This is a genomic window from Pantanalinema sp. (genome assembly GCA_036704125.1).
Classification (GTDB): domain Bacteria; phylum Cyanobacteriota; class Sericytochromatia; order S15B-MN24; family UBA4093; genus JAGIBK01.
The window spans coordinates 1-56436 of sequence record DATNQI010000040.1; the positions used below are offsets into that span (position 1 = coordinate 1).

The 56436-nt window shown below is 68.3% G+C and carries 50 protein-coding genes and 1 pseudogene (1 of these 51 only partly in view); 18 read left to right on the forward strand and 33 right to left on the reverse strand.

Features of this window, described 5'->3' with window-relative positions:
• Nucleotides 1-98: 98 nt before the first annotated feature.
• The 14 genes from V6D00_06390 to V6D00_06455 form a co-directional block, all read right to left on the reverse strand.
• Nucleotides 99-1412: a hypothetical protein gene (locus V6D00_06390; protein ID HEY9898793.1), complete on the reverse strand. Its 1314-nt coding sequence runs from the start codon at nt 1410-1412 to the stop codon at nt 99-101.
• A gap of 29 nt (nt 1413-1441) precedes the next feature.
• Nucleotides 1442-2467: a hypothetical protein gene (locus V6D00_06395; GenBank protein ID HEY9898794.1), complete on the reverse strand. Its 1026-nt coding sequence runs from the start codon at nt 2465-2467 to the stop codon at nt 1442-1444.
• 294 nt (nt 2468-2761) lie between these two features.
• Entirely contained in the window at nt 2762-4429 is a 1668-nt protein-coding gene (locus V6D00_06400) for a 5'-nucleotidase C-terminal domain-containing protein (GenBank protein ID HEY9898795.1), read from the reverse strand.
• Between the two features lie 49 nt (nt 4430-4478).
• The gene (locus V6D00_06405) at nt 4479-4886 is read right to left on the reverse strand and encodes a F0F1 ATP synthase subunit epsilon (protein ID HEY9898796.1); all 408 of its coding nucleotides are present in this window, start codon (nt 4884-4886) and stop codon (nt 4479-4481) included.
• Between the two features lie 3 nt (nt 4887-4889).
• The gene (gene atpD / locus V6D00_06410) at nt 4890-6320 is read right to left on the reverse strand and encodes a F0F1 ATP synthase subunit beta (protein HEY9898797.1); all 1431 of its coding nucleotides are present in this window, start codon (nt 6318-6320) and stop codon (nt 4890-4892) included.
• Nucleotides 6321-6337: 17 nt separating this feature from the next.
• Nucleotides 6338-7213 (reverse strand): ATP synthase F1 subunit gamma, encoded by an 876-nt coding sequence (gene atpG / locus V6D00_06415; GenBank protein HEY9898798.1) that lies wholly within the window; start codon nt 7211-7213, stop codon nt 6338-6340.
• Between the two features lie 12 nt (nt 7214-7225).
• The gene (gene atpA, locus V6D00_06420) at nt 7226-8746 is read right to left on the reverse strand and encodes a F0F1 ATP synthase subunit alpha (GenBank protein HEY9898799.1); all 1521 of its coding nucleotides are present in this window, start codon (nt 8744-8746) and stop codon (nt 7226-7228) included.
• A 49-nt stretch (nt 8747-8795) separates the two neighbouring features.
• Nucleotides 8796-9329: a F0F1 ATP synthase subunit delta gene (locus V6D00_06425; GenBank protein ID HEY9898800.1), complete on the reverse strand. Its 534-nt coding sequence runs from the start codon at nt 9327-9329 to the stop codon at nt 8796-8798.
• On the reverse strand, nt 9311-9802 hold the full coding sequence (locus tag V6D00_06430) for an ATP synthase F0 subunit B (protein HEY9898801.1): 492 nt from the start codon (nt 9800-9802) through the stop codon (nt 9311-9313). The genes V6D00_06425 and V6D00_06430 overlap by 19 nt, the downstream gene beginning before the upstream one ends.
• A complete protein-coding gene (locus V6D00_06435) occupies nt 9799-10248 on the reverse strand; it encodes a hypothetical protein (protein ID HEY9898802.1) in 450 nt (149 codons plus the stop codon). The genes V6D00_06430 and V6D00_06435 overlap by 4 nt, the downstream gene beginning before the upstream one ends.
• Nucleotides 10249-10355: 107 nt before the next feature.
• The gene (gene atpE / locus V6D00_06440; GenBank protein ID HEY9898803.1) at nt 10356-10667 is read right to left on the reverse strand and encodes an ATP synthase F0 subunit C; all 312 of its coding nucleotides are present in this window, start codon (nt 10665-10667) and stop codon (nt 10356-10358) included.
• Between the two features lie 62 nt (nt 10668-10729).
• Entirely contained in the window at nt 10730-11608 is an 879-nt protein-coding gene (gene atpB, locus V6D00_06445) for a F0F1 ATP synthase subunit A (GenBank protein ID HEY9898804.1), read from the reverse strand.
• A 13-nt stretch (nt 11609-11621) separates the two neighbouring features.
• Nucleotides 11622-11999, reverse strand: a complete 378-nt coding sequence (locus V6D00_06450; protein ID HEY9898805.1) for a hypothetical protein — start codon at nt 11997-11999, stop codon at nt 11622-11624.
• On the reverse strand, nt 11996-12178 hold the full coding sequence (locus tag V6D00_06455) for an AtpZ/AtpI family protein (protein HEY9898806.1): 183 nt from the start codon (nt 12176-12178) through the stop codon (nt 11996-11998). The genes V6D00_06450 and V6D00_06455 overlap by 4 nt, the downstream gene beginning before the upstream one ends.
• A gap of 264 nt (nt 12179-12442) precedes the next feature.
• On the opposite strand from V6D00_06455, the gene V6D00_06460 reads away from it, so the two are divergent.
• Nucleotides 12443-13111, forward strand: a complete 669-nt coding sequence (locus V6D00_06460; GenBank protein ID HEY9898807.1) for a hypothetical protein — start codon at nt 12443-12445, stop codon at nt 13109-13111.
• A 101-nt stretch (nt 13112-13212) separates the two neighbouring features.
• Here V6D00_06460 and flhB read toward each other — a convergent pair whose 3' ends face one another.
• Nucleotides 13213-14487: a flagellar biosynthesis protein FlhB gene (gene flhB / locus V6D00_06465; GenBank protein ID HEY9898808.1), complete on the reverse strand. Its 1275-nt coding sequence runs from the start codon at nt 14485-14487 to the stop codon at nt 13213-13215.
• Nucleotides 14488-14663: 176 nt separating this feature from the next.
• Here flhB and xerD point away from each other — a divergent pair, with 176 nt between their 5' ends.
• Complete coding sequence (gene xerD, locus V6D00_06470) at nt 14664-15545, forward strand: site-specific tyrosine recombinase XerD (protein ID HEY9898809.1); 882 nt, start codon at nt 14664-14666, stop codon at nt 15543-15545.
• 61 nt (nt 15546-15606) lie between these two features.
• Here xerD and V6D00_06475 read toward each other — a convergent pair whose 3' ends face one another.
• Nucleotides 15607-16758 (reverse strand): hypothetical protein, encoded by a 1152-nt coding sequence (locus V6D00_06475; protein HEY9898810.1) that lies wholly within the window; start codon nt 16756-16758, stop codon nt 15607-15609.
• A 250-nt stretch (nt 16759-17008) separates the two neighbouring features.
• Here V6D00_06475 and deoC point away from each other — a divergent pair, with 250 nt between their 5' ends.
• The 3 genes from deoC to V6D00_06490 are packed head-to-tail and all read left to right on the forward strand — an operon-like array spanning nt 17009 to nt 18893.
• On the forward strand, nt 17009-17692 hold the full coding sequence (deoC, locus tag V6D00_06480) for a deoxyribose-phosphate aldolase (protein ID HEY9898811.1): 684 nt from the start codon (nt 17009-17011) through the stop codon (nt 17690-17692).
• An 11-nt stretch (nt 17693-17703) separates the two neighbouring features.
• The gene (locus tag V6D00_06485) at nt 17704-18117 is read left to right on the forward strand and encodes a zf-TFIIB domain-containing protein (GenBank protein ID HEY9898812.1); all 414 of its coding nucleotides are present in this window, start codon (nt 17704-17706) and stop codon (nt 18115-18117) included.
• The gene (locus V6D00_06490) at nt 18102-18893 is read left to right on the forward strand and encodes a GNAT family N-acetyltransferase (GenBank protein HEY9898813.1); all 792 of its coding nucleotides are present in this window, start codon (nt 18102-18104) and stop codon (nt 18891-18893) included. Before V6D00_06485 ends, V6D00_06490 begins: the two co-directional genes overlap by 16 nt.
• Here the strand turns inward: V6D00_06490 and V6D00_06495 are convergent.
• Both V6D00_06495 and V6D00_06500 read right to left on the reverse strand, forming a co-directional pair.
• Nucleotides 18890-20116: a S8 family serine peptidase gene (locus tag V6D00_06495; GenBank protein HEY9898814.1), complete on the reverse strand. Its 1227-nt coding sequence runs from the start codon at nt 20114-20116 to the stop codon at nt 18890-18892. The genes V6D00_06490 and V6D00_06495 overlap by 4 nt on opposite strands.
• 254 nt (nt 20117-20370) lie before the next feature.
• Nucleotides 20371-21243, reverse strand: coding sequence for a GNAT family N-acetyltransferase (locus V6D00_06500; GenBank protein HEY9898815.1), 873 nt, complete (start codon nt 21241-21243; stop codon nt 20371-20373).
• A 108-nt stretch (nt 21244-21351) separates the two neighbouring features.
• Between V6D00_06500 and V6D00_06505 the strand changes: the two genes are divergently transcribed.
• Entirely contained in the window at nt 21352-22035 is a 684-nt protein-coding gene (locus V6D00_06505) for a class II aldolase/adducin family protein (GenBank protein ID HEY9898816.1), read from the forward strand.
• Nucleotides 22036-22063: 28 nt separating this feature from the next.
• The gene (locus tag V6D00_06510) at nt 22064-23488 is read left to right on the forward strand and encodes a hypothetical protein (GenBank protein HEY9898817.1); all 1425 of its coding nucleotides are present in this window, start codon (nt 22064-22066) and stop codon (nt 23486-23488) included.
• Here the strand turns inward: V6D00_06510 and ftsH are convergent.
• Both ftsH and V6D00_06520 read right to left on the reverse strand, forming a co-directional pair.
• Nucleotides 23475-25319, reverse strand: a complete 1845-nt coding sequence (gene ftsH / locus V6D00_06515; GenBank protein HEY9898818.1) for an ATP-dependent zinc metalloprotease FtsH — start codon at nt 25317-25319, stop codon at nt 23475-23477. The two genes, V6D00_06510 and ftsH, sit on opposite strands and share 14 nt — an antisense overlap.
• Nucleotides 25320-25566: 247 nt before the next feature.
• On the reverse strand, nt 25567-26670 hold the full coding sequence (locus V6D00_06520) for a trypsin-like peptidase domain-containing protein (GenBank protein HEY9898819.1): 1104 nt from the start codon (nt 26668-26670) through the stop codon (nt 25567-25569).
• A gap of 292 nt (nt 26671-26962) precedes the next feature.
• Here V6D00_06520 and V6D00_06525 point away from each other — a divergent pair, with 292 nt between their 5' ends.
• Entirely contained in the window at nt 26963-27193 is a 231-nt protein-coding gene (locus V6D00_06525) for a hypothetical protein (protein HEY9898820.1), read from the forward strand.
• Nucleotides 27194-27252: 59 nt separating this feature from the next.
• Here V6D00_06525 and ligA read toward each other — a convergent pair whose 3' ends face one another.
• Nucleotides 27253-29280 carry an NAD-dependent DNA ligase LigA gene (gene ligA / locus V6D00_06530; GenBank protein HEY9898821.1) on the reverse strand — a complete coding sequence of 676 codons (2028 nt, stop codon included), beginning with the start codon at nt 29278-29280 and terminating at the stop codon, nt 27253-27255.
• Between the two features lie 229 nt (nt 29281-29509).
• On the opposite strand from ligA, the gene V6D00_06535 reads away from it, so the two are divergent.
• From V6D00_06535 to V6D00_06545, 3 genes are all read left to right on the forward strand, one after another.
• A complete protein-coding gene (locus V6D00_06535; protein ID HEY9898822.1) occupies nt 29510-30301 on the forward strand; it encodes a hypothetical protein in 792 nt (263 codons plus the stop codon).
• Nucleotides 30302-30325: 24 nt separating this feature from the next.
• Complete coding sequence (locus V6D00_06540; protein ID HEY9898823.1) at nt 30326-32761, forward strand: methyl-accepting chemotaxis protein; 2436 nt, start codon at nt 30326-30328, stop codon at nt 32759-32761.
• 129 nt (nt 32762-32890) lie between these two features.
• Nucleotides 32891-34153 (forward strand): phosphatidylserine/phosphatidylglycerophosphate/cardiolipin synthase family protein, encoded by a 1263-nt coding sequence (locus V6D00_06545; GenBank protein ID HEY9898824.1) that lies wholly within the window; start codon nt 32891-32893, stop codon nt 34151-34153.
• A 50-nt stretch (nt 34154-34203) separates the two neighbouring features.
• Here V6D00_06545 and V6D00_06550 read toward each other — a convergent pair whose 3' ends face one another.
• Entirely contained in the window at nt 34204-34590 is a 387-nt protein-coding gene (locus V6D00_06550) for a hypothetical protein (protein ID HEY9898825.1), read from the reverse strand.
• Between the two features lie 117 nt (nt 34591-34707).
• On the opposite strand from V6D00_06550, the gene hydA reads away from it, so the two are divergent.
• A complete protein-coding gene (hydA, locus tag V6D00_06555; protein ID HEY9898826.1) occupies nt 34708-36120 on the forward strand; it encodes a dihydropyrimidinase in 1413 nt (470 codons plus the stop codon).
• 18 nt (nt 36121-36138) lie between these two features.
• On the opposite strand, the gene V6D00_06560 is transcribed toward hydA, so the two are convergent.
• The 3 genes from V6D00_06560 to preA form a co-directional block, all read right to left on the reverse strand.
• Complete coding sequence (locus V6D00_06560) at nt 36139-37104, reverse strand: hypothetical protein (GenBank protein ID HEY9898827.1); 966 nt, start codon at nt 37102-37104, stop codon at nt 36139-36141.
• A 15-nt stretch (nt 37105-37119) separates the two neighbouring features.
• On the reverse strand, nt 37120-37698 hold the full coding sequence (locus V6D00_06565) for a hypothetical protein (protein ID HEY9898828.1): 579 nt from the start codon (nt 37696-37698) through the stop codon (nt 37120-37122).
• A 137-nt stretch (nt 37699-37835) separates the two neighbouring features.
• Nucleotides 37836-39119 carry an NAD-dependent dihydropyrimidine dehydrogenase subunit PreA gene (gene preA / locus V6D00_06570; protein HEY9898829.1) on the reverse strand — a complete coding sequence of 428 codons (1284 nt, stop codon included), beginning with the start codon at nt 39117-39119 and terminating at the stop codon, nt 37836-37838.
• Nucleotides 39120-39296: 177 nt separating this feature from the next.
• Here preA and V6D00_06575 point away from each other — a divergent pair, with 177 nt between their 5' ends.
• The gene (locus V6D00_06575; protein HEY9898830.1) at nt 39297-39545 is read left to right on the forward strand and encodes a hypothetical protein; all 249 of its coding nucleotides are present in this window, start codon (nt 39297-39299) and stop codon (nt 39543-39545) included.
• 81 nt (nt 39546-39626) lie between these two features.
• Nucleotides 39627-40499: a hypothetical protein gene (locus V6D00_06580; GenBank protein HEY9898831.1), complete on the forward strand. Its 873-nt coding sequence runs from the start codon at nt 39627-39629 to the stop codon at nt 40497-40499.
• A gap of 9 nt (nt 40500-40508) precedes the next feature.
• Here the strand turns inward: V6D00_06580 and V6D00_06585 are convergent, their stop codons facing one another.
• From V6D00_06585 to V6D00_06610, 6 genes are all read right to left on the reverse strand, one after another.
• Entirely contained in the window at nt 40509-45239 is a 4731-nt protein-coding gene (locus V6D00_06585; GenBank protein HEY9898832.1) for a diguanylate cyclase, read from the reverse strand.
• A gap of 117 nt (nt 45240-45356) precedes the next feature.
• Nucleotides 45357-45638 (reverse strand): heavy-metal-associated domain-containing protein, encoded by a 282-nt coding sequence (locus V6D00_06590; GenBank protein HEY9898833.1) that lies wholly within the window; start codon nt 45636-45638, stop codon nt 45357-45359.
• A gap of 23 nt (nt 45639-45661) precedes the next feature.
• Nucleotides 45662-46615 (reverse strand): 1-phosphofructokinase, encoded by a 954-nt coding sequence (gene pfkB / locus V6D00_06595; GenBank protein ID HEY9898834.1) that lies wholly within the window; start codon nt 46613-46615, stop codon nt 45662-45664.
• Nucleotides 46616-46628: 13 nt separating this feature from the next.
• On the reverse strand, nt 46629-47588 hold the full coding sequence (locus V6D00_06600; GenBank protein ID HEY9898835.1) for an ROK family protein: 960 nt from the start codon (nt 47586-47588) through the stop codon (nt 46629-46631).
• 4 nt (nt 47589-47592) lie between these two features.
• Entirely contained in the window at nt 47593-47949 is a 357-nt protein-coding gene (locus V6D00_06605; GenBank protein ID HEY9898836.1) for a DUF5335 family protein, read from the reverse strand.
• Between the two features lie 167 nt (nt 47950-48116).
• Nucleotides 48117-49382: a Glu/Leu/Phe/Val dehydrogenase gene (locus V6D00_06610; GenBank protein ID HEY9898837.1), complete on the reverse strand. Its 1266-nt coding sequence runs from the start codon at nt 49380-49382 to the stop codon at nt 48117-48119.
• Nucleotides 49383-49475: 93 nt separating this feature from the next.
• On the opposite strand from V6D00_06610, the gene V6D00_06615 reads away from it, so the two are divergent.
• The 3 genes and pseudogenes from V6D00_06615 (at nt 49476) to V6D00_06625 (ending at nt 51642) form a co-directional block, all read left to right on the forward strand.
• A complete protein-coding gene (locus V6D00_06615) occupies nt 49476-50909 on the forward strand; it encodes a hypothetical protein (protein ID HEY9898838.1) in 1434 nt (477 codons plus the stop codon).
• A 210-nt stretch (nt 50910-51119) separates the two neighbouring features.
• Nucleotides 51120-51443, forward strand: coding sequence for a hypothetical protein (locus V6D00_06620; GenBank protein HEY9898839.1), 324 nt, complete (start codon nt 51120-51122; stop codon nt 51441-51443).
• A gap of 100 nt (nt 51444-51543) precedes the next feature.
• A pseudogene (locus tag V6D00_06625) lies at nt 51544-51642 on the forward strand (IS5/IS1182 family transposase).
• 129 nt (nt 51643-51771) lie between these two features.
• On the opposite strand, the gene V6D00_06630 reads toward V6D00_06625, so the two are convergent.
• Nucleotides 51772-53307: a peptidoglycan-binding domain-containing protein gene (locus tag V6D00_06630; protein HEY9898840.1), complete on the reverse strand. Its 1536-nt coding sequence runs from the start codon at nt 53305-53307 to the stop codon at nt 51772-51774.
• A 185-nt stretch (nt 53308-53492) separates the two neighbouring features.
• Complete coding sequence (locus V6D00_06635) at nt 53493-54545, reverse strand: peptidoglycan-binding domain-containing protein (GenBank protein ID HEY9898841.1); 1053 nt, start codon at nt 54543-54545, stop codon at nt 53493-53495.
• A gap of 151 nt (nt 54546-54696) precedes the next feature.
• Here V6D00_06635 and V6D00_06640 point away from each other — a divergent pair, with 151 nt between their 5' ends.
• Nucleotides 54697-56436, forward strand: partial view of a BamA/TamA family outer membrane protein gene (locus V6D00_06640; protein HEY9898842.1) — the 5' portion only. 1239 nt of this gene lie beyond the right edge of the window; 1740 of the gene's 2979 nt are visible here — the first part of the coding sequence; the start codon lies at nt 54697-54699; the stop codon falls past the right edge of the window.

Sequence of the window (56436 nt, forward strand, 5' to 3'; positions counted from 1 at the left end):
GGGCAAGACCAAGACCTACAGCGTCGTCCTGACCAAGTAATCCCCCATCGAGTCAAGAGGGGCACCCGCGCGGGTGCCCCTCTTGACTCGATGGGGGATTACTTGGTCAGGACGACGCTGTAGGTCTTGGTCTTGCCCACCCTGCCCCACCAGTCGATCTGGCGCATCGTGACCGTGCCGGTCATCCTGAGCTGCCCGTTTTCGCGGATCAGCTTCAGGTTGCAGTTGACCGTGCCCTCGGAGTCCAGGTACGCGGTCTTCTTGTCGTCGGCGAAGGCGCCGTTCGTCGAGAATTCCGTCGGGGGCAGGTTGTCGAAGGCATCCGCCCGGAACCAGCTGTCGAAGGAGTACTTGATGTTCTTGTTGCTGAACTTCTGGACGACGACCTGGTAGTCATAGGCGTTGCCGCTCTGGCCCTTGCTCTTCCAGGCGCCGACCCAGTCCTCCATCGAGAAGCCCTTGTCCTTGTCCTTGTCCTTGTCCTTGTCGTTGTTGGTGACAACGACAGGGGCCGGGGTCGGGGTCGGCTTCACGACGACAGGGGTCGGGGACTGGGCCGGGATCGGATTCACGACGACAGGAGCCGGGGTGGCCGTGGGCAGCGAGGTGACGTTGCTTGAGCCGGGCAGGTTGACATCGCGGCCGCTCGTGCCTGCGGAGGCGGGCTCCTTGGCGTTCGAGACGACGGCCTCGTCCGCCTTGAAGGCGGTGCGCTTCTGCGAGCCGGCCACCGAGGTGACGCTGCCGCCGCTGCCGCTATCCGAGAGGAAGGTCGCGCTCTTAGCCTTTGCCGCCTCGCTGGAGGCCAGCGCGACGGGCACCTTGGCGAGCATGACTTCCTGGTTCTCGGTACGGAAGTCCTCCTTGACCAGGTAATCCCAGAGGTCCGCGCCGGTCCCTGCGACCGTGTCCTTCTCGGGGCTCCCCGTGTCGCCCCAGGCGCCCACCTCGAAGTTGGGGTCGTTGTCGCGGATGATCGCCCCGCTGATCTGGTCTCGCCACTCGAAGACGAAGAAGTTGGTGGTCTGGGCCTGCTTCTGCTTCATGTTGTAGAGCGTCCAGGGGGTCTGGTACTGGGCGTCGTTCCACTTGTCGGATCGTACCAGCTTGTAGACCGAGTAGATGCCGCCGCTCAGCAGCTCCTTCGAGGGGTTCTTGAGGTCGGTGCGAACCTCTCGAGGGGTCTTTCCGACCAGCTGCTTGGCGCCGTCGAAGCGCTGGGCGGCGGCGGGGACGTAGCGGTAGGCGACCGAGGAGTTTGCCAGCTTGCGGCCCTGGTACACGTCGGGCACGAAGACGGTGGAGGTGGTGGTCCCGTTCAGCTGCCAGGCGGCCAGGGCCGGAGCGGCCGGGAGGAGGGTCGCTGCGCCGACGAGGGCGAGCACGGCCTTACCGAAACGATGGTTACTCATATCGCTTATCTCCCTTCACTCACGAGCGCTTACTCGGCGTCCTTGTTCGCGAACCAGACTTCCTGGACGTCGAACGCCTTTCCGCGTCGCGTGAAGCTTGCGCGCTCCAGGTACTCGCCCTTGTCGGTCTGCACGATGCGCGCAGGCAGCTTGATCTCGGTGATGCCGAGCGAGGACAGGGTGTACAGCTCCTTGGCGACCGCCTTGCCGTCGCCGTCGTCGATCCAGACGAGCATGTCGTCGAGGGTCTTGCCCGAGAGGATGCCCAGATTGGCGCTGACCGGGTTGGAGCCTGCGGCGGCGACCTGTCCGTTGGGATCGAAGACCTTGGCGAGCTTCTGGAAGCCACCGACGTGGCCGCCGTCGTCGCCGAACAGGTTGGCGATGCTCAGCTCCTTGCCCTGCTTGACGAGGTCCATGGCCCGGTTCTTGCGGTTGTCGACCAAAAAGCCGTCGCCGCCCTTGATCCACTCGGTGCGCACGGGCTTGCCTGTCCCCTTTAGGTCGAAAAGAACCGACCCATCGGCGACGAAAGTCTTGTTCTCCTTGGCCCGGAACTTGGCAGCGCTCTTGCCCGTCACGTCGATCGTGCCGTTGCCGTTGAGATCGAGGACCAGCGGATCGATCTCGCGCGTATGGTTGTGGTAGTCGGAGGCCCAGTCCGACCCCATCTCGCTGTACCAGGCAGCCGGAATGGAGGAGCCGCCCGACCACCAGTCCATGACGCGCCCCCAGTCGCCCGCGTCCAGGTGACTCACGTCGCCGCCGGCGGCCCAGCGGACCGCGTCGTCATAGGCGGCCTGCGACACCCCGGGGGGGAGGGGATTCACGTAGGAGTAAGTCTGCTTGGTGATGGTGACGAAGTTCCCTCGCACGCCACCACTCGTTCCCCGGGTCGCCGAATGGCTGGTGACGGTCCGGGTGTTGCCGGACACGACATCCCCCTGGGGGGGGACATCCTTGTAATCGACGGCGAGGCTCTGGTTGGCGAAAAGGGTGAAAATACCAGCGGAAAGTCCAATCGTGAGGGCTCGGCTCAGCCATGGTTTCTTCATGGGTAGCTCCTTTTGCAAGATGTGACCCGCTTTCCAAGCGAACCATCCAACTTGAACGCTTGCTCCCCTTGTTCCCCGTAAAACCTAATAGTTCTCAAGAATTTTCACGTTTCCCCCACAGATCGAAGCAATTATTCAACTTCTTAAATATCATCACACATCCCTTAACCCGGATTAAAGAAAACCCGATCTCGCTCGTGATCGGGTCGGGGGTCGCCTTCCTCGTGCAACCCCCTAGACACAGACCCCTCGAACTCATCCGGTTCGAGGGGTCTGTTTCTAGGAGGCGGGCGCTTAGGGGAGCTTCGCGGCCGAGGCCGGCAGCAGCTCCCAGTTGGGCTTGAAGACGTCTTTGGGCTGGATGGTCTTCTTGGCCTTGAGGTAGTCGATGATCAGCTCGCGGATGCTCTCCTGGCGATCGTAGACGACGGGGCAATCCTTGAGCATCTCGTAGCCCCCGCCTCCGCTGTGGCGGTAGGAGTTGAGGGCCATGGTGAACTCCTGCTCATCAGTGACCGGCTTGCCCTGGTGGGACAGGCCGACGATGCGGCTGCCGATCGGCTTGCTGAGGTCGATCTTGTAGTCCACGCCCGACACCATGTCGTAGTTGTAGGTGCGGACCTCGGGGTTGATCTTGACTGGGCCGCCGTCGAAGGCCTCGTAGTAGCGGGCCGCGAACTCCAGGTACTTCTTCAGCGTCTTGCCGTTCAGCTTGATGGCCACCATGTTGTTCTCGTAGGGGTAGAGCCCCGCGATGTCCGCGATGGTGATGTCACCCTTGGCGAGCACCGCCTCCAGGTTGAAGGAGGCCGCCGAGGCGAGCTGAGCGCCGGTCGCCTTGCGCTGCACCTCGTTGATGAGGTCCAGGATCGGCGTGTCCTTGACGACGCTCTCCTTGGCCGACCACTCGGCGTCGGTCTTGGCGATCGGCGAGTGAACGTACTTGACGGTGGCGTCGTGGGCGACCTTGGTGGCCGTCATGACGTCAGGGTCGGGGGTCACGCCGTCCACCCCGAGGGTGTTGGTGCGCTTCGAGACGACCTTCCAGTGGCCATCTTCCTTGACGAGCTTCACGTCGCCGACGACCAGGCGGCGGCCCCAGAGGGAGGCCTGCGCGATGGCGACGCCGTTGACGGTCTCGCTGGGCACGTCCTGGTGCGAGTGACCGGCGAAGATGACGTCGATGCCGGGCACCTCTCGGGCCAGGTCCATGGCCACGTTCTCGGGCGGCAGGCCCGAGGAGGGGGAGTAGCCCGTGTAGGGCGGCACGTACGTACCGCCGAGGCCCGCGTGCGGGATGGCGAGGATGAGGTCCGCGCCCTTGGCCTTGATCTCGGGGACCCAGCGCTTGGCCGACGCGACGAGGTCGCGGGCCTCGAGGGTGCCCTTGATGTTGTCCTTGTCCCACAGCACGATGCCGGGGGGGGTGAAGCCGATCACCCCGACCTTGACCCCGGCCACCTCCTTGATCACGTAGGGGGTGAAGAGGGTCTTCTCGGTGCCGGCGTGATAGATGTTGCAGCTGATGAAGGGGAACTGCGCCTCCTTCTCGGCCTGCTTGAGGTGGGGGACCCCGAAGTTGAACTCGTGGTTCCCGACGCCGAAGACGTCGTACTTCATGGCGTTCATCGCCTGGATCATGGGGTTGGGGCCGCGGTCGTTTTGGACCTTGGCCTGGACGTAGGGCAAGGGCGAGCCCTGAAGCATGTCGCCCGAGTCCACCAGCAGGGTGTGGGGGTTCCTGGCGCGGTACTGCTTGATGAGGGTGTAGACCTTGGCGAGACCGAGGGCCTCGTCCTTGTCGCTGTAGTAGGTCGTGGGGTAGACGTGGCCGTGCACGTCGGTGGTGCCCAGCAGGGTCAGCTCGACCGACTGGGGAGCGGCCTGAACGGCGAAGCCCTGCCCCAGGAGGAGCAGAGCCGCGCCGAACGATGCCGCCAACTTGCGCTTATGAGTGTTCAAGAGAAAGACCTCTCATAAAGACGAGTGAGGGCGTTATTCAATTGGGGACCTAGCGCATCACCCTGGCGCCGCCGAGGATGTCGACGGCCTTCAGGCGGATGACGGCGCGATGGAGGGCGGCCTCCGCCACCATGTCCTTGACCTTGGCGGCCTGGACCTCGGCGCGCTCCTTGGCCTGGCGGGCCCGGATGGCGTCGATCTCGGAGGCGCGCTCGGCGGCGTCCGTGAGGATGGTGACCTTCTCGGGCTGGACGTCCAAGAAGCCGCCCATCACCGCCACCACTTCGCGCTTTTCGCCCTGGTGGACCGTCATGAGGTCCATGTTCAGGCGGGTGAAGAGGGGGGTGTGGCTGGGCAGGATACCCAGCTCCCCCTCGACGCCGCGCACCGCGATGAAGTCGACGTCCTCGGCGAAGACCACCCGATCGGGCGAGATGACTTCGAGCTTGAAGGGCATGGCTTAGCCCTTCGCCTGAAGCTGCTTGGCCTTCTCGACGGCTTCCTCGATGGAGCCGACCATGTAGAAAGCCTGCTCGGGAAGGTCGTCGTGCTTGCCTTCGCAGACTTCCTTGAAGCTGCGGATGGTGTCCGCGAGCTTGACGTACTTGCCGGGGGAGCCGGTGAAGACTTCCGCGACGAAGAAGGGCTGCGAGAGGAAGCGCTGGAGGCGGCGGGCACGGGCGACCGTGATCTTGTCCTCGGCCGAGAGCTCTTCCATGCCGAGGATCGCGATGATGTCCTGCAGCTCCTTGTACTTCTGGAGGATGCGCTGGACTTCGCGAGCGACGGCATAGTGCTCCTCGCCGACGACGCCGGGATCGAGGGCGCGCGAGGTCGAGGCCAGCGGATCCACCGCGGGGTAGATGCCGATCTCGGTGAGCGCGCGGCTCAGGTTGGTGGTCGCGTCCAGGTGAAGGAACGCGGTGGCCGGAGCCGGGTCGGTGTAGTCGTCAGCGGGCACGTAGATCGCCTGGATCGAGGTGATCGAGCCGTCCTTGGTCGAAGCGATGCGCTCCTGGAGGCCGCCCATCTCGGTGGCGAGGGTGGGCTGGTAGCCGACCGCCGAGGGCATGCGGCCCAGGAGCGCCGACACTTCCGAGCCCGCCTGGGTGAAGCGGAAGATGTTGTCGATGAACAGCAGCACGTCCTGCTTCTGCTCGTCGCGGAAGTACTCGGCCATGGTCAGCGCCGTCAGGCCGACGCGCATACGCGCACCGGGCGGCTCGTTCATCTGACCGTAGACCAGGCAGGTGTTCTTGATGACGCCCGAGTCCGTCATTTCGTGGTAGAGGTCGTTGCCCTCGCGGGTGCGCTCGCCCACGCCGCCGAACACCGACACGCCCGAGTGGAACTTGGCGATGTTGTTGATCAGCTCCTGGATGATGACGGTCTTGCCGACCCCGGCGCCGCCGAACAGGCCGATCTTGCCGCCCTTGAGGTAGGGGGCGAGCAGGTCGACGACCTTGATGCCGGTCTCGAGGACCACGGGGGTCACTTCCATGTCGACCAGCTTGGGAGCCGGACGGTGGATGGACCACATGGGAGCACCCTCGGGGGAGGGCTTCTCGTCGACGGGCTGGCCGAGGACGTTGAAGATGCGGCCCTTGGTCAGGTCGCCGACGGGCACCGTGATGGGGGCGCCGGTGTCCAGGACCTTCATCCCGCGGGTGAGGCCGTCGGTCGTGCTCATGGCGACCGCGCGGACGCGGTTGTCGCCCAGGTGCTGCTGGACCTCAGCCACCAGGCTGATCTTGACGCCCGAGTCGGTGGTGCCTTCGATGCTCAAGGCGTTGTAGATGGAAGGCAGGTGATCGGCGAAGAAGACGTCGATCACGGGGCCGATGACCTGGGTCACTTCGCCCAGGTTGCCTTTCGTTGCCGTAGCAGTCATGTGTGAATCTCTCTCCTTTATGCGTTCAACGCCTCGGCGCCGCCGACGACCTCGAGGATCTCCTGGGTGATCGCGCCCTGGCGCGCCTTGTTGAGGACGATCGTCAGCTGATCGATCATCTCGCCGGCATTCTTGGTGGCGGCGCTCATGGCGGCCATCTGGCTCGCCAGCTGAGACGTGACGCTCTCAAGCAGGGACTGGAAGACCACGGTCTCGAGGTACTTGGGAATCAAGTCCTCGATCATGGCCTGGGCGGAGGGCTCGAAGATGTAGTCGGTCTGAGGCTTGAGCGCGCCGGTTTCGGGCAGGGTCGCGGGCAGCAGGTCCAGGACCTCGGGGGTGTAGCGGAGCATGGTGTGGAACTGCGTGTAGACGAGCTCCACCTTGTCCACGGCCTCTTCGGCGTAGAGCTTGGTGATCTCCTCGCAGATGACCGTGGCCTCGGTGAAGGTCGGCAACTGCGGAAGGTTGGTGTAGCGCGACTGCACCTCGAAGTTCGAGTGCTTGAAGAAGTTGACGCCCTTGGTGCCGACGATGATCAGCTTGGGCTCGACCCCTTGCTCGCGCCACTCGCGCAGGCGATTGACCGCCGCGCGCAGCACGTTCGAGTTGTAGGCGCCGGAAAGGCCCTTGTCCGAGGTCACGACGACCACGGCGACCTTCTTGATGTCGCGGCGCACCAGCAGCTTGGACTCGAGGTCCGCGGGGGTGACCTGGGCGGTCACCGCCGCGAACATCCCCTTGATGCCCTCGGCGTAGGGGCGGGCCGCGGTGACCCGGGCCTGGGCGCGGCGGACCTTGGCCGCCGCGACCATCTCCATGGCCTTGGTGATCTGCCGGGTGCTCGCGAAGCCCTTGATCCGCCGCCGGATTTCTTTTGCGTTAAGCGGCATGAGGGGTCCTTCCTACTTGTTGACGGCGAACAGGGTCGACTTGAAGGTCTTGACGGCCTCCTCGATCTGCTTCTTCTGGTCGTCGGTGAACTGGCCCTTGGTGCTGATCTCGTCGAGCATCGCGCCGAGGTTGTTCTTGGCGTAGGCCAAAAACTCGTTCTTGAAGCGCAGGACGTCCTTGACCTCGACGTCGTCCAAGAGGCCGGCGGTGCCCATGTAGATGACCATGACCTGCTGGCCGACCGAGTACGGGCTGTACTGGGGCTGCTTCATGATCTCCATGAGGCGCTGGCCGCGCGACAGCTGGGCCAGGGTGACCTTGTCCAGGTCCGAGGCGAACTGCGCGAAGGCCGCCAGCTCGCGGTACTGGGCGAGCTCGCCCTTGATCTTGCCGGCGACCGACTTCATGGCCTTGGTCTGGGCCGAGCCGCCGACGCGGCTGACCGAGATGCCGACGTTGACCGCGGGGCGGAAGCCGGCGTTGAAGAGGTCGGACTCGAGGAAGATCTGGCCGTCGGTGATCGAGATGACGTTGGTCGGGATGTAGGCCGACACGTCGCCCGCCTGGGTCTCGATGATGGGCAGGGCGGTCATGGAGCCGGCGCCCATGGCGTCCGACAGCTTCGCGCCGCGCTCCAAGAGACGGCTGTGGAGGTAGAACACGTCGCCGGGGTAGGCTTCGCGGCCGGGCGGACGGCGGAGCAGCAGCGACATCTCGCGGTAGGCCCAGGCCTGCTTGGTGAGGTCGTCGTACACGATCAAGACGTGCTTGCCGTTGTACATGAACTCCTCGCCCATCGCCGCACCCGCGAAGGGGGCGAGGTACTGGAGGGTGGCGACCTCTTCGGCGGTGGCGGCGACGACGATCGAGTAGCTCATCGCGTCGGCGTCCTCGAGGGCCTTGACGACGCGGGCCACGGTCGAGGCCTTCTGGCCGACCGCGACGTAGACGCAGATGACGTCCTTGCCCTTCTGGTTGATGATCGTGTCGAGGGCGATCGCCGTCTTGCCGGTCTGGCGGTCGCCGATGATCAGCTCGCGCTGGCCGCGGCCGACGGGGATCATCGCGTCGACGCCCATGATGCCGGTCTGCATCGGCTCGTGGACCGACTTGCGGGCGATGATGCCGGGGGCCTGGCCTTCGACCGGGCGGTACTTGTCGGTCTGGATGGGGCCCTTGCCGTCGATCGGCAGGCCGATGGCGTTGACGACGCGACCGAGAAGGGCCTCGCCGACGGGCACCGAGGCGATGCGGCCGGTGGCCTTGACGACGTCGCCTTCCTTGATCTTCTTGTAGTCGCCGAGAACGACGGCGCCCACGTTGTCTTCTTCCAGGTTGAAGACCATGCCCATGACGTCGTTGCCGAAGTCGAGAAGCTCGCCGGCCATGGCCTTCTCGAGACCGTGGACGCGGGCGATGCCGTCGCCCACTGCGAGGACGGTCCCGGTGTTGGTGACCGTCATCTCGGTCTGGTATTTCTCAATCTGCTGCCGCAGGACGGCGGTGATCTCATCGTGACGAATGCCAATCATGGCGTGCTCCTCTTTCGAACGCGTTATCTTAACGAAATAGCCGCGGGCGCTAGGCCAAGGTACGGGCGAGTGATTGCAGGCGGCCCTTCAGGCTGCTGTCGATGACCTGGTCACCGATGGAGACCACCAGCCCGCCGATGATCTCGGGGTCGATGGCGACGTCCATCTCGATCTCGCGGGAGGTCGCCTTGGCGAGCTCGCGCTTGATGCCGGCCACTTCCTGCTCGTCCATGGGCAGGGCGCTGACGACGCGCACCTTGGTGCGCTTGCGGTAGTCGTTGAACAGGGTGCGGAAGGTCTCATGCAGCGCGGCGATGGCGTCGCCGCGCTTCTTGTCGAACATCAGCAGCATGGTGTTGAAGACCATGGCGTCGACCTTGCCCGAGAAGAGCTGGGTGACGACCTGCTTCTTGTCCGAGGCCTCGACGATGGGATTCGCCAGGAAGTTCGCAAGCTCGGAGTTCTCGCCGAGGACCTGCGTGAGGTCGGCGAGCTGAGCGTCCACCGTGTCGAGGATGCCCTGGGCCGAAGCGACCTGGAACAGGGCCTCGGCGTAACGCTGGGCTACAGCTTGATTGCGCATGAACCGTCTCCCACTTTCTCAATGAAGGTCGCCACCAGCTTGCGCTGGGTCGCGGCGTTCATGCTGCGGCGCATCTCGGCCTCGGCGGCAGCGACGGCCTGGCGCATGATCTCCTGGCGGATGGCGAGCTGGGCGTTGGCCTTCTCGCGGGCGATCTCGGCCTCGGAGTGCTGCTTGAGCCGAAGCGCGTCGGCCTCGGTGGTCTGGTGGATGTCGCCGGCGGCCTGGGTGGCCACCTGCTTGGCCTTGCTGACGATCTCGGCGAGCTCGGCGTCCACGTTGGCGAGGCGATCGCGGTAGCTCGCAAGCTCCTTGGCGGCCTCGGCCTGGGCGGTCTCGGCGGCCTCGAGGGCGCGGCGATTCTCCTCGTGCTTGGCGCGCAGGAGCTCGGAGACCTTGGGACCGCCGAACTTGTACAGCAAGAAGGCGATCAGCAGGAAGTTGACGACGGAAAAGATGATTTGCAGGATCACGCCTCGGCTCCTCCGCTGACGACGGCGGGCTCGACGCCCACCTTGCGCGCGATCTGCGCGGCGAGTTGCGACACGTCGCCCGAGAGGCTCGAGAGGGCCTGGTCGCGCTCGGCGCGGATCGCGTCGCGGGCGCCGGCGATCTGCTTCTCGACCTCGTCCTTGACGGCGGCCATGCTGGCCTGGCGCTTGCGCTCGGCCTCGCCGACGGCGGTCGAGACGGCCTCCTGGGCCTCGAGGCGAGCCGCCTTGAGGCGGGCCTCGTAGTCTTCCTGCAGGTTCTGGATGGCCTTGAGGTCTGCCTTGGCCTGCTCGTGCTTGCCGGCGACGTAGGCGCGGCGCTCCTCGAGGACCTTGGTGACCGGGCGGAAGAAGACGGCGTTCATGAGCCCGGCGAACACCAGAAACAACGCCATCTGGATCCACAAGGTCAGGTTGAACTCCAACATCGAGGATGACTCCTGTTCTGTTTATTTCAAGCCAACCCCCGCCATGAGCGGGGAGAAAAAAGGGAAGCGTCGCCGGGGAGGGCCTGAGCCCTCCCCGGCGAGGCGGCTTACATCGAGGTCTTGGCGATCTCGAGGAGCTGGGTGGCCATCGGGGTCGCGATCTGGGTCACGAGCATGATCGAGATGACGAACGCGAACAGCGCGAGAACTTCGAGCAGGGCGAAGGTGATGAACATGGTGCCCTGGAGGCGGCCCTGGGCCTCGGGGTTGCGGGCGATGCCTTCGATCGTCTTGCCGAAGAGGTTGCCTTCGCCGAGCGCGGGACCGAACATGCCGACGCCGATAGCGAAGCCGGCGCCGAGGGCAGCGAAGCCGCCGAGCGAAGCCATCGCGGTGACGGTCGTAGGATCAATAGCCATGGTGGGGGAATCTCCTTTCAGATTCGGGAACGAGGTCGAGTGGTGGATCAACGACTGGGAATCTAGTGATGCTCTTGGACGGCCCCGCCGATGTAGGAGGCGGAGAGGGTCGCGAAGATGAAGGCCTGGATGGCCCCGACGAACATCTCGAGGGGCAGCAGGGCGGCAGCGCCGACCAGCGCCATCCCGAGGAGCACCGTGCCAACGATGTGGCCGGCCAGGATGTTCGCGAACAGTCGCAGCGCGAGCGAAACAGGACGGGTGATGTCCTCAAGCATGCGCAGCGGGAACAGGACGGCGGGCTTCGCGAACCAGTGGTGACCCAGGAAGCCCACGACGCCGTTCTTGGCGATGCCGGCCACCCAGTACATGGCGAGGCTCAGAAGGGCCAGGGCCACGGTGGTGTTGAGGTCCGCGGTGGGGGCGTGGTAGACCAGGCCGTGGGGCGCGTTGACGTGGAGCGCCGAAGCCAGGCCGTTGGCGAGCCCCGAGAGCTGCCACGCCGCCCAGGGCAGCAGGGACAGCCAGTTGGCCACCAGGATGAAGATGAAGAGCGAGCCCACGTACCAGAGGTACTTGCTCGAGCCCTTGCCGACGAAGTCGTCGAGGATCTTCTGGATGAAGCCCAGGATCTGCTCGATGGCGCTCGCGCGCTTGACCTTGACGTCCGCCGGGCGCATGGCGACCGAACGGCCGAGCATCCCGAAGGCGATCAGGGCGATCGCCATGGCGAAGACGGTGGAGAGGACGGTGTCCACGTGGACCACGCCGTAGGGGGTCTCCATCTTCCAGTGGTCGGGAATGATGCTCAGTTCGGCGGTGTGGCCGGCGCCGTGACCCCCGGCGTGCGAGGCGGCAGCCCCGTGCTCGGCCCCGTGCTCGGCGGCGGGGGCGCCGTGCTCGGCGCTCTCCGCTTCAGCCAGCAAGAATGCTTGTGACAAACCCGAGTCCTCCTCAGCAGGCTTCGCTCTTGGGCGTCCCCTGCGTGTGATTGACGATCATGGCCCAGTTGCGGCCGAGCACGATCGCCCCGAGACAAAGCCACCAGGCGCTCCCCCAGAGCAGGAAGGCGACCATGAAGGCCAAAAGACTGATCAGCTGACGCCCGAGCACCGCGACCATGGTCACGAGGAGCCCCGGACGCCGCTCGCGGCCGACCATCCGATCCACCTGCACCCGCAGGAGCCAGAAGTAGGCCGCGTTGGCCCAAAACCCGAGCGCGGCCGAAAGACCCCACTCGGGAACGCGGACGATCCAGCCGACGAGGGCGGACGCCAGGCCCGCGAGGGCCATTTGCGCGGTCAGGGTCGTCTGCAAGCGCGAGAGCGTCATTTTCCGTCCTGCCGCATGAGGGCCACGTACAGCGCGTAGAGACCGGTCGCGAACCCGAGCACCGCCCCCGCGAGCAGGCCCCAGGGGGCCACGCCAAACCAGCGGTCAACGAAGTACCCGAGCGCGGTGCCCCCAAGAAGGGCGCCGGCAAAGCCGTAGGCGGCCTCGATCCCTTTCAAAGCGTCCTCCCTCTTCCTGACTATCGAAGCCAGAACGACTCCCCTTGCGGTTCCGAGGTCGACTTGAGCGAGATTTAACCCAGTTGTAACACGGATTCCGCCGCCCGACAAGGCGAAGGGCACACAAGATCCGCGGCGAAGAGCGCGCGTCGTTGGGCGATCGCGGGCCGTCGTGCCCCGTCGCGAACCCTCGCTCGTATCGAAGGCGGGACGAGCCGTTAGGAACGCGCAAGAAGCGGGAATTCCATGGACAGGAGGACTGACATGGACGCCTTCCACTCTTCGGCCAAGAAACCAGGCGGCACCCCCTTCGGGGGCCAGGGCTACTCGGACCAGTTCGTGCGCAGCGTCACCCAGCCCCTGACGACCAGGGGCACCCGCCCTCTCGGGTCCGGCCCCGAGGCGGCACAGCAGCTGATCGCGACCGCCGAGCAGCAGGTCGCGGTGTGCCGCACGATCCTCGAGCAGTTCGCGCCGAGGGTGGCCCTCCTCAAGGGCGCGGTGGAGCACCTCAAGAAGCCCCCCGCCCCGGCCGCGCCCAAGAAGCTGGGCTTCGGCGCCAAGAAGCCGCAGGCTCCCGCTCGACAGGCGCCCGGCGCGGGCGATCGCGCCATGATCGAGAGCCTCGCCCAGCGCCTGGCGGCCAAGCCCGACCTGTTGCGCCGCTCCGAGATCGCCCTGCACCAGTTCGCCGATGCGACGCTCAGCGTGGCGACGGCCGAGACCCGGCTGGCCGGGATCAAGGAGCTCGACCCGCACGCGGTGCCCGGCGAGCTGACGCTGCTGGAGCTGGGCAAGGTCCAGGGCAAGGTCCACCCCATTTGCAACTTCTGCGAGGTCTTCAAGGACGACGAGGTGCTCTGGCAGCTCTTCCCGCCGCCGCACCAGACCCCTGCCCCGCGCGGCAGCGGCCGCTTCTCCTTCGGGAGCTAGGAGCAGCTAACAAAACCAGGCTTGTCTCGGGTTTGGCCGCTGCAAGCGGCTTGGGCGCCTGCGGCTAAAGTGGCAGCAACAGTTTCGTTAGACGCTCGCCCCTACTCCCCGCCCCCCGGTGGGGCGGGGTTGGGGGGATTTGGATCGCTCGGAGTCTCCCTCTGCTCCAGCACCTCCAGCGGCGGCGCCATGCTCGGGATCTCGGTGAGCACCGGCTGCTGAGCCTGCGGCCGGCGGCGCCCCTTGTACAGCAGCGCGATGATCTTGGCCACCGCCTGGAACAGCTCGGGCGGGATCGGCTGCTCCACCTCGACCTGGGCGTAGAGCATGCGCGCCAGGGGGGGATCCTCCACGATCAGGATGAAGTTCTCCTCGGCGATCCGGCGGATCTCGAGGGCGTAGGCGTTCTTGCCCTTGGCGAGCACCATGGGGGCCTTCTGGCCCTTCTTCGGCTTGTACTCGATGGCCACGGCGTAGTGGGTGGGGTTGGTGATCACCACGTCCGCCTCGGACACCGAGCCGCGCCCGGCGTTCATGGCCATCTCCATCTGCTTCTGGCGGATGCGGCCCTTCACGTGCGGGTCGCCCTCCAGCTTCTTGTACTCGTCCTTCTGCTCCTGCTTGGACATCTTGAGGGACTTCTCGTACTGCCACTTCTGGAGGCCGTAGTCCAGGATCATCAGGGCGATCATGGCCATGGCGACCTTCTGGACGATGGTCAGGATCAAGGAGCCCAGGAGGGCCATGGAGGCGGGCACCGCCATCCCCGAGGTCAACAGGATGTGGCCCAGGGCGTCCTTGATGACCCCGTAGGCCATCCAGCCGATGATGATGATCTTGAGGATGCTCTTGACCAGCTCGATGACCTTCTTCATCGAGAACATGTTCTTGACGCCCTTGATCGGGTTGAGCTTCTTGAAGCCCTCGGTGGGGTTGAGGGGCTTGAGGGTCAAAAGCACGCCCACTTGTAGCAAGTTGCCGATCCAGGTCAGGAAGAAGGCGATCGCGGCCAGCGGCGCGCTGCAGATGAGGATGATGAGGCAGGCCTTGAGCAGGAAGCCCAGGATTCCCTTGAGGTCGTAGTCGGTGAAGTGGGGGATCTGCTCGTAGGTCTCGACGAAGAAGCCGTAGAGGTACTTGAAGGCGTTCTGGCCGGCGAAGTTGATGCTGTAGGCGAGGCCGAACAGGAGGATGCCGACGATCACGTCCTGGCTCTTGAGGATGTTGCCCGATTTGCGCGCTTCCTGGCGTTTATGGTCTGTGGCTGATTCTGTTTTTTCGTCCGACACGCAGCCCCACCCCCTCTCCTCGGCGCATGTGAGCGTGACTTGCCGCAGCGCCCGCGGCTGGTCAGGCCTTCGCGTGACTTGCAACACGGAACTTCCGCCACGCCGGTCTTACTATACCTCACACACCCCCAAGGCCGCCCCAACCCAGTGCGGGAGCGGCCGCGGGTCCCCGCGATCGTCGCCATGGCCCGATCCCGCGCTTCGCCCCGTGGCGAAGGCAGCATCGCCGTGCGCGCGGAGGCCCCCGCCCGGAGAACATCGCCATGCACCAGAACGTCTCGGAGTTCATCGACTTCCTGTCGGTCGAACGGGGTCTCTCGGAGCACACGCTCTCTGCCTACCACAACGACCTGCGCCAGTACATGGACTTCCTCAGGGCACACGGCATCGACGGCTGGAGCCAGACCACCCGCATGACCATCACGGGCTTCACCAAGGAGCTGCGCGAGCGGGGCCTCGCCTCGAGCTCCATCGCCCGCAAGATCGCGGCCCTCAAGAGCTTCTACCAGTTCCTGGTGCGCGAGCACCTGATCGAGCGCGACCCCAGCATCGAGGTCGAGCGCCCCAAGACCGCCCGCTACCTTCCCAAGGTCCTCAACCAGAGCGAGATCACCCGCCTGGTCGAGCAGCCCGCCGACCTGCGCGATCGCGCCATCCTCGAGCTGCTGTACGCCGGCGGCCTGCGCGTCAGCGAGCTGACCCGGGTCAACGTGCAGGACGTGAACCTGACGACCGGCTACGTCCGGTGCTTCGGCAAGGGCTCCAAGGAGCGCCTGGTGCCCATCAACCAGGCCGCCATCAAGGCGCTGGGCGACTACATGGAGGACGTGCGGCCCAAGCTGAAGGGCCGCGGCCAGGAGCGCGCGCTGTTCCTCAACTACGCCGGGCGCCGCCTGACCCGCCAGGGCATCTGGAAGGTGGTCAAGGAGGCCGCCCACGGCGCCGGGATCACCAAGGAGATCACCCCGCACACCCTGCGGCACTCCTTCGCGACCCACCTGATCGAGAACGGGGCGGACCTGCGCTCGGTGCAGGAGATGCTCGGCCACGCCGACATCTCGACCACCCAGCTCTACACCCACATCTCGAAGCGCCGGATGAAGGAAGTCTACAACGCCGCCCACCGCCGGGTGTCAGCCAACTAAGCACAACACGACGAGGGCCCGCCGATCATCGGCGGGCCCTCGTCGTTTGGAAGCCGTGGGGCTAGATCGACCGGAGCCACATGTCGTTGACGCGCTGGGTCTGGCCGTTGCGCTCGAAAGAGCCCTCAGTCGTGATGCGGTTGCCGGCGGTGTCGGTCTTGTCGACGGCCTTGCCGCCGAGGCTCATCCTGGTGATGCCCAGCGCCGAGGGCGCGATGCTCTGGTTGGTGCCGTCGCCGTTGGAGACGAGCATGGTGAGGCCCTTGCTCTCGAGGACCTTGAAGTCGGCCGCGTCGAGGTAGCCCTTCGAGGTGTCGATGCCCGCGTACTGGGCCTCGGCCTTGAGGGTCTCGTAGGCGTCCTGGTGCTTGACGCCGCGCGAGTCGACGGTGTCGATCGGCGCCCCGTTCATGGAGAGGACGCCGTCCCCCTTCTCGGCCCACTTGGTGGCGTGCATGCCGTCCACCTCGATGCCGCGCTGGTCGACCGTGGCGTCGGTGTCCCCGTCGGCGTTGAGGTCAAAGACCAGCGGATCTCCGAGGGGCTTGCCACCGGTCTCGGCGATGACCGTGTCCCACGCCTCAAGAAGCGCCTTCTTGCTGACGGTTTCATCGCCGTTGGCGTACTCGTTGCTGTGGATGGCTGCCGCCTGCATGCCCCAGCCCCGGTTGGCCTCGGTATTGGCGAAGTTCATGAAGGCCTCGTGATCGCCGAGGTTGAGGGTCGGGCCGTCATACTTGCCCGTCGCCATCAGCTCCTTGGCGAGTTCGAGGGCCTTCGCGCCCGCCGCGCTCCAGGTGCTGATAGGCTGGCCGTCGACACCGATGGCGCCCCCGACGCCGGAAGGGGCAGGCTTCCCCTTGGCCTTGATCGGTGAGGTGTCAACCTCGCCCTTGAGGGCGGCATCGCGCTTGCGGTAGATCTGCTCGAGCAGCTCGGGGTCGATCTTCGAAGGGGGGGTTGGATCGAAGGGGGCCATGGCGGCCCGGCCGTCGTGATCTGCGGCGAAGCGGTTGAGGTCGAGGTTGCTCTCCTCGCCGGCGTTCTTGAACTCCTGAACGTCCTTGGTGGCGCCGGACCGGTCCTGGATGCCGTCGGCGACGATGGCCTCGATGGGCTTGGCGACGGGCTCCATCTCTTCCGTCTTTCGCCCGATGATGGCTCCGGAGATGATGGGGGTGATGCCGCCCGCGGTGATGCTCGTGTTGCCCATTGTCCCGCCCCTTTCTTCGAGGGCAGCCACCGGGGCGAAAGCCTCGGGGGCGGTCCTTCTTGCTTGCGTCTGCGCCGAGAGGGAATTCGATCGCCTGAAGTCGATGAGACTAACTATTGGTTAGCTTACCCCACCGATCGCGCGACCTATCCGGATCGCTTCGCGCACAAGCGCCCGCGCATGTGCTAGCATGCGGTGCCACCGACCGAAGCCCGCCCGGATCGGGCGTCATCGACACAAGGAGCCCGTCATGGTCCCCCAGGATATCGCCCTTGCCCGCATGATCGACCACACCCTGCTCAAGGCGGACGCCACCGAGGCCGACATCGACAAGCTCTGCGCCGAGGCGCGCGAGCACCGCTTCGCCTCGGTCTGCGTCAACCCCGCCAACGTCGCCCAGGCCGCCAAGCTGCTCGCGGGCAGCGACGTCAAGGTCTGCACCGTGGTCGGCTTCCCCCTGGGGGCCTCGGCGACCGAGGTCAAGGCCTTCGAGACCCGGCAGGCCATCGAGGACGGCGCCACCGAGATCGACATGGTCCTCAACGTCGGGGCCCTCAAGAGCGGCCAGGTCGAGCGCGTCCAGCAGGACATCCGGGCGGTGGTGGACGCGTGCCCCGAGGGCGTGATCACCAAGGTCATCCTCGAAACCTGCCTGCTTTCCGACGACGAGAAGGTCACCGCTTGCCTCCTGGCCCAGGCGGTGGGCGCCGACTTCGTCAAGACCTCGACGGGCTTCTCGACCGGCGGCGCCACCGTCCACGACGTGGCCCTCATGCGCCGGACCGTCGGCCCCGAGATGGGGGTCAAGGCATCGGGCGGCGTCCGCGATCGTGCTACCGCCCTTGAAATGGTCGAGGCCGGCGCCACCCGCATCGGAGCGAGCGCGTCGATCGCGATCGCCTCGGGCGAAGGGGCCGCCGCCGCGGGCTACTAGCTCCTTTCGGCATGCACTGCCTGCGCTGCGACGACGCCTACCTGGAGGGCACCTACCTCGGCGCCACCGCGGTGGAGCGCTGCCCGGCGTGCATGGGGCACTGGTTTGCGCGCGGCGATCTCGCCGCCTTCCTCAAGTCGCCCACCGTCGGCTACTTCGCCGATCGCTACGCCGAGCTCAAGATCCCGGCGGTGCGGATCACCGGGGCGCCGGACTGTCCCGGCTGCGGGGTGACGCTGAGGCGGGCCCGCCCCGCCCAGCTCGGCCAGGCCGCGGTGGACGTGTGCCCGCGCTGCGGCGGGACGTGGCTCGACGGGGTCGAGATCCAGCGGGTGCTCGTCACCCAGGTCAAGGGCAAGGGCCTCGTGCGCCAGGCGCTCGAGATCATCGAGTGGGTGGTGGGGCTGCCGTGGAAGACCAAGTGACCTTCGCCGCGCGCTGGCGCAGCCTGCCCCACGGCGGCTGCGTGGCCGGCAACCGCACCCTGTCGTGGATGGAGCGGGACGCTCTCGAGCGTCCCGCTTGCGCTTACCTGGGCGACGACGCGATGCTGGTGCCGCTCCTGGCGCACGAGGGGCTGATCGAGCTCTACATGGCCGGCAAGGACGCCCCGGCGCTGGAAGGGGCGATCGCGCGCGAGTGGCCCCGGATCGCCGCGAACATAGGCGCAGCCCCCCTGATCGTCGCCAAGGGCACCGAGGGCCGGCACTTCGCCCCCCACGGCTTCGAGCGGATCGACGAGCTGCTCTACTACCTGCTGGACCCCCTGCCGCCAGGCGAGCAGCACCCCTCGGTGCGCCCGGCCGCCGCCCACGAGCTGGACGCCCTGGTCATGCTCGATCGCGCCGCCTTCCCCGCGGCCTTCCAGCGCAGCCGCCAGGAGATGGCCGCCCACCTGAACGAGGTCTCGGTGGTGCGCGTCGCGAGCCAGGGCGATCGCCTGATCGGCTTCACCATCCTGCAGCCGCTCGGCGAGCGGTACCACCTGGGGGCCATCGGGGTGAGCCCCGCCATGCAGAACCGGGGGTGGGGCAAGATCCTGCTCGCGGACGCCCTGGCCACCGCTCGCCTCGCCGGCGCCAAGGCCGTGGGGCTCACCACCCAGGCCTCGAACCTCTCGTCGCGCGCCCTCTACGAGCGCTTCGGCATGGTCGCGACCCCCGCGGGCCCCGTCTGGGCCCGCCGCGGCTCCCAGCCCTAGAGCGGATCGAGCACCGCGCGCAGCGCGTCGACGCGGCCGTAGCCCACGTACTTGTCCTTGCCGGTCATGACGGTGTCCCGGGCCGTGGCGTAGAGGCGCTCGATGACCTGCGCCTGCGAGAGCTGGGGGTGCTGGCTGCGCACCAGGGCCGCCACCGCCGAAACGGCCGGAGCCGCCATCGAGGTGCCCGACATGATGCGGTAGCCGTTGCCCTTGGACAGCGGATAGGTCGAGAGGATCCCGTCGCCGGGCCCCGCCAGCGTGATCCAGTCCCCCCAGGTCGAGAACGAGGCCCAGCCGTCCTGGTCGTTGCTCGCCGCCACCGCCACGACCCCCGGCCAGGCCGCGGGGTAGCTGGGATCCCACTCCTTGCCGGTGTTGCCGACGGCCGCCACCACGACCACGTCCTTGTCCTGGGCATACTTGATCGCCGCGCGGCCCGCCTCGGAGTCCGAGGGGCTGCCCCAGCTCGCGTTGATGACCTTGGCGCCGTGGTCCACCGCCCAGATGATGGCCTCGGTCGAGGCCCCCTCGGTCGTGTGGCCCGAGTTGTTGAAGATCCGCACCGGCAAGAGCTTGCAGCCGGGGGCGATCCCCGTCACGCCCAGCCCGTTGTCCTGCCGCGCCCCGATGATGCCCGCCACGTGGGTCCCGTGGCCGTAGCCGTCTTGATCGCCGCCGGCAACGGGCTGCTTCTCGCTGAAGTCGTAACCCGGCAACAGCCGCCCCTCGAACTCGGGGTGGGTGCCGTCGATCCCCGAGTCGATGACCGCCACGACCACCTCGGCGGCGCCCTTCTGCTCGGCCCATACCCGCTCGGCGCCGGTGATGACCGGGGCGTACTGGGCCGGGAAGAGGGGGTCGTTGGGCGAGGCGGCGCGCTGCGCCGGCGCGGGGGCCGGCTCGGCCTCGAGGGTGGGCAGCTGGATGGCGCGGTTGGGCTCGGCGAACACGACCCCGGGATCGGCCTCGAGCAGGGAGAGGGCGCGATCGCCCTTGAAGAGGTGCATGCCGAGGCCCAGGGACCGGACCAGGGTCAGGCCGTGCTTGCGGGCGTACCCGGAAGGCGAGACGCCGGCCTTGAGGCGGATGATGTGCTCGCCTGCGATCGCCTGGCCCGAGACGCGAGCGCCGCCGCTCGAAGCGCCGGACAGGGAAGGGGCGACGGCACAGCCGGCGAGGACCAGGCCGAGGGCGGCGAGCGCGAGACGGGCAATCCGCATATCAAACTCCTCTTATTAAAATATTAAGAAGAGTTTAAAGGATCGCCATCCCCCGGACAAGGGGGCCACCCCCAAAAAGGTGACCCCCCCGGCGGCGCCGCCGAGGGGGTCGGTTCATGCTCATCATAATAGGCCCTCCCCACCGCCCGGGCCTCGTCCGGTGCCACCAAGAACGGGGCCGCTTTTCGTCGGGATCGGCCATTGATGTTACAGGTTGCGCTCCCAGGCCTGCAGCAGCTTCGAGAGCGGCGCGTTCAGAGGTTGCGCTCCCAGGCCACGAAGAAGGGGAAGAAGCCCCACTGCTCGTAGGCCGCGTAGGCCGGGCGGTTCAGGGCGTAGACCGAGAGGGTGAGCCACTCGGCCCCCTGCTCGGCGAGCCAGCCGGCAGCGCGGCGGTAGAGGGCCCTCGCGATCCCCTGGCGCCGACAGGCGGGGGCGACGTAGAGGTCGTAGATGAGGCCGCCGTCGGGGGGCTCGACCACCGCGAAGACGAAGCCCACCAGTCGCCCTTCCCGCTCGGCCACGAAGAAGGCGTGAGGGCGCGTCGCCCCGTAGTCCCGGTACCCCTCCCGGGTCAGCGCGACCAGCGCCTCGCGCGGGGGCGAAGGCAGGGAGCCGCTCAGGGTGGCGAGGTAGGCCGCGACCTCGGCCCCCATGGCGGCAACCGCGTCGAGCTCCTCCGGGCGCATGGGCCGGATGGTGGGGTCGAGGGGCTCGTCGGGGAAGCGATTGGTGAACATGGCCACCCGCTCGGGGAAGCCCCCCGCTCCTGCCAGCGCGCTCAGCAGGTCGGCCTCCTGGGGCTCCATGTTGAGGGTGACCCGGGCAAAGCCCCGCTCGCGCGCCCAGTCGGCAAGGCCGTCGACCAGCGCGACGATCGCCTCGCCCGGATCCAGGTCGGGGGAAAGGAAGTGGTCCGCGAGCGCCCGCTCGAGGCCCTCCGTGTAGGGGATGGGGTGGCGCTGGATGCCGGCGAAGCCCGCGAGGCCGCGCGGCGTCTCGACGACGAGCAGCGCCTCGAACTCGCTGAGCACCTGCGGCCACTCGGCGTGCCACCGCTGGTAGACCGCGGCGTGGTAGCCGTTGCCGCCGTGGCCCGCCTCGAGGAGGGCCATGAGGCGCGGCATGTCGCTTTCGGTGGCTGGGCGGGCAATCGGCTTCACGCGTTCCTCGCGATGGGGCAGGGGCAAGTTGTCTATACCCCGCGCGAAGGCAGGCAAGCGTATAATGGCTCCATGTCCGACGAACGCGAACGCCTGAGCCACCACCTGATCGACGTCTGCCGCCGCCTCTACGCGAGCGGCCTGATCGTCGCCACCGACGGGAACGTCAGCTGTCGGATCGACGCCGAGCGCTTCCTGACCACCCCTTCCGGCATGTGCAAGGGCTTCCTTTCCCCAGAGGACCTGGTGGTGGTGGACCTCGACGGCCGCGCCCTCCAGGGCACGCGCCGGCCCTCGAGCGAGTTCGGCATGCACGGGGCCGTCTACCGCACCCGGGAGGACGTCCGGGCGGTCGTCCACGCCCATCCCCCCACCGCCACGGCCTTCTCGGTGGCGGGCGTCTCCTTGATGGAGCCGATCCTGACCGAGGTCGTGCTCGGCCTGGGCGCCATCCCGACCGCCCCCTACGCCACCCCGGGCACCCCCGAGGTGGGAGAGGGCGTCTCCCGGCTCATCGCCGACTACGACTGCTGCATCCTCGACCACCACGGGGCCGTCACGGTGGGGGGCGACCTCTTCGAGGCCCTCCACCGGATGGAGACGATCGAGCAGACCGCCAAGGTCGCCCTTTCGGCCCACGCCCTCGGCGGGGCCCGTCCGCTCGCGCCGGGGCAGGTCGAGGAGCTCGCGGCCACCCGGCGCGCCATGGGGCTCAGGGACATCCCGGTTACCCGCTTGCCCGGCTCGGGTATGTAGGCAACAGGTTTCAAAAGGAGTGAGGATGGTGGCCGCAACCCGTTTCCGGACCCGACGTCTCGTCGCCCTCGGCATGCTCGCCGCGGCGATGGCCCCCCTGGCACTGCCCGGCTGCGCCTTCCTCAACACCGGCCTCGAGATCCAGACCGTCACCCTCGATAACCCCTCGCTCAACGTGGGCACCACCACCCGCATGACGATCGAGGCGACCACCCTGCCGGGGCGCACCCTGCGCTACCAGGTGGTGGCCGAGCGCGGCCGGGTCTACCCCCAGGGCTTCACCGACCAGAAGAGCTTCGTCTACTACGCCCCCTTCACCTCGCGCTCGCCCGACAGCACGGGCAACCTCGTGGGCGGCGACACCCTTCGCATCCTGGTCGAGGACGGCTTCACCTCCAAGCCCCGCAACGAGACCGTCAACCTGGGCGGCACCACCGTCGCCTACGTGGCGAACGGCGACGCCAACGGGACGGGCCCCATCATGCTGGCCTCGACCGACGACAACGGCATGACGGTGCTCCACCAGCGCGCGCTCAAGGACTCCGGGGGCAACGCGGTCAAGGGCGCCCAGCCCACCGTCTCGCCCGACGGGCGCTACATCGCCTACGTCGACTACGCGCCCAGCATGCCGAGCACGGCGATCCGGGTGATCGACGCGGGCGGCCGGGTGATCACCGCGGTCAACGCCGGCGAGTCGACCGGCTTCAACTTCGACCCCAGCTGGGCGCCCAGCTCGCGCGAGATCCTGTTCTCCTCGGACCGCAAGGGCAACTTCGACATCTACCGCGTCAGCACCACCGGCGAGAACGGCACCCCCATCGCCGTGACCGCGACCAAGGTCGACGAGCGCTTCCCGGCATGGAACCCCAGCCTCAACTCCGATCGGGTCTCGACCATGGTCGCGAGCGTGCTCTCCAACAGCGACTACCCCACCGACAACGCCGGGACCACCGCCGCCTGGAACCTCTTCCTCTACAACATCGCCTCGGGCCGGCCCCTGCGCAAGCTGACCAACCTCACCAACCTCGACGACTACGCCTTCGAGGCCCAGTGGCGCGCGGACGGCCAGGCGATCGCCTACACCCGCTACGGTCCCATGACGGTGGGGGCGAGCTCGGGCAAGCGCCAGCGGGTGTTCCTCAGGGACGTGGCCCTGCAGGCGGGCTCGGACATCCCCCTCAACCGCATGGAGACCACCGAGGCCGTCGTGGAGAGCTCGCCCACCTGGAGCCTCTCGGGCACCCAGGTGGCCTACCTGAAGGCCTTCGGCAGCCCCAAGTCTCAGACCATGGTCCCCGCGAGCGTCTGGCGCCAGTCGGTCAACGGCCTGCAGCCCTCGAGCGAGGCCGCCCGCCAGTGGACGGAGTTCAGCAGCCCCATCCCGTCGCTGCGCATCAACGAGTCCGACCTCACCTACGGCCCCTTCAGCGCCTCGACCTTCAGCTGGCACTAGCCGGCTTGGCCTTGGCCCCGACCAGGGTCTCGATCTGGTGGGCGTCCAGGACCTCCTGCTCGAGCAGGGTCTCGGCGAGCCGGTCCAGCTTGTCGCGGTTGGCCGAAAGCAGGGCCTTGGCCCTTTCGTAGGCTTCGCTCGTGAGGCGCCGGACCTCCTGGTCGATCAAGGAGGCGGTCTCTTCCGAGTAGGGCTTCTCCCCGACGGGGGCCTCCAGGCCCAGGTAGGCGTTGTCGGCCTCCAGGTCGTAGGCCTGGGGACCGAGCCCAGTGCCCATTCCCCACCGCAGGACCATCCGCCGCGCGAGCTTGGTCATCTCGAGCAGGTCGTTCTCGGCGCCGGTCGTGACCTCGCCGAAGACCAGCTCCTCGGCGGCGCGCCCGCCCAGCTGCACCGCCATCTTGTCGAGCAGGTACCCCCGGGGGAACGAGTACTTCTCGTCCTGGGGCATCATCTGGGTCACGCCCAGGGCGTGGCCGTGGGGGATGATCGTCACCTTGTGAAGGGGATCGGCGCTGGGCAGGAGGTGGGCGACCATGGCGTGGCCCGCCTCGTGACACGCGACCAGCCGGCGCTCCTTGGGGTCGAGCATGGTGTTGCGGCGCACCCCCATGACGATCTTGTCCTTGGCCTCCTCGAAGTCGGCGCCCATGACCGTCTGCTCGCCCTTGGTCGCGGCCGCTAGCGCCGCCTCGTTGACCAGGTTCGCCAGATCCGCCCCCGAGAAGCCGGGCGTCTCCCGGGCGATCTCCGCGAGCCTCACGTCGCTCGAGAGCGGCACCTTGGCCGCGTGGATGGCCAGGATCGCCTCGCGCCCCGCGCGATCCGGCAGCCCCACCACCACCCTTCGATCGAAGCGGCCGGGCCGCAACAGGGCCGGGTCCAGCACGTCGGGCCGGTTGGTGGCGGCGATGACGATGACCTCCAGCTGGGGGTCGAAGCCGTCCATCTCGGCCAGGAGCTGGTTGAGGGTCTGCTCGCGCTCGTCGTTGACGTTGCCGATCCCCACCCCGCGCCGGCGGCCCACCGAGTCGATCTCGTCCATGAAGATGATGGCGGGCGCCCGGGCCTTGGCCTTCTCGAAGAGGTCACGCACCCGGCTGGCTCCGACGCCCACGAACATCTCGACGAACTCGGTGCCCGAGATGGAGAAGAACGGCACCCCGGCCTCGCCGGCGACCGCGCGGGCCAAGAGGGTCTTGCCCGTGCCGGGGGGGCCCACCAGGAGCACCCCCTTCGGGATCTTGGCCCCCAGCTTGCGGAACCTGGCGGGCTCCTTGAGGAACTGCACCACCTCGACCAGCTCCTGCTTGGCCTCGTCCTCGCCCGCCACGTCGGCGAAGGTGACCCTGGGGCGCTCGGTGGTGTAGAGCTTGGCCTTGCTCTGCCCGAAGGTGAAGGCCGTCTGCTGGCCGGCGCCCCCCGCGCCCATGCGGCTCAGGATCACGAACAGCAGGAGGATGGGGGCCGCCAGCAGCAGGAGATCGACCCACCACCGGCTCGCCTCGGGCTTGGCCGCGATCTGGACGCCCTTGGCCTCGAGCATGGGCAACAGGCGCGGGTCGTCGATGGGCGGCAGCTGAGTGGTGAACTGGCGGTAGGGCGCCTGCTTCTTGTCCAGCGCCGTCGGCACCGGCCGGGCGAAGTCGCCCTCGGCCTTGTGCCCCTGGAGGGTCACGTGGGTGACGTTGCCCGCCTCCACCTGGGCGCGGAAGGCCGAGTAGGACAGCTCGGCCTTCGGGCTGCCCGTCGGGAAGAAGAACATGAAGCCGACCCAGACCAGCACGAGCAGGGCCAGGTACCACCAGAGCTTGCCGGCTCCTTCTTCCATCGCTCGCCCCTTCCAGTCATCGGCGCGCAAGAGCATCCAACAAAACCAGGCATGTTACGACCGGTGGCCGCCGTGGGCGGCTCGAAGGATATTGTTGCTGGACGCCCTAAAACCCCCCGACTCTAGGCAAGGCACCCCGGATGGTCAAGAGAGAAGCTCCGCGCGCCCAAGAGCATCTAACAAAACCAGGCATGTTACGGCCGCTGGCCGCCGTTGGCGGCTCGAAGGAACAGTTTTGTTAGGCGCTCTAGGGCTCTTCGGGCGTCACGGGCTGCGCGGCGCTCTCGGGCATGGTCCCGAGGGTCATGGCGACCTCGAGGCGACGCTTGCCGCGCTGGACGCTCAGGGTGACGCGATCGCCGGGCCTTCGCCGGGCCATGGCCGCGATCAGGTCGCGGGCGGCCGTCACCCTCTTGCCCTCGAAGGCCACGATCACGTCCTCGGGGCGCAGGCCGGCGCGCTGGGCGGGGCTGCCGGCGGTGACCCGGGCCACGACCAGGCCCTCCTGGCCCTTGAGCTCCGGGAACTGCTCGACCAGCTCGGGGGTGATCCCCGCGAAGCTGATGCCGAGCCAGGCCCGCTCAACCCGGCCCTTGGTGCGCAGGTCGTCGAGGACCAGCTTGAGGGCGTTGACCGGGATGGCGAAGCCGATGCCCTGCGCGTCGGCCGCGATCACGGCGTTGATCCCGATCACCTGGCCTGCCATGTTGACCAGCGGCCCTCCCGAGTTGCCCGGGTTGATGGCCGCGTCGGTCTGGATGAAGCCGAGACGCTCGTTGATCGAGACCTCGCGGTTGGTGCTGCTGACGATGCCCGCCGTGACGGTGCGCCGCAGGCCGAGCGGGCTGCCCAGGGCGATCACCCACTCGCCGACCTGGGCCCGGTCCGAGTTGCCGAGGACCAGGAAGGGCAGGCCCCGACCCTCGATCTTGACCAGGGCCAGATCGGTGAGCGGATCGGAGCCGAGGACCCTGCCGGGCAAGGTGCGGCCGTCCCACAGCGTGACCACCAGCTTGCTCTGGCCCTGCACCACGTGGTTGTTGGTGACCACCAGGCCATCCGCGGCTATCACGAAGCCCGAGCCGACCCCTCGCCTGACCTGGGTGGTCGTCCCCTCGCCGGTCCCGAACCAGTCGGGGATGCGGCGGCGCACCCGCTGCTCCACGTCGATGTTGACCACCGCGGGGCTGACCCGGTTGACCAGGGCCACGAAGCCCGTGCTCGGCGCCGGCGCCGCTCGCGGCGGGGCGCCGTGCGCCTGGGCGCCCAGCAGCGCCAGCACGGCCGAGGCCAGTAGAGCTCGCTTGATGGGCGCGGTGAGGCGCCCGGTGAAGCCCGTCGTTCCCGCCATTCGTCGCCTCGCTCGCCTCGCTTGCCTCCTGGGCCGGAAGGGCCCGCTCGGTGCGGCCAGAAGATGGAGCAGCCGGCGTATCTTAGCACCCCGCGCCGGCACCGCCCATGCAAAAGCGCCAGAAGCCTCTTGGACGATCCGACCGAGGCCGGGCGGCGCCTGCCGCGCGGGGGCCACGGAGGGAACTAGCGACGATTGACAGCCTCCGCCCTCGCTTCATAGACTGCCGGATGAAGTTTTGTAAAGGAGGGCAAAGATGCCAAGCAAGGGCCCAAGCAAGGGAAAAGGGGAGATGACCACCCGCGAAGCCGGGCGCCTGGGCGGCAACAAGGTCAAGGAAGAGTACGGGCACGAGTTCTACGCCGAGATCGGCCACAAGGGCGGCCAGATCGGCGGCCGCAAGGGCGGCAACACCACCAAGCAGAAGTACGGTCCCCAGTTCTACTCCGAGATCGGCAAGAAGGGCGGCAACAAGGTCCGCGAGCTGATCAACGCCGGCAAGAAGTCCCTGGGTCAGGAATAAGGGGCGATCGCCCCGCGTCGTTCGCCCCCGGGAGCCCGAAGGGCTCCCGGGGGCGAAGGTCATGCCTCGACGGCCGAGAGGGCCTCGGCCATGTCGTGGAACTCGTCCTCGCTGAGGACCGGCAGGCCGAGCTTCTCGGCCTTCTCGAGCTTGGAGCCCGCGTCGGCCCCGGCCACCAGGTAGTCGGTCTTCTTGGTGACGCTGCTCGAGGCCGAGCCGCCGAGCCGCGTCACCAGGGCCTCCGCGTCGGGGCGGCTCATTCGCGTGAGCTTGCCCGTGAAGACGAAGGTCTTGCCCGCGAGCGGGCCCATCACGGGCACGTCCGGCTCGCCCGGAAGCTCCATCGAAACGCCCGCCGCGCGCAGCTTGGCGAGGACCTCCTGGTTGTGCGCCTCGGCGAAGAAGTCCACCAGGCTCTCGCTGAGGCTAGGACCGATGGTGGCGATGGCCTGCAGCTCCTGGACGCTCGCCTGCGAGAGACGCTCGATCGAGCGGTAGCGCCTGGCCAGGAGGCGCGCGGTCTGCTCGCCGATCTCGTGGATGCCGAGGGCGAAGACCAGGCGATCGAGCGGCTGCTGCTTGCTCGCCTCCAGGGCCGCGAGCAGGTTGTCGGCGCTCTTCTCGGCGAAGCGCGCCAGGCCGAGCAGCTGGTCGCGCGTCAGGTAGTAGACGTCCGCCACGTCCTTGACCAGGCCGTGCTCGACCAGGGTCTCGGCCACCTTGACGCCGAGGCCCTCCACGTCCATGGCCCGGCGGCTCGCGAAGTGCTTGATGGTCTCGACCAGCTGGGCCGGGCACTTCAGGCCGCCGGTGCAATAGCGGGCGACCTGACCTTCCAGGCGCACCGTGGCCGAGCCGCACACCGGGCAGCGCTCGGGCATCGCGAACGCTTGCTCGCTGCCGTCGCGCCGCTCGGGGATCGACTTGACGATCTGGGGGATCACGTCGCCGGCGCGCTGCACGACGACCCAGTCGCCGACCAGCAGGTCCTTGCGCGCGATCTCGTCCTCGTTGTGGAGGGTGGCGCGGCCGACGGTGACCCCGCCGATCTCGACCGGCTCCAGGTGCGCGACCGGGGTCAGGGTGCCGGTCCGGCCCACCTGGAGCTCGATGTCCAAGAGGCGGGTGGTGGCCTGGATGGCGGGGAACTTGTAGGCGATCGCCCAGCGGGGCTCGCGCCCGACCGAGCCGAGGCGATCCTGGTCGGCGAGGCTGTTGAGCTTGATGACCACCCCGTCGATCTCGAAGGCCAGAGCGTCGCGCTCGGCGCCGAACTCGCGGTAGGCCTTGATCACGGCCTCGAGGCCATTGACCAGGCGGATGCGGTCGTACACCGGGAAGCCCAGGCGCCCGGTCTGCTCCAGGGCCCCGTACTGGGTGGTGATCCCCTCCAGGCCGAGGGTGGCGTAGGCGAAGAAGCGCAAGGGCCGCTTGGCGGTGATGCGGGGGTCGAGCTGGCGCAGGGCCCCCGAGGCCGCGTTGCGGGGATTGGCGAAGAGGCTCTCGCCAGCCCCCGCACGCTCGGCGTTCATCTCCTCGAAGTCGGCCTTGGCCATGTAGACCTCGCCGCGCACCTCGATGGGGTGGTCCGAGGCGTAGGGGGGCAGATCCCAGGGGATGTCGCGGATGGTGCGGATGTTGGCGGTCACGTCCTCGCCCGTGACCCCGTCGCCGCGGGTGGCGGCCCGGACCAGGCGCCCGCGCTCGTAGATCAAGGAGACGGCAAGCCCGTCGATCTTGGGCTCGAGGGTGAAGGCCAGATCCCCCTCTCGGCCCAAAAGCTTGTGCAGTCGCGTGTCCCAGGCCGAAAGCTCCGCGTCGTCGAAGGAGTTGGCCAAGGAGAGCATGGGCACCCGGTGGGTGACGCTCTTGAAGCCGGTCTGGATGGGGGCGCCGACCCGCTGGGTGGGCGAGTCGGGAAGGGCGAGCTCGGGGTGCGCCGCCTCCAGCTCCTGCAGGCGCCGGAAGAGCCGGTCGAACTCCACGTCGCTGATGATCGGCTGGTTAAGCACGTTGTAGCGATAGTTGTGCTCGTCGATCTCGCGCGACAGGCGCTCGATCTCGGCCTGAGCGGCCTCGGTCGGCATGGCGGCTTCCTTTCCTGGCTTTTGGGAACCCCTTCGCTTTTGGGAGCCCCCTCATTCTAGCGAGATCCGCACCACGAGGGCAAGCGGCCCCTCGTGAAGACCCGGACGTCAAATCTTCACGCACTCGGGCCCGTCATCCCGCCTAAAACGGGACTTTCGTCCCTGGGCCCGGCTTTGCTCACTCGCTATAACTGAGGAAGGTACCCTGCTTGAAAAGGAGTCCCTCGTCATGCGCACGCCTTTCCTCCTCCGCGCGACCCTGGCGGCCCTGGCCGCATGCGCGCTCGGCGCGGGCAGCGCCCGGGCCTACCCGAACGCCGTCGTCTTCGCCCCCTCGGGCGACGTCAAGGGGCAAGGCCAGGCGGCCTTCCTGATGGCGGCCGGCCTCTACGGGGGCAACCCCGTCACCTGGGAGGGCTTCAACGTCGGCCTCCTGCCGAGCATGGCCTACGGCGAGAGCGGCCTGAGCTTCGGCGGGCTCGAGGTCGGCTGCGATGCGTCCAGCTTCGTCGGCCAGACGCCGGCCATCAAGGTGAACTTCAACGCCAAGCTCCAGCTCCTCTGCGAGACGGGCCTGGTGCCAAGCCTCGCCGTCGGCACCATGCAACACGCCCTCTTCACCCCCGAGCGCTCGCTCAAGATGACCTACGCCTCGCTCTCCAAGACCCTGAACTGGGGCGAGACCGGGCTCGGTCGCCTGACCCTGGGCGGCGCCCAGAACGCCCCGGCCGCGGCCGACCTGTTCGTCCCGACCGCCCCCTTCGACGCCAGCTCGAAGGGCTGCCTCATGGCGGGCTACGAGTCCCCCGCCTTCGGGCCGTGCTACCTGGCGGTGGACCACGTGGGCGGCATCAGCGAGGTCGGCGGCACCTACGCGGCCCTCAACCTCCAGACCGGCCCCGGCACCTACGCAGGGGTGGTCTACGCCCTGTCCAACGACCGGAGCGTCGTGGGCGGCGACTCGGTGTGGTTCTACATCTCGGCCGGCTGGGATACCCTCAAGGCCTTCAGCGGCCGCTAGGCCTGACAGAGCGGAGGACGCACCATGAAACAGTTCACCTCCAAGTTGCTCTTCGGCTTCGGCCTGCGGGGCAAGCTGGTCCGGCGCATCGGCGGGACCGCCTTCGCCCTGCTCATGGCCGTGGCGGCCGTCTATTACCTGAAGGCCGTCGCCATGGTCCAGGCCCAGGCCGAGGCCACCGCCCACGCCCAGACTCGGACCGCCGCCGCGCAGGTCGAGAGCCAGCTCAAGGCGATGAGCCGCGCCCCGTACCAGCTCGGCATGCTGGTCTCGGCCCTGCCCGATCTGCCCTACGAGTCTCTCGATCGCTACATCAAGCACTCGCTGGAAAGCACCCCGGCCGAGCACCTCTACGACCTGTACGTCTTCTACGACGACCGCTCGTGGAAGGACAAGCGCTCCAACGTGACCTACACCCGCGCGACCCTGCCCAACCAGGCCCAGCTCGGCTACGACTACCACGACCCGCAGCAGACCTGGTACTCCCTTCCCAAGGAGAAGCGCCGGCTCGCGGTCACCGAGCCCTACTTCGATGCCGGGGCGACCGACGTCGCCATGGTCAGCCTGACGCTGCCGGTCGAGCGCAACGGCCGCTTCCTCGGCGTCGTGGGCTCCGACTTCAAGCTGGACTCGCTCAGCCAGAGCGTCGGCACGCTGAAGTTCGCCGCCCAGGACTTCGAGGGCAAGAGCCAGAGCTTCGCCTTCCTCTTCTCCCAGGAAGGCAACCTCGTTTCCTTCCCCGACCCGAAGGCGCTGGTGACCAAGGACTCCCCGAGCCAGACGATCAAGAGCGTCGAGGGCGGGCGCTACGCCGCGCTCGCCGGATCCAAGGCCGGCGACGTCGTGCACGTCAAGCTGAAGGACGGCAAAGCAGCCATCGCCTTCATCGAGCAGGTCCCGCTCGCGGGCTGGACCCTCGCGATGGTCGTGCCCGAGGCCGAGATCCTCGCCCCAATCGCCAAGTTCCAAGCCTTCGGCTACGTGACCCTCGCCGTCGCCCTCCTCGTCCTGATCGTCATGCTGCTGATGCTCGCCAACCAGATCGCCCAGCCCCTGAGCCTCCTGAGCAAGGCCGCAGAGCACATGGCCCGGGGCGACACCAAGGTCGACGGGCTCCTGCCCAAGGCGACCGAAGGGGAGATGGGGCACCTGCGCGACGCCTTCCGGGCCATGGTCGCCCACCAGCAGACCATGGCCGAGGCGGCCGAGGCGATCGCCTCGGGGGATCTCAGCCGCACCGTCGTGCCCAAGGGCGCCTCCGACACCCTGGGTCTTGCCTTCGCCCGGATGACCTCCAACCTGCGCGACGTGGTGGCGCGGGTCCGTACCGCCTCGGACGTGGTCAGCCAGGGCGCCGAGCAGATCGGCAGCGCGAGCGGCGAGCTGACGCAGACCGTCCACGTCCAGGCCTCGAGCGCCGAGGAAACCTCGGCGGCGATGGAGGAGATGGCGGCCAACCTCCACTCGGTGGATTCGAGCGCCCAGGACCTCAGCCGCAAGGCCGAGGTGATCCGCGGCCAATCGAGCGAGCTCGCCGCCGCCGTCTCGCAAACCTCGAGCGCCATCGCCGAGCTCGCGGCCAGCATCCAGCAGGTGGCGGGCAACGTCGACGACGCCAACCGGGTCTCGGAGGAGGCCGCGAGCTCGGCCCAGGACGGCGAGCAAGCCGTCGTCAAGGCCGCCGAGGGCATGACCGCCATCAGCCGGACCATGGACGGCATCCGCGACACCATCCAGGTGCTCGACAGGCGCTCGGCCGAGATCGGGGCGATCGTCGAGGTGATCGACGACATCGCCGAGCAGACCAACCTCCTGGCCCTCAACGCCGCCATCGAGGCCGCCCGCGCCGGCGACGCGGGCCGGGGCTTCGCGGTGGTCGCCGACGAGGTGCGCAAGCTCGCCGAGCGCTCCGCCAAGGCCACTCGCGAGATCGCGGAGCTCATCAAGGGGATCCAGACCGAGACCGCCAAGGCCGTCGGCGTCACCCACCAGGGCGCCGCCACGGTCGAGCAGGGCGTCCAGCTCGCGAGCCACACCGGCGAGGCGCTCGGCCGGATCAAGGGAGCCGCACTGCGGGTCAAGGACCTGCTCGGCCAGGTCGCCACCGCCACCAGCGAGCAGACGCGCGCCGGCGGCCAGATCGTCGCGGCCACCGAGCAGATGGCCAGCGTCAACCGGCAGGTCACCACCGCGCTCGAGGAGATGAACCAGCTCACCCGCAGCGTCTCCTACGCCACCGGCGAGCAGCGACAGGGATCCGAGCAGGTGGTCCTGGCGGTCGAGAGCCTGAGCCGCAGCGCCCAGGAGGCCGCCAACGCCACCAACCAGGTCAGCGGCTCCGCCGAGGACCTGCGCGAACAGGCCCATGCCCTCCAGGAGGCCGTGGCCTTCTTCAAGGTGGACGACGCGCAGGCAGAGCTTGCGGCCTCTCCCCGGCCACGCCTCCTCGCCGGGCGCTAGCCGCCCGGCCGAAACGTCCCCGACCAGCTAGCCGCCCGGGCAGATGCCCGGGCGGCTAGCTGGCGAGATCCCAGACCATGGTCTATAAATATAGCGATCGAGCCCCCTTTCGGCCCCCTTCGCAGGCACATGACCCAGTCCTTTCGCTCCTCCGAGAACGCCTTGCCCCCCCGTGCGCCCTTCCGGCGCGCGGTGCTGGCGCTCTGCGCCGCGTCGTGCCTGGCCGGCTGCTTCAAGCTCCCCGCCCCGCGCTTCGAGCCGCCTCGCCGTGGCGGGAGCGACATCCGGCACCTGGTCGAAGGGGAGTGCAAGCTGCCCACCTCCTGCGACAACCGGGTGAGGATCCACGTCGGCGGCGAGAGCACGCACCAGGCGATGCTCGCCTTCATCCGCGCCGCGCGCCGCGCGCTCTACGTGGAGATGTTCATCTTCCACGACGATCCGACCGGCAAGGAGATCGCCGACGCCCTCGTGTCGCGCGCCAAGGAGGGCCTCGACGTCCGGATCCGGCTGGACTCGCTGGGGGTGGAGGGGGGCCGCACCGACTACCGGATGTTCGACTACCTGAGGCGCGGCGGGGTCCGGGTCCAGACCCACAACCCCTGGTACTGGAGCCTGAACGGCTTCAACGTGACGCACCGCAAGCTGTTCGTGGCCGATCAGCAGCGGGCGCTGACCGGTGGGGTCAACGTGGGCGACGAGTACCGCTACCACTACTACGACGCCATGCTCGAGATCGAAGGGGAGGCCGCCGGCCAGATCGCCCGGGTCTTCAAGGAGGCCTGGGGCGAGGACCTGGCCGCCTCGGCGAGCGAGCCGAAAGCCCCCGTTGCCCCGGGAGCGGAGCCCCTGCAGATCGCGCTCGCCTCGCCGGGAACCTCCCAGGCCCACGAGATCCGCGACGCCTACCTCACGGCGGCGCTCGGCGCCAGCGAGAGCCTGGATGCGGCCTTCCCCTACTTCTGGGACGAGGAGCTGGTCTCGGCCTTCGCCGAGGCCGCCCGCCGGGGAGTCCGCGTGAGGATCCTGCTGCCCGACTGGAGCCGCTTCGACGCCTTTCACCTGCTCAACCAGTCGAGCGCGAGGCGGCTGGCGGCCTCCGGCGCCCAGGTCGCCCTGGTCAAGGAGAAGTTCCTGCACCTCAAGTACCTGGCGGCGGACCGGCTGTGGGCGAGCCTGGGCTCGGCCAACGGCGACACGCGAAGCCTGAGCGAGAACTACGAGCTCAACGTGTTCTTCCTGCGCCGGCAAACGGTGCACGCGATCGACGACCTGGTCTACGAGCCCCTCTGGCAGGGCGCGCACCGCGTCAGCCTGCAAGCCGAGTTCGAGCCGCCGGCCGCCAAGGGCTGGACCCTTCCCCTGCTGGAGGGGATCAAGGGCTGGTTTTGAAAAATCTCCCCGCCAACGGCAGGGAGACGAACGAACGGGGGGATGCCGCGCTACAGGTAGCTGGAGGCGAGGGTGCGCTGCTCCTCGAGGACCTTCGAGACCTGCTCGAGGGTGCAGAAGCCGAGGCGGATGACCAGGTGCCCCAGAAGCAGGCCGGTCTGCTCGTGCTCGCGGATCGCCTCCTCGAGCTGCTCGGGACTCATCAGGCCGCGGCGCACCAGCATCTGGCCGAGGCGCATGTCTCGGTACTGCTGCTCGAGCTGCCCCTCGAGCTGGGAGAAGGTGAGGTAACCCAGGCCGAACAACAGCTCGCCCAGGCGCATGTAGGGCTTCTTGGCCTGCTCGGTCAGCGCGTGCTCGAGCTGGGCGTCGGTGATGATGCCCTGCGAGACCAGCACCTGGCCCAGACGCTCCTTGCGGGGTCCCTGTTGCGACATCGCGCCTCCTCATGGATTTCGGTGGCTGGTGAGCCCACTTGGTCAAAGACGCCCCATTCTAGCCTTTTTGGCCCCATGCTGTAAATTGGAGGGGGATCCGGCACCGAGGAGAACGCGATGGGCACCCTGATCAAGCACGGCGAAATCGTCACGGCCACCGAGCGCATGCGCGCCGACGTCTACGTCGAGGACGGCACCATCCAGGCAATCGCCTCGCGCCTCGACGCCAGGCCCGGCGACACGGTCATCGACGCCGGCGGCTGCTACGTCTTCCCCGGCGGGATCGACGTCCACACCCACCTGGACATGCCCTTCATGGGCACGGTCTCGACCGACGACTTCGAGACCGGCACCCGCGCGGCCGCCGTCGGCGGCACCACCGGGGTGATCGACTTCGTGATGCCCGAGAAGGGCCAGCCCCTCATGGACGCCCTCTCGGTCTGGCACGCCAAGGCGCGCGGCAGGGCCGTGAGCGACTACGCCTTCCACATGGCCGTGACCCACTACAGCGACGCGGTCGGCCGCGAGCTGCCCCGGGTGGTCGAGGCGGGGGTCACCTCCTTCAAGACCTTCATGGCCTACAAGGGCTCCATCGGGATCGACGATGCGGGCCTGTTCCAGGTCATGCGCAAGACGCGCGATCTCGGCGCGCTGGTCACCGTCCACGCCGAGAACGCCGAGGTGGTCGACGGCCTGGTGCGCGAGCTGGTCGCCGAGGGCAAGCTCCACCCGCGCTACCACGCCCTCTCGCGGCCGGCCCTGGCCGAGGCCGAGGCGACCCACCGTGCGATCGCCCTGGCCGAGATCAACGATCGCTCGCTCTACATCGTCCACCTGACCTGCGACGAGGCCCTCGCCCACGTCAAGCACGCCCACTGCCGGGGCCGGCACGTCATGGCCGAGACCTGCCCCCAGTACCTGCTGCTGGACGACTCGCGCTACGACGAGCCCGACTTCGAGGGCGCCAAGTACGTCATGAGCCCGCCCTTGCGCAAGCCCAAGGACAACGAGGCGCTCTGGCAGGCGCTCGCGGCGGGCTACATCCAGACCGTCGCCACCGACCACTGCCCCTTCGACTTCGAGGGCGCCAAGCAGATGGGCCGCGACGACTTCTCCAAGATCCCGAACGGAGCTCCCGGCATCGAGGACCGGCTCGCCCTGCTCTACACCTACGGGGTCGTGCCGGGGCGGATCTCGCTCAACCGCTTCGTCGAGGTCTTCGCCACCAACCCGGCCAGGATCTTCGGCCTCCACCCCCGCAAGGGCACCGTCTGCGTGGGCGCGGACGCCGATCTGGTGGTCTTCGATCCCACCATCAAGGGCCGGATCTCGGCCAAGACGCATCACCAGCGGGTGGACTACAACCCCTTCGAGGGCTTCGAGACGATCGGCGCGCCGACCCACGTGCTGATCAACGGCCGGGTCGCGGTCGAGGGCGGCAAGTACGTGGGCGAGCCCGGCACGGGCCGCTACCTGCCCCGCTCGCCCGTGACGCCCCTCCAGAAATCCGAAGCGCTCAGGGCCCGGTAGGGGACACGAACCGCGTCCTCACCTCACCTCCACCGCCATCGTCGCGCACAGCGCCCCCGACCAGGCCACGATCCAGGCCGAGCCGGTCGCCGCCGCCGTGAAGACGGCGCCCGAGCCCGCGCTCTCGATCGTCCCGACGCCTGATGCGCTCGAACCCGGGCGCGTCAGGCGCAGGGGATCGAGCACCTCCCAGCGCGTGATCGTGGGCGCCGACACCACCTGAGCATCGGTGTCGAGCGCGCTCGAGACGCTGACGGCGAAGGGCTCGCCCACCGCGAGCGGCCGCGGAGCGCTGGAGGGGAGCACCAGGCGCGAGAGGACCCGAAAGGGCGTCGTGCTCGTGCCCGGGATGCCGTCGGCCAGGACGGTGAGCGGACCGGTGGCGGCCCCGACGGGCACCGAGGCCGTCAGGACCCCGTCCTCGAGGACCGCGGCGCTCCGGGCCGGCCCCAGCTCCAGGGCGAAGGGGCCGCGGTCGCCGAACGCGCCGCGGACCACCACCTTGACCCCGGGCCCGCCGTTGGTCGGGGTGAAGGCGATGCCCTGCGGGACGAGGCTTGGAATCAGGTCCAGCGAGACGGTGGTGCGCTGGTTGGGGCGAAGGGTGACGCCCGTCGCCTCGGCCGAGGCGACGGGGAGGCTGGTCGAGGCCTGATCCGCGCGGAAGGCTTCGGCACGGACGACCAGACCCGTGGCGGCGGCGAGGGTGAGGCTCGCCGTGGCGGTGCGCGACGCGCCCTCCTGGGCCGGGCGGCTCAGGGGAAGGGACGAGAGGAGGGTATCCCCCTTGCGCACCTGCACCCAGAGGGTCTCGGCGCTCAGCGGGATCTGCTGGGGTGAGCGGCGGGGCCACTGGACCCCGAGCAGCAGGGTCGCCCCCGCCCCCGGGGGGGCCGCGTCCCTCAAAGCCGAGGCCTGCGGCATCGCCGCGCGGCAGCCCGAGAGGACGATCACCAGGATGGCGCATTTCAGACGGCGTCGCATCGGGGCCTCCTCCTACTACCGGACGATCACGCTCAGCGCGCTGGTGGAGCGGACCTCGACCGTCACCTCCCGGAAGACGTTCGGGTCGTCGCTCGCCACGCAGCGCACGCGATAGTCGCCCGCAACGGTCGTCGGCCTGGTCGCGACCAGGCCCGTGGGGCCGACAGAGAGCTGGCCTCCCGAGCGGTCCAGCCACCTGATCGGGGCAGGGAAGCCGTCGCTTCGCGTGGCACTGCCCGAGAGCTGGTGCTGGGTCGGCAGGCCGAGGCTCGAAGCGGGGTCGCTCGGGATCAGGAAGAGGACCAGGTGAGCGCGCGAGACCGAAACCTCCCTGATCGCCACCAGGGGGGTGGCCGCGGGCTTGGGGGTGGGCTCCGGGGTCCTGGGGGCCTCGAAGGGGGTGGGGGTGGCGCTCGGAGTCCCTTGCCCCGTCCCGGGCGCGACCCCGCCCGTCATCCCGGAGTCCGAGCGAGCGCTCCCAGGCGCGATCGCCTGCACCGCGATCAGGGGCTCGTCCTCCTCGGCGGCGAGGCAGCCCGACAGAGCCAGCACGACGAGTCCCAGGCAGGTCGTTCCTCTGGTGCGCGACGGCATGGCACCCTCCCTTTTTTGACTTTTTTACTATTCATGATTCATGAATCATATCTACCCATGAACGAAAAATAGTAATCAAATCAAAAAAAACACCCGGAAGCATCGGCTTCCGGGTGGTCTCGAGACGATCGGCCCGCTCAGGGCGAAAGCAGCATGGAAGGCACCGTGAGGCCCTTGTAGTGCGTCACCTCGCGCGGGGCGCCTGCCACCTCGACGATGTCGATGCAGTCCACGGGGCAGACGTGCGAGCACAGCGAGCAGCCCGTGCAGCGATCCAGGTGGACCAGGGGCACGCCGCGCTCCTTGATCGGGGTGCCGGGCGGGTGCGGCACCGTGATGGCCTGGTAGGCCGCATCGTTGCACGCGGTGACGCACTTGTCGCACTTGATGCACCGGGCCGCGTCGATCACCGCCTTGGGGCGATGGTCGAAGTCGAGCGCCGCGTGGGGGGCGAGGTTGGGCAGGGCGCGGCCCACGACCTCCTCGAGGCGCGAGAAGCCCTTGCGCTCGAGATAGGCCTCGAGCCCCTCCTTCAGCTCGGTGATGATGCCGAAGCCGCGCAGCATGACCTCGGTGCAGACCTGGAGGTTGGTCGCCCCGAGCGCGAGGAACTCGACCGCGTCGCGCCAGGTGGCGATGCCGCCGGTCGCGGAGATGGCCGCCCCCGGGTGGCGCAGGGCGATGTCGCTGACGGCCTTGAGGGCGATCGGCTTGATCGCAGCGCCCGAGTAGCCGCCGTAGGTGGTTTGGCCCCGCACGCTCGGGCGCACCGAGAAGTCCTCCACGTCCACGCCCATCAGGACGTTGACGGTGTTGATGGCCGAGACGGCGTGCGCGCCGTTGGAGAAGGCCTCGGTGGCCGGCACGTTGATGTCGGTGACGTTGGGCGAGAGCTTGATGATGACGGGTACCCGGGCGACCTCGGTGACCCAGCGGGCGATGTTGCCCGTCACCACCGGGTCCTGGGAGCAGACCGACCCCATTCCCCGCTCGGGCATGCCGTGAGGGCAGCCCAGGTTGCACTCGATCATGTCGCAGCCCGCGTCCTGGAAGAGGCGCACCAGCTCCTTCCAGTCGTGCTCGCTGGTGCCCGCGGCCATCACCGAGCCGATCAGGACATGCTCGGGAAAGCGATCCTTGAGCCACCGGCACTCCGTAAGCCACACCTCGAGGGGGCGATCGCTGATCAGCTCGATGTTCTCGAAGCCGAACATGCGGCGATTGCCGACGTTGAGCGTGGCGAAGCGGGGGCTGACGTTGTCGATCCGCTCGTGAGCAGGCCCCGCCGTCTTGATGACGGCCCCGCCCCAGCCCGCCTCGAAGGCCCGCGCGATCATCTCGCCGGTCGTGGTGGGCGGCGCCGAGGCGAGGGTGAAGGGGTTCGCGAACCGAACCCCGGCAAACGAGATACTGAGGGACATTCAAGCCTCCCTGGCAGGCCGATACGCCTGTTTGGCCGATGGCGCGGCCGCGGGTCTACCTGCTCAAAAGCCTACCATGCCGCTCGGCCCGGCGGCGCACGGATGCCTGGTCCCTTGCCCCGATCGGTGGTAGAATTCCCGGACCAGGCGTTTCATCGCAACAGAAGGAGAGGCTTCATGGATCATCTTCGAGCCGGTGCCGGAGCCGGCGCCCCGCTGGTGCCCGCCGTGGCCAACGAGAGCAAGACCCAGCAGGAGTGGGAGTACGAGTACCTCGAGGACCTGGGCAGCGACCCGAAGGGGCGCCTCAACGAGCTCGGCAAGGACGGCTGGATGCTCGTGAGCGCCGCGCCCTTCATCTTCCGCCGCCCCAAGCTCGCGGACGAGAGCAAGACCCGCGGCCGCGTGGGCTTCTCGCGCCAGTAGGTTTTAAACGAGCAAGCCCCCGGGAACAAGATCCCCTAGCGTCCCCCCTCTCGACAAGCGGGACGCTGGGGGATCGAACGTATGCAGCAACCACCCAAAGGCTCGCCCCAGCGGGGCACCCAGCCCCTGCGGCAGGGCACGACCCGGCCCTTCTCGGACACCTTCGTCCCGTCGGGGGGCCCCGCCGCCCCGGCCCAGCAGCGCGGCACCCGCCCCCTCCAGCCGCTCTCGCCAGACGCCCTCAAGACCCTGGTGCCCCAGCGACTCACCGAGGTCCAGAAGGACCTGGACTACGTCCGGCACCTGACGACCCTCTTCTCGACCCCCGTCACCCTCCTGCGCTACGCCGCCCACCTGGTGGATGCGCCGCCGGCGCCCGAGGCGCCGGCCGCGGTCGAGGAAACGGGCCCTTCCGGCGAGGAGACCCCGTTGGATCAGCCCGAGGAAGGCGAGGCGGCGCCTCTCGAGCCCGAGGACCCGACGCCTGTTCCCTTTCGTGGCCTGACCACGGCGCAGCGCGCGCTCGCCCACGACGTGGCCGAGGTGCTGAAGCGCGACCCCAAGCTCAAGCAGCGCGCCATGGTCGCCCTGTTCCAGTTCGACGACACCCACCGGAACTACCGCGAGGCCGCGGAGCTGATGGACGAGATCTACGGCTGCGACTTCGCCGCGGCATGGGAGCGCCTCCCCCTGCTCGGCATCGAGCGCCTCAAGGGGAAGGCCTACGCGATCTGCGGCTTCTACGAGAACTTCAAGCACGACCCGGTGATCAACCGGGTCTTCCCCGCTCCCAGCAACGGCGGTGGCGGCGCCACCGGGCCGCTCAACGCCCCGGGCGGCCGCACCGGCCCCCTGGTCCAGCCCGTGGTCCAGCCCGTGAGCCAGCCGGTGACCGACACGAGCCTCACGCCGAGCGGCCTGCTCGGCAAGATCAAGGGCCTCTTCGGGAAGTGATCCCCCGGCTCAGTGGCCGCCCCCCAGGTCCGGTTCGTAGCGCGTGACCCGGTTGCGGCCGTTGCGCTTGGAGGCGTAGAGGGCCTGATCGGCGAACTCGACCAGCTCCACCGGGGTCTTGGCGTGCGGTCCGAGGGAGGCCACCCCGATCGAGACGTAGACGTGGAGGATCTCGCCGCCCGGCCCCTGCAGGTCGGTCCCGGCGATCGCCTCGCGGAGGCGCTCGGCCAGGACCATGGCCCCCGCCTCGTCGGTCTCGGGCATCAGGACCAGCATCTCCTCGCCGCCGAAGCGCCCCGGGATGTCCACGTCCTCGCGGATCTGCGCCTTGATGACGCCGGCGACCAGCCTCAGGACGTCGTCGCCCGTGGCGTGGCCGTAGGTGTCGTTGAACTTCTTGAAGTGGTCGATGTCCATCATCGCGAGGCTCAAGGGCGTGCCGTAGCGCTGGGCCCGGCGCACCTCGCTGGCGAGGCGCTGCTCGAAGTACGACCGGACGTAGAGGCGCGTCAGGCCGTCCACCGTGGCCCGCTCGTAGAGCTTGGCGTTCTGGATGGCGACCGAGGCCTGGCTCGCGATCGCCTGGAGCAGGTCCAGGTCGCGTGGGCCGAACGCGTTGACCACCGCCTGCGAGTCCACGTACAGGACCCCCAGAGGCTCCTGCTTGACCATCAGGGGCACGCACATGACGGTGCGCAGGTTGAGGTCGAGGATCGACTGCTGGGCCTGGAACTGGGCGTGGTCCTTGGTGTCGAGCACGCACTCCGCCTCGAGGGTCGCAAGCACCCGCTGGGTGATGCTGCCCGAGACCTTCTCGCTCGAGTCCGTCAGGACGTTGCCCGCGCGGTCCTTGGCGTGGTGGACATGCAGCTGCTCGCCGTCGTCGGTCAACAGGATGAAGCAGCGATCGGCGCCCGTCAGCTTGAGCGTGAAGTCGACGATGTTGTCGATGACCTCCGCGAGCACCAGGGTGGTGCTGACGGTGCGCGCCAGGGTGTTGAGCATCTCGAGCTGGCGCGAGTGGGCCTCGCGCTCGGCGTCGAGGCGCAGGTTGGCCTGGGCCTGGACGGCCTGGGCCGCTCGCGCCTCAGCGAGCTGCGAGCGCAAGGCCTCGATCTCCTTGAGGGACGCGAGATAGCGGCCGTCATCCGAGCGCGCCCCGGCGTCCTCGGAAGGCGACAGGTCGCCGCGCCACACCCGCCACAGCTCGTCGAGCGAGAGCAGCTCCTCGCGCGCGGCCTCGTCCGCGCAGGTTGAAAGCAGGGCATCGAGGGCCTTGCGGGCCTCGGCCAGGAGGCGATAGGCCTCGGCCGAGCGACCTTCGAGACGCGCCAGCCCGAAGGTCGCCGCGAGCTTGAGGCGCGGCGAGTCCCCGGCCCGGCGGGCCTGCTCGAGGGCCTCGCGCGCCTCTCGAACGTTGCCGAGGCGCCCCAGGGCCTGGCCGCGAAGCCAGTGGGCGACGCCCTCCACGTGGGAGGCGCCGCAGGAGGCCGCTGCCGCGGCCGCGGCCGCGGCAGCCGCCTCCTGCTCGCACAGCGCGTTTTCCGCCCATGCGCGGGCGAGCAGACCGCGCGCCCGGGCGCCATGCGCCTGGTTGGTCTCGGCCCAGGCGACGAGGCGATCGCTCTTCTCGCGCGCCTCGGCCCCCTCGCCGAGGCGAGCGGCGAGCTCGGCCCCGAGCGAAAGCAGCTTCGGGTCGTACTCGTGGATGCCGGTCGAGGCGCTGAGGGCCGTGGCAGACTCGAGCCGGGCCTGGGCCGAGAGGAGGCGCCCGAGCAAAAGCTCCACCTCCACCGCGTAGCTTTCGACCGTCACGTCGAGGTAGGAGTTGCGGGTCCTCTCGGCCACCGCCCGGGCCGAGCGCAGGCAGGCGTCAGCCGGGGCGCAGGCCCCCAGCTGGGCGTGAGCGACGGCCTCGACCATCAGGGAAATGCCCTCGTAGAGCGGGTTGCCGGAAGCAGCCGCCGCCTCGGCCGCGGCGCGGGAATGGGCGGCCGAATCGGCGAAGCATCCGAGCTCGTACGAGGCCATCCCCAGGTTGATGAGGGCGCAGATCCCGTCGTCCTTGATCCCAAGCTCGCCGCAGAGCACGCGCGTCCGCTCGAACGAGGCCAGGGCGCCATCGTAGCGGCCTACCGACATCTGGGCGTTGCCGAGCAGGTTGAAGGTGTCGTTGAGGCCGGCCTTGTCGCCCAGGCTCTCCTTGACCGAGCGGGACTCGTCGAGGCAGGCGAGGCCCGTCGCGATGCGCTCGGGGTCCCCCTGGACGTACATCAGGCCCAAGAAGCCGAGGCACGAGCTGAGCATGGCCTGATCGTCGCGCTCGCGGGCGATCGCGAGCGCCTCCTCGGTGCGCGCGACGGCCGAGGCCGCGTCCCCCTTGAAGTTGTGGAGCCTTCCCATGGCGAAGCGCACCCGCGCCCCCTCGGCCGGGTCCGGATGGCGGTCGAGGGCCGCGAGGGCCTCGGTCATGCAGGCGAGGGCCTCGTCGTACTGTGAGCGGACCTGGTGGAGGATCCCCAGGCTGTAGAGCAGGGAGGCCTCGCGGCCGGTGCCGCCCAGCGCGCGCGCGATGGCCAGGGCCTCCTGGTAGTGGCGGCCGGCGACGTCGAGCTCGGACGAGTAGCGGGCGATGTCCCCCAGGCCCTGCAAAAAGCCGAGGCGATCGATCGCCTCGCTCGCGTGCGGCAGGCCCGCCTCGAGCATGGTCCGGGCCTGGTCAAGGCCGAAGAGCGAGAGGCTCTTGCGGGCGGCGGCGAGGGCCGGGCGCACCCCGTTCGAGGGCGACGCGCTGGCCAGCTGGTGGCGCGCCAGCTCGAAGAGGGCCTCGAGCCGGTCGTCCCCCGCGAGCTCCACCGAGAGGACCTCGGCGATGCGGGTGTGGAGCGCGAGACGCTCGGACGCCGCGAGGCGCGCGTCGAGCAGCTCGGCGAACTGGGTGCCGACGAACCGCACGATCCCCTCGTCCTCGCGCAGGATGCCCTCGGCCGCGAGCTGGGCGAGGGCCTCGAAGCGCGCGTCCTCGTCGCAAACAACCAGGCGCTGAAGGCGGGCGGCGGGGAAGGGCTGGGCCATGACCGCGGCGAGCTCGGCGATCTCTCGCGAGAGCGGGGCGAGGCGATCGAGGCGGCGCAAGAGCAGGTCGTGAATGCTCGAGGGCAGGTCCGCGGCAGTGATCGAGAGGCCCTCGGTCCGCCAGCGGCCCTGGCTGCGGCGCAGGAGGCCCTCCTGGTGGAGGTGGCGCAGGGCTCCCTCGACGAAGAGCGGGTTGCCGAGCGTGGCGCCCTCGAGCCGCTCCAGGAAGGCGGGCTCCAGGTCGCGGTGGCCGAGGATCGCCTCGGTCATCTCGCGCACCTCGCTCGTGGCGAGCGGCGGCAGGGCCATGGCGCCGGGGATGTCCTCGCGGCCGGCCGTGACCAGGAGCAAGGGGTGGCCTTCGAGCTTGCTTGCGATCGCAGCCGACAGCTCCTGGCTGCTCGCATCCGCCAAGTGCCAGTCGTCCAGGATGAGCACGAGCCCGCCGGTTCCGGCCACGCAGGCGAAGAGCTCCACGATCGCCCCCTGGAGGCGGGCCTTCTCCTTCTGGGGGTCGAGCCCGGCCGTGGCCCCTTCCGGGGCCAGCTCGGACAGCAGGCTCGAGAGCGGCAGGCAGAAGGGCGCGCGCGCCTCGGGAGAAAGCGTGGCGACGGCCGCGCGCAGCACCGGCACGAAGGCGGCGTAGGGGGCCCCCTCCTCCTGGCAGGCGGCATTCAGGACCGGCAGGCCCGCGAGCTGCGCCTGGAAGCGAAGCTCCTCGAGCAGGCGCGTCTTGCCGAGGCCCGGAGCCGCCGTGAAGGCGAGGGTGGTCAGCGCCCGGCGCGAGAGGGCCGAGAGCCCGTCGCTGAAGGCGGCGAGCGCCTCGTGACGCCCCACGAACGGGCTCGCCCCGAGCATGCCGGAGTCGTCCTCGTCCTGGGCCTCGCCGAGAGCGGCGAGCAGCTCGTGGCACGACTGGAAGCGCGAAAGCGGGTCCTTGGCCAGCAGGCGCATGACCACGGCCTCGAGCTCGGGCGACACCTCCGGGCAGAGGGGGGAGATCGGCTCGGGGGCCTCCTCCAGGTGGGCGCGCAGCACCGTCACCGGGTCGTCCCCTTCGAAGGGGACCCGGCCGGTGAGCAGGTGGTAGGCGAGGGCGCCGGCCGAGTAGAGGTCCGAGCGGGCATCGAGCTTGGCGCCGCGCGCCACCTCGGGCGACATGTAGGCGAGGGTGCCCTTGATGCCGCCGCCCGGCTGGCCCGAGGGGCCCATCAGGCCGAAGTCCATGAGCTTGAGGCGGCCGTCCGGGGTCAGGCGGATGTTCTCGGGCTTGATGTCGCAGTGGACCAGCCCCTGCTGGTGGATGTAGGCGAGGGCCCGGGCGAGCTGCACCAGGAGCCGGCGAACCTCGTCGCTCGAGAGGGGCAAGAGCGCATCGAGGCCGTCGCCGGGGACGACCTCCATGGTGAAGAAGGGGGTGCCGTCCTCGAGCGTCCCGAAGTCGTGGACCTCGACCAGGTTTGGGTGGCGCAGGCGCGCCATGGCCCGGAACTCTTGCCGGAAGCGGCGCGCGGCGTCCTCTGGATCGGCGGCCTGCTGCAGTGAAAGGGTCTTGAGGGCGAGCCGCTTGCCGTTGGTCAGGTCCTCGGCGAGGTAGACGCACCCCATGCCGCCCCGGCCCAGCAGGGAGAGAACGCGGTACCGATGGGTAAGCTGCTCGATCATCGCCCCTCGCCATCACGCAGGGCGCAAGATCGCCCTCGAAGCTCCGAGCAATGCTAACAGATTAGCTATGACGAGGCAATCGAACGCCAGCCGCGGGTCAAGTGGCGCCTGCGGCCATCAGCCCCTTATGACCTGGCCCTCCTCTCGGATCTCGGCGACCTTGAACCCCAGATCATTCTCGAGCACCTCCTTGAGGCGGCAGTGGGAGATGAACTCGGGGTTGTACTTGACGGTCACCACCCCCAGGCCGGTGGTGCCGGTGCCCTCCTCGAAAGGAGCGCTGCTCGCCCTGACGGCGATCGCGCCGTCCAGCGCGCGCAAGCCGTCGATGATCCGGCGCACGCAGGTCTTGCACGTGATGTCCTCGACGAAGAACGACACTTCCCGATGGTGCAGCATGCCTATCCCTCCCTTGATCCCTTCTAGGTTCCGCCGATGGCGAGCGCTCCCACCCGGCGCAGCTTGACCCGCTCGACCAGGCGCGACACGTCCCTGAGGTGACACAGCTCGGTGCCCGGGGTCATGGCCGTTCCCGCCCCCGCGGCCACCCCCCAAAGCAGGGCCTCGCCGAGGCTCTCGCCCAAGGAGAGGCGGTAGACGATCCCCGCGACCATCGAGTCGCCCGCGCCGACCGAGGACTGGATCGAGACCTCGGGCGGGGTCGCGATCCACGCCTCGTGCGCGCTCATGGCGTAGGCCGCGCGGGGGCCGTCCGAGACGACGACCACCTCGACCCCCTGCCTGATCACCTGCTCGGCGGCAGCGAGGAAGGCCGACTCGCCCTCGATCGAGCGCCCGATGAGGCGCTCCAGCTCGTAGCGATTGGGCTTGACCAGGCTGGGCAGCGCCTCGATCCCCGCCGCCAGGGCCGGCCCGTCGGCGTCGAGCGCGGTCTTGAGCCCCTTGGAGCGGGCCTCCTCGATCAGGCCGCGGTAGATCTCCTTGGAGAGGCCCGGCGGGACGCTGCCCGAAAAGACGATGAAGTCGGGCCGCTCCGCCCAGCCCGAGATCTTGCGCTGGATCCGCTCGCCCTCCTCCTGCCGGACGTAGGGGCCCGGGGCGTTGATCCGGTAGGACTCGCCGGTGCTCGGGTCCTGCAGGATGAGGTTCTCGCGGGTCTCGCCCTCGATCCAGTTGAAGGCCGAGCGGATGCCCTCGTCCTCGAGGGCCCGGTGGACGAGCTGGCCGTGGTGACCTCCCAAGAGGCCCAGCGCGAGGGTGCTGCCGCCGAGCTCGCGCACCACCCGCGAGACGTTGATCCCCTTGCCGCCGGGGTCGAAGCGGACCGAAAGCGCCCGGTTGGTGTCGTCCGAGACCAGGGCGTTCACCGTCAGGGTCCGGTCCATCGAGGGGTTGAGGGTCACCGTCGCGATCATGCCCGCCCTCCTCTCATGGATGGCCGGCGAGCTTGACCAGCACCCCGGCCCCGATCACCCCTGCCTCGCGCCCGAAGCGCGCCTTGGCGAAGCGCAGGGCCTCGACCGCGTCCGACAGCGCCCGACGGTGCACGCTCGCCTCGGCGAGCTCGAGGAGCTGGGGCACGCCGCGGATCACTCCGCCCCCCAGCACGATCAGGTCGGGATTGAGGGTGTTGACGAGGTTCGAGAGGCCCGCCCCCAGGAGCTCCCCGGTCTCCTCGATGATGCGCAGCGCCAGCGCATCGCCGCGCAGCCCGGCCTCGGAGATCACCTCCACCCGCAGCTTGGAGAGGTCTCCGCCCACGAGCTCGCTCATGATCGAGGGCTCACCCTTCTCGAGGGCCTCGCGGGCGCGGCGAGCCATGGCGGTGCCTGAGGCGTAGGACTCCCAGCAGCCGGGATTGCCGCTCGGGCAGGGGGGACCGTCCCAGTTGATGGTCGTGTGGCCCACCTCGCCCGCGAAGCCGTTCGCCCCCTCGTAGAGGTGGCCGTCGATGACGATCCCCGCGCCGATGCCCGTGCCCACGAAGACGCAGACCATGTGGCGCACCCCCTTGCCCGCCCCGAAGTGGAGCTCGCCCAGGGCCGCCATGTTGACGTCGTTGTCGACGTAGACCTCCTGGTGGAGGCGATCGCTGAGCATCTGGCGCAGGGGGACGTCGCGCCACTGGAGGTTGGGCGAGTAGAGGATGTTGCCCGTCCCCGGCTCGACCAGCCCCGCGCTCGCGACCCCCACCCCGAGCACCGCCTCCTTGCCGAGGCCCTCGGTCAGGCGCTCGACCGCCTCCGCCATCTGGTCGGCGACCCCCTCGGGGCCCGCCCCGGTGCGGGTGTAGACCGTGTCGCTCTTGAGCACGTCCAGGTTGGTGTCGAGCAGGGCCGAGGCGATCTTGGTGCCGCCCAGGTCCATCCCGATGATGTAGTAGCCCACCTCCCTAGACCCAGGTGAGGATGGTCTTGATCCGGACGTGAGAGGTGGGATCCTCGCCCTCGATGTCGATGGCCAGCGGCCTGCCCTTGTCGTCCTCGCGGACCATCACGCGCTCGGCGCACTTGACCTCGTGCATGAAGGCGTCCGTCGAGCCGGCCTTCCCCACCTCGATGTCGACCGAGCACGACTCGGACCCCTTGATTTCCGGAGCCATCCCGAGGAAGGGGGCCCGGTTCACGACCACCTGATCGCCGAGCTCCTCGCTGTTGACCTGGATGCTCACGGGCCGGTTGAGGCACGTGTTGGTCAGCGACGCCATGTAGTCGTTCCACTTGCTCCGATCGATCTCGCGCGTCGTCATGCCACCCTCCTTGCGCAGCGGTTGGCCGTTCCGGCCCTCCCGCGTCCCCCGGACAGATTGTAACGATGCGTGAATTATCCGGAAGCGGCTCGCAAAGGTCAACGCGAAAGCAAGGCTCGACGGCGCCGGAGTGCCGTCGAGCCTTGCGCGTGAAGCAGGGGAATGTTCTAGGGGTAGAGGCCCCGCAGGGTGAGGGCGTTCGCGACGCGGCCCACCGCCTCCACGTAGGCGCCCATGCGGAAGGAGAGCCCCCGGGTCTCCACGTTGGCGACCACGTTCTTGAAGGCGCGGGCCATGACGTCCTGGAGCCGGGCGTTGACCTCGGCCTCGGTCCAGAAGAGCTGCTGGGAGCCCTGGACCCACTCGAAGTAGCTGACGATGATGCCGCCCGCGTTGGCGAGGATGTCGGGCAGCACCAGGACGCCGCGCTGCTCCAGCAGGACGTCGGCCTCGAAGGTGACCGGGGCGTTCGCGCCCTCGACCACGATAGGGGCCTGGACGCGGTGGGCGTTGCCGGGATGGATCTGGGCGCCGAGCGAGGCGGGGATCAGCACGTCGCAGGGCAGGTAAAGTACCTCTTCCTCGGTGATGGGGGTCGCCTCGGCGTACCCCTTGAGGAAGCGGTGGACCTTGGTGTAGCCGAGCAGGTCCGGCACGTCGAGGCCGTCCTCGCGGTAGAGGCCGCCGGTCAGGTCCGACACCGCGACGACCCGGGCGCCGCGCTCGTGCAGGAGCCTGGCGGTGACCGAGCCCAGCTTGCCGAAGCCCTGGATGGCGACCCGCAGGCCCTGCAGGCTGCGCCCCTGGTGCTTGAGCAGCTCCTCCAGGGCGAGGACCACCCCGCGGCCGGTGGCGCTGGCGCGGCCCACGGTGCCGCCGACGGCGGTCGGCTTGCCCGTCGCCACCCCCGGCGCCGCGTAGCCGTGGTTGTTGCTCCAGGTGTCCATGATCCAGGCCATCTCGCGGGGGCCGGTGTTGACGTCCGGGGTCGGGATGTCCTTGTGGGGGTCAAAGACCTGGGCCATGTCGGTGGTGTAGCGCCGGGTCACGCGCTCGAGCTCGCGCGTCGAGAGCTGGTGGGGGTCCAGGGTGACCCCGCCCTTGGCCCCGCCGTAGGGCAGGCCCACCAGCGAGCACTGCCACGTCATCAGCATGGCCAGCCCGGTGATCCGGTCGATGTCCACCGTGGGGTGGAAGCGGATGCCGCCGGTGTAGGGCCCCAGGATGTTGTTGTGCTGCACCCGGTAGCCGGGGAACATGCGGATCGCGCCGTCGTCCATCCGGACGGGGCTGTGGGTGTGGACCACCTTGTCGGGGGTGCCGAGGCGATCGCGCATGCCCCGGTCCAGGCCGAGCAGGTCGCCGCACTTCTCGAGCTGGAGGAGGGCCTTCTCGAGCTGGTTGATCGCAACGGGGTGGGTTTCGGTCGCCATTGACGCTCCCTTTCGCTCACGCGGGTCACGGCTGGATTGTACCACTTCTCGCCCGGTTTACAGGCCTGCTCGCCGGTGGCATGATGGGGCCCCATGTCGAACCCCACTTCGCCCTCCATCCCGCTGCGGCCGGCTCCGCTCTTCGAGGCGGTCTCGCGTCACGCCGTCACCCTCGGCGTCGACGTCCACCTGGTGGGCGGCTACGTGCGCGACGCCCTGCTGGGGCGTCCTTCGCTCGACGCCGATCTCATCACCGCTGGCGATCCCGCGCCGCTCGGCCGCGCGATCGCCCAGGAGCTCAAGGGCCACTTCGTCGTGCTCGACCCCGACTTCGGCGTCGCGCGGGTGGTGCTGCCGGGCGGGGGGGTGCTCGATCTGGCGAGGATGCAGGGCGACACGATCGAGGACGACCTTTCCCGGCGTGATCTGACCGTCAACGCCATCGCCTTGCCGCTGGTCGTGGGGGGCGAGGCCCTGGTGGACGCTCCCTTGCTCGACCCGACGGGGGGCCTTTCGGATCTTGCGGCGCGCACCGTCCGGGCCATCAGCCTCGAGAACCTGGTCGCCGACCCGGTGCGCCTCATCCGCGTGCTGCGCTTCGCGGCCACCCTCGACTTCGCGATCGCCTTCGAGACCCTCGAGTGGGTCGAAACCTACAAGCGCAAGCTCCTGGAAGCGGCGTACGAGCGCACGACCGCCGAGCTGCTCAAGATCCTCGCCCTGCCGGACGCCTACCGCTGGATCGAGCGCCTCTTCGGCCTCGGGGTGCTGGGGGTGCTGACCCCGGAGTTCACCATGCTGCGTCGGATCCCGGTCCTCGAGGGTCGCACCCTGGACGGCATGGCCCACGCCCTCGAACGCACGCGCCGCCTGGAAGGCCTGCTGAAGACGCTGCCCACCGCCTGGAGTGCCCACGCCCAAGCCATCCGAGACGACCTCGCAACACCGCTCGGCGGGGGCGCCACGCGCGGCGACCTTCTCAAGCTCGCCGCCCTCTTGCTCGACGTGGGCCGACCGTTCACCTTAGCCTACACCCCCGACGAAGCACTTTCGTTCGAGGGCCACGCCCAGGAGGGGGCCGAGCGCATCGGCGTCATCGCCGAGCGCTTCAAGCTCAGCGCGAAGGCGCGGGACTACCTCATGAAGCTCGTTCGCTACCAGGAGGTTCCGAGTGAGCTGGACACCCTGGACCCGGTCGCGCATTACCGGCTCTTCCGGGCGGCGGGCGAATCCAGCGCTGGCCTTCTACTCGTCGCTCTGGCCGACCGTGCGGCGACCCTCGGCTGGCGTGACACTGCGTTCGAGGAGCGGCTCGCACACGCGCTTGCGGGCTACTTTCGAGCGGACCGGGCGCTGGTCGAGCCCCGGCGCCTGTTGGACGGCCAGGGCCTGATGGCCGCGCTCGACCTGAAGCCGGGCAAGCACATCGGGGTGCTCCTGGAGCGGGTGCTCGAAGCGCAGCTGCGCGGAGAGATTGCGACCCGCGACGAGGCGATCGCCCTGGCGCGGTTCCTCCATCAGGCCTGATCGAATAGGGGATAGGGTCGCCCTCGCACGCCAACGGCCGGTTCCAATGAACGGGCGCGGATCTTACGATGACCCAATCACAAGCTATCAAAGGATTTTATCTCACCCACGGGACACACAGCCTGCCCCGACTGTACACGTTAATGTTCTATTTAAGAATAGACTTGAAAAAAACGGTGATGTTGTCCCACGAAATTCACCGGAAGCCCAATGGCCGACATAGCTTTCATATGTTTAATGGGGATGAAATATATGGATCCATTTGAATTTCACGACGCAGTTCTTATTTCAATTGAAGCAAACTGGAAAAAGGCAGAGGTTGTTGTTTTGATGGAGGTTGAAAGTGAGCATGTATCTGTAAATGTTTCAAACTTCTCAAGCATTTTTGCTCCAAGGCGGCTTCCATGGGGCAATAGTTTTTACATTAATGAGACCGCGCTAAAAAGAGAAAATGGAGAGGTAAGATTTGAGATTGAAATGCAAACTGGAGACGTGATTATCATCAGCGGAGATAGTATCGCAGTTAATGGTTGAGTACTTGGGTGAGCTTTGACTTGCTCCATTACCGTGGACACTTGCTCCCCACCGCGTGAGATTCAAATTCTGACTGGGGCCAAACAGGGTAGCAGGTCAGTTTGGTAGAAACCGGCGCCTATCTAAGGACTATGAGGGCCTCCCCGTCACCGAGGAGGCCCTCATAGTCATGGCCATGATAAACCTGATGCTTAGGCGCTTCTATGGACATGAACCCAAATCTGGGCCGATCGAAAGTGGGAAATCCTTGCTTCTGGACATGAACCCAGACAAAAGAGCGGCCCCGGCGAATCGCTGGGGCCGTTCTTGGCTTGGGCTTGGGCTTGGCTTACGAGGCCTTCTTAATCTCGGCCTCGAGCTTCTGCATGATGTGGGCGAGGGTGGCCTTGTCGGCGTACTCGTTGACGGCCCAGCTGCCGTCGGTGCTCTTGTAGGTCTGGTGGACGCCGTTCTTCTTCTTGTACTCCATCACGGCCTTGGCGGTGGCGTCGTCGAAGCTGCCGTTGGGGGTAACCGCGAAGCCCCACTTCTGGAGGACGGTCTGGAGGTCGCTGATGGCCTGCTTCTGGTCGCTGCCGGGGCCGAGGGCGCCATCGGTCTGATAGGACTTGACCTCAGCGAGGAACGCGTTGACGTTGGCCTCGCTCGCCTCGATCTTGTACTGGGCGGCGATCGCGGCGAAGTTGGTCTGGGAAGCGGCCGGCTGGGCGGGCTGCTGGACGACGGGGGCCTGGGGCTGGGCGGGCTGCTGGACGACAGGGGCCTGCTGCTGGGCCATCTGGGCCTGGAGCTTGGCCATGATGGCCTGGAGGGTCTGGGGCTCGGCGTACTCGTTGATGGCCCAGTTGCCGTTCTGGTTCTTGTAGGTCTGGTGCAGGCCGTTGACCTGCTTGAAGGCCATGACCGCCTGGGTGGTCGCGGCGTCGAACTGGCTGGTGATGGGCACCTGGAAGCCGAGGCGGGTCAGGGCGTCCTGAAGGTCGCGGATGGCGCCGGTGTCGGTGCTGCCGGGGCCGAGGGTGCCCTGGGTCTGGTAAGCCTTGACCTCGGCGAGGAACGCGTTGACGTTGGCCTCGCTGGCCTCGATCTTGTACTGGGCGGCGATCGTCTGCCAGGCGGGGGTGGCCGGCTGGGCGGGCTGCTGGACGACGGGCGCCTGGGGCTGCTGGGCCATCTCGGCCTCGAGCTTCTTCATGATGAACTCGAGGGTGCCCTTGTCGGCGTACTCGTTGACCGCGGGGTTGCCGTCGGCGGCGAGGTAGGTCTGCTTGAGGCCGTTGGCCTGCTTGAAGGCGATCATCGCCTGGGCGGTGGCGGCGTCGTACTGGCCGGTGGCCGCAACCTGGTAGCCCCACTTGGCGAGCACGCTCTGGAGGTCCTTGATGGCGCCGGCGTCGGTGCTGCCGGGGCCGAGGGCGCCGTCGGTCTGGTAGGTCTGGACCTCGGCGAGGAAGGCGTGGACGTTGGCCTCGGTGGGCTGAAGCTTGTACTGGGTCGCGATCGCCTGCCAGCTGGCGTTGGGCTGCTGCGCCGGGGTGGCGGGCTGGGTCGTCACGGGGGGCTGCGCGACCGGAGGCTGCGTCACGGGGGGCTGGGGGCTCACGGGGACGGTACCCGCGGTGGAGGTGCCCGAGCCGCCCTTGAAGAGGTTCGCGATCCAGTTGAAGGCGCTCTTGAAGAAGTTGACGATGCCGCTGAAGATCGTCGAAAGGGCGTTGCTCATCACCTGGACGTCGGCGCTGGGCTGCGTCTGAGGCAGCTGGGGAGCGACGGTCGTGGTCTGCTGAGGGGCATCGACGCCACCGCCCGCCTTCACGGTGCGGTTCTGGGGAAGCCGATTCTGAGGCACTCCACCAATGTTCATCGCTGCATCCTCCTTGACTGTCCGTCTTAACGCTGGCCCCGCGGGCCTCTTGATCAAGTTATAGGGATCGCGTCGGCGGATCCGGTTAAAGCCAGGATAAAAGTTTCTGATCCGTGCATTAAAAAAACGCGCCCGATCTCCCGGTTCTGGACCGGAGGATCGGGCGCGGGGGGTTGGGGGGGGGGTTAACCGAGCAGGGACGAGAGCTTCTGGAGCATGGGCTGGTCGGCGTACTCGTTGATGGCCCAGTTGCCGTCGGCCGAGCGGTAGTTCTGGTGCAGGCCGTACTTCGCCTTGAAGTCCATGACCGCCTTCGAGGTGGCGGCGTCCCAGGTGCCGTTCGCCTGGACGGGGAAGCCGACCTGGGCGAGCGCGCCCTGGACTTCCTTGATCTCGTCCTGGTTGGGGTAGCCGGGGCCGAGGGCGCGGAAGCCGTTGGCGTCGGCGACCTGGTAGGTCTTGACCTCGGCGAGGAAGGCCTCGACGTTGTCCTGCGAGGCGTAGAGCTTGTACTGCGAGGCGATCGCCTGCCAGTTGACGGTGCCGTTGTTGGTCGCGGGGGGCTGGGTGGTGGTGGGCGGCTGGGTCGAAGGGGTGCCGCCGCTCTTCACGATGGCTTCCATCTTCTGGTAGGTCTGGTAGTCCAGGTACTCGTTGACGGCGAAGTTGCCGTCGGCGCCCTTGTAGGTCTGGTGAAGGCCGTTGGCCTGCTTGAAGCTGCGGATGGCGGCCTGGGTGGCGGCGTCGTACTGGCCGGTGGGCTCGACCGAGTAGCCCCACGACTTCATGAGCTGCTGGACCTGGGTGATCGCCTCGGTGTTGGGATTGCCGGGGCCGAGGGTCTGGAAGCCGTCGGGGCCGGGCGAGGCGTAGCTCTGGACCTCGGCGAGGAACGCGTCGACGTTGGCCTTGGTGGGCTGGAGCTTGTACTGCTCGGCAAGAGCGCGGGTGTTCTCGTCGATGGGGCCCGTCTGGCCGCCGTCGGCGGGTTTCTTGCCGGTGATCTTGTTCCACAGGCCGACGAAGAAGCTGCTGATCGACTTGAACATGCTCTTGATGCCGTCGAGGAGGCTGGCCGCGTCGAACGAGCCACCGCCCGCCTGCACCGGCGCCTGAGGCAGCCGCACCGCCACCGAGTCGGCAGCCATGGTGCGCTTCACCTGAGGCGCCTGAGCCGCCTGAGGCTGGCTGCGAAGCGACTGGTAGCTGCGGACCTGGTTCGAGACGCCTGAGATCATGACGAGCCCTCCATCGAGGCACTGGAAACTTCTGGCTCGATCCTTATCCGGCCGGGGGGCGGGGATCTTGTTCCAAAAGCGTTAAGAGCAAGGAAAGGCTCACTTAAGCTTTCGCCAACGAGCCCCATGCGAATTTGTGTAGAATGGGGGAATGCCGATCGCACCCATGTTTCGAGGCCTCAGGGCCCGCCTGCTTGCTGGCCTCTCGGCCGCCGTCCTGAGCCTCGCGGCCCTCGCCCCGGCCCAGGCCGCGACCCTCTTCGATCCGCAGATCCCCTGGCAGACCCTCGACACGCCGCACTTCAGGGTCAACTACGACGCCCGGCACGAGGCGATCGCACAGCGCGCGGCCGTCTTCGCCGAGGAGGCCTACGCCAAGGTCGTGCCCTTCCTCAGGAGCGCCCCGAGCGACAAGACCGAGTTGACCCTGCTCGATCACGAGGATCAGGTGCAGGGCCTCGCCCTGCCCTATCCCAACAGCCAGATCTACGTCTACCTTAGCTCGCCGGACCAGGACATGCTGACCGGCCGCTACGAGAGCTGGCTCAAGCAGATCATCCTCCACGAGTTCACCCATGCCTGCCAGTTCGAGGCCACGGGCGGCCTGACCTCCGTGATCAACAAGGTCCTGGGCCGCGCGATCTTCCCCAACTTCCTCCAGCCCTGGTTCCTCATCGAGGGGCTCGCCGTCACCACCGAGTCCCGCTTCACCCAGGGCGGCCGGGCCAAGGAGGGCGACTACGACATGATCCTCCGGGCCGCCGCCCTAGAGGACAAGCTCCTCGGCATCGACCAGGCGAGCGTCTTCAACTACGGCGGCTGGCCCGTCGGCCCCAGCTACATCTACGGCTCCTACTTCTACCAGTACCTGATCGAGCGCTACGGCGAGGACGCCCCGAGCAGGATCTCCCATGCCTACGGCGAGTGGCCCTGGTTCGGGATCAACAAGGCCATCGAGCGCGCGCTGCCGGGCAAGAACGCCTACGTCCTCTGGGACGAGCTGAAGGTCTACCTGCGCGATCGCGCCCAGCGCCAGCTCGCGCGCATCAAGGAGCACCCCCTGACCGAGAGCCGGCGCCTCACCGCGACGGGCCGCTACCACCACCACCCGGCATGGACCCCTGACGGCAAGCTCGTCTACGCCGAGTTCACCGACCAGCGCCCCGCGGGCCTGATGATCGACGCCCTCGACGGCAAGCCCTCCGAGCGCTACGTCAAGCTCTACCCGCAGGGGAGCTACTCGCTCTCGAAGGGGCGCTACGTCTACCTCTCGGCGAGCCACGAGGTGGGGCGCTTCAACACCTACGCCGACGTCTACCGCTACGACACCAAGGAGCAGCGCTTCGATCTGCTCACCGACGGCAAGCGCGCCCTGGACCCGGCCGTCTCGCCCGACGGCAAGCACTTCATCGCCACCCTCAACGAGGCGGGCACCAACGACCTGGCCCTCTTCGACAGCGGGGGCGCCCTCAAGGAGCGCCTGACCGGTAACAAGGACGGCACCCAGTACTCGGGCACCACCTGGTCGCCGGACGGCGAGCAGGTCGTGGTGTCGGCCTGGCAAGGAGGCGCCCGGGACCTCTACGGGTTCCGGCCGGGCGAGACCAAGCCCCGGCCCCTCTGGCGCGACAGCGCCATCGACGTCCACCCCAAGTTCTCGCCGGACGGGGAGTGGCTCTACTTCTCGTCGGATCGCAGCGGCGGGGTCTTCAACCTCTTCGCCTACCGGCTCAAGGACCGCAAGCTCTTCCAGGTCACCAACGTGGTGGGCGGCGCCACCGAGCCCGCCCCCTCGCCCGACGGCAAGCGCCTCGCCTTTGCCAGCTACTCGGCCGTCGGCTGGGACATCCACCTGATGGACGTCGCGCCCGGGACCTGGCGCGAGGTCCCG

What these genes read in the sequence shown, in the direction of transcription:
- atpE (HEY9898803.1), bottom strand. Translation starts at nt 10,667, where the DNA reads ATGGCTATTGATCCTACGACCGTCACCGCGATGGCTTCGCTCGGCGGC.
- V6D00_06575 (HEY9898830.1), top strand. Translation starts at nt 39,297, where the DNA reads ATGGATCATCTTCGAGCCGGTGCCGGAGCCGGCGCCCCGCTGGTGCCC.
- V6D00_06505 (HEY9898816.1), top strand. Translation starts at nt 21,352, where the DNA reads ATGTCCGACGAACGCGAACGCCTGAGCCACCACCTGATCGACGTCTGC.
- V6D00_06605 (HEY9898836.1), bottom strand. Translation starts at nt 47,949, where the DNA reads ATGACGACGCGCGAGATCGATCGGAGCAAGTGGAACGACTACATGGCG.
- hydA (HEY9898826.1), top strand. Translation starts at nt 34,708, where the DNA reads ATGGGCACCCTGATCAAGCACGGCGAAATCGTCACGGCCACCGAGCGC.
- xerD (HEY9898809.1), top strand. Translation starts at nt 14,664, where the DNA reads ATGCACCAGAACGTCTCGGAGTTCATCGACTTCCTGTCGGTCGAACGG.
- V6D00_06485 (HEY9898812.1), top strand. Translation starts at nt 17,704, where the DNA reads ATGCACTGCCTGCGCTGCGACGACGCCTACCTGGAGGGCACCTACCTC.
- V6D00_06535 (HEY9898822.1), top strand. Translation starts at nt 29,510, where the DNA reads ATGCGCACGCCTTTCCTCCTCCGCGCGACCCTGGCGGCCCTGGCCGCA.
- V6D00_06560 (HEY9898827.1), bottom strand. Translation starts at nt 37,104, where the DNA reads ATGCGACGCCGTCTGAAATGCGCCATCCTGGTGATCGTCCTCTCGGGC.
- ligA (HEY9898821.1), bottom strand. Translation starts at nt 29,280, where the DNA reads ATGCCGACCGAGGCCGCTCAGGCCGAGATCGAGCGCCTGTCGCGCGAG.
- V6D00_06540 (HEY9898823.1), top strand. Translation starts at nt 30,326, where the DNA reads ATGAAACAGTTCACCTCCAAGTTGCTCTTCGGCTTCGGCCTGCGGGGC.
- V6D00_06435 (HEY9898802.1), bottom strand. Translation starts at nt 10,248, where the DNA reads ATGTTGGAGTTCAACCTGACCTTGTGGATCCAGATGGCGTTGTTTCTG.
- V6D00_06450 (HEY9898805.1), bottom strand. Translation starts at nt 11,999, where the DNA reads ATGACGCTCTCGCGCTTGCAGACGACCCTGACCGCGCAAATGGCCCTC.
- V6D00_06520 (HEY9898819.1), bottom strand. Translation starts at nt 26,670, where the DNA reads ATGGCGGGAACGACGGGCTTCACCGGGCGCCTCACCGCGCCCATCAAG.
- V6D00_06545 (HEY9898824.1), top strand. Translation starts at nt 32,891, where the DNA reads ATGACCCAGTCCTTTCGCTCCTCCGAGAACGCCTTGCCCCCCCGTGCG.
- V6D00_06580 (HEY9898831.1), top strand. Translation starts at nt 39,627, where the DNA reads ATGCAGCAACCACCCAAAGGCTCGCCCCAGCGGGGCACCCAGCCCCTG.
- atpG (HEY9898798.1), bottom strand. Translation starts at nt 7,213, where the DNA reads ATGCCGCTTAACGCAAAAGAAATCCGGCGGCGGATCAAGGGCTTCGCG.
- V6D00_06390 (HEY9898793.1), bottom strand. Translation starts at nt 1,412, where the DNA reads ATGAGTAACCATCGTTTCGGTAAGGCCGTGCTCGCCCTCGTCGGCGCA.
- ftsH (HEY9898818.1), bottom strand. Translation starts at nt 25,319, where the DNA reads ATGGAAGAAGGAGCCGGCAAGCTCTGGTGGTACCTGGCCCTGCTCGTG.
- V6D00_06495 (HEY9898814.1), bottom strand. Translation starts at nt 20,116, where the DNA reads ATGCGGATTGCCCGTCTCGCGCTCGCCGCCCTCGGCCTGGTCCTCGCC.
- V6D00_06620 (HEY9898839.1), top strand. Translation starts at nt 51,120, where the DNA reads ATGGCCGACATAGCTTTCATATGTTTAATGGGGATGAAATATATGGAT.
- V6D00_06475 (HEY9898810.1), bottom strand. Translation starts at nt 16,758, where the DNA reads ATGGGCAACACGAGCATCACCGCGGGCGGCATCACCCCCATCATCTCC.
- V6D00_06395 (HEY9898794.1), bottom strand. Translation starts at nt 2,467, where the DNA reads ATGAAGAAACCATGGCTGAGCCGAGCCCTCACGATTGGACTTTCCGCT.
- atpD (HEY9898797.1), bottom strand. Translation starts at nt 6,320, where the DNA reads ATGACTGCTACGGCAACGAAAGGCAACCTGGGCGAAGTGACCCAGGTC.
- V6D00_06565 (HEY9898828.1), bottom strand. Translation starts at nt 37,698, where the DNA reads ATGCCGTCGCGCACCAGAGGAACGACCTGCCTGGGACTCGTCGTGCTG.
- V6D00_06405 (HEY9898796.1), bottom strand. Translation starts at nt 4,886, where the DNA reads ATGCCCTTCAAGCTCGAAGTCATCTCGCCCGATCGGGTGGTCTTCGCC.
- V6D00_06460 (HEY9898807.1), top strand. Translation starts at nt 12,443, where the DNA reads ATGGACGCCTTCCACTCTTCGGCCAAGAAACCAGGCGGCACCCCCTTC.
- V6D00_06525 (HEY9898820.1), top strand. Translation starts at nt 26,963, where the DNA reads ATGACCACCCGCGAAGCCGGGCGCCTGGGCGGCAACAAGGTCAAGGAA.
- V6D00_06610 (HEY9898837.1), bottom strand. Translation starts at nt 49,382, where the DNA reads ATGGCGACCGAAACCCACCCCGTTGCGATCAACCAGCTCGAGAAGGCC.
- V6D00_06585 (HEY9898832.1), bottom strand. Translation starts at nt 45,239, where the DNA reads ATGATCGAGCAGCTTACCCATCGGTACCGCGTTCTCTCCCTGCTGGGC.
- V6D00_06615 (HEY9898838.1), top strand. Translation starts at nt 49,476, where the DNA reads ATGTCGAACCCCACTTCGCCCTCCATCCCGCTGCGGCCGGCTCCGCTC.
- atpA (HEY9898799.1), bottom strand. Translation starts at nt 8,746, where the DNA reads ATGATTGGCATTCGTCACGATGAGATCACCGCCGTCCTGCGGCAGCAG.
- V6D00_06590 (HEY9898833.1), bottom strand. Translation starts at nt 45,638, where the DNA reads ATGCTGCACCATCGGGAAGTGTCGTTCTTCGTCGAGGACATCACGTGC.
- V6D00_06425 (HEY9898800.1), bottom strand. Translation starts at nt 9,329, where the DNA reads ATGCGCAATCAAGCTGTAGCCCAGCGTTACGCCGAGGCCCTGTTCCAG.
- V6D00_06635 (HEY9898841.1), bottom strand. Translation starts at nt 54,545, where the DNA reads ATGATCTCAGGCGTCTCGAACCAGGTCCGCAGCTACCAGTCGCTTCGC.
- preA (HEY9898829.1), bottom strand. Translation starts at nt 39,119, where the DNA reads ATGTCCCTCAGTATCTCGTTTGCCGGGGTTCGGTTCGCGAACCCCTTC.
- V6D00_06630 (HEY9898840.1), bottom strand. Translation starts at nt 53,307, where the DNA reads ATGAACATTGGTGGAGTGCCTCAGAATCGGCTTCCCCAGAACCGCACC.
- pfkB (HEY9898834.1), bottom strand. Translation starts at nt 46,615, where the DNA reads ATGATCGCGACGGTGACCCTCAACCCCTCGATGGACCGGACCCTGACG.
- V6D00_06500 (HEY9898815.1), bottom strand. Translation starts at nt 21,243, where the DNA reads ATGCCGCGCCTCATGGCCCTCCTCGAGGCGGGCCACGGCGGCAACGGC.
- V6D00_06550 (HEY9898825.1), bottom strand. Translation starts at nt 34,590, where the DNA reads ATGTCGCAACAGGGACCCCGCAAGGAGCGTCTGGGCCAGGTGCTGGTC.
- deoC (HEY9898811.1), top strand. Translation starts at nt 17,009, where the DNA reads ATGGTCCCCCAGGATATCGCCCTTGCCCGCATGATCGACCACACCCTG.